The 45552-nt window shown below is 67.3% G+C and carries 39 protein-coding genes and 1 pseudogene; 21 read left to right on the forward strand and 19 right to left on the reverse strand.

Annotated elements, in window-relative coordinates:
- The first annotated feature begins 32 nt into the window (after nucleotides 1-32).
- Nucleotides 33-707, forward strand: a complete 675-nt coding sequence (locus AC5Y7E_RS18805) for a VldE C-terminal domain-containing protein (RefSeq protein WP_499921392.1) — start codon at nucleotides 33-35, stop codon at nucleotides 705-707.
- 14 nt (nucleotides 708-721) lie between these two features.
- Here AC5Y7E_RS18805 and AC5Y7E_RS18810 read toward each other — a convergent pair whose 3' ends face one another.
- The 3 genes from AC5Y7E_RS18810 to AC5Y7E_RS18820 all read right to left on the reverse strand — a co-directional run bounded on the left by AC5Y7E_RS18810 (nucleotide 722) and on the right by AC5Y7E_RS18820 (nucleotide 2958).
- On the reverse strand, nucleotides 722-1231 hold the full coding sequence (locus tag AC5Y7E_RS18810; RefSeq protein WP_499921209.1) for an Rv2253 family sensor-like surface protein: 510 nt from the start codon (nucleotides 1229-1231) through the stop codon (nucleotides 722-724).
- Nucleotides 1232-1306: 75 nt separating this feature from the next.
- The gene (locus AC5Y7E_RS18815) at nucleotides 1307-1789 is read right to left on the reverse strand and encodes an NUDIX domain-containing protein (RefSeq protein WP_499921390.1); all 483 of its coding nucleotides are present in this window, start codon (nucleotides 1787-1789) and stop codon (nucleotides 1307-1309) included.
- 158 nt (nucleotides 1790-1947) lie between these two features.
- On the reverse strand, nucleotides 1948-2958 hold the full coding sequence (locus AC5Y7E_RS18820; protein ID WP_499921207.1) for a sensor domain-containing protein: 1011 nt from the start codon (nucleotides 2956-2958) through the stop codon (nucleotides 1948-1950).
- A gap of 329 nt (nucleotides 2959-3287) precedes the next feature.
- On the opposite strand from AC5Y7E_RS18820, the gene AC5Y7E_RS18825 reads away from it, so the two are divergent.
- Nucleotides 3288-5018 carry an NAD-binding protein gene (locus AC5Y7E_RS18825; RefSeq protein WP_499921205.1) on the forward strand — a complete coding sequence of 577 codons (1731 nt, stop codon included), beginning with the start codon at nucleotides 3288-3290 and terminating at the stop codon, nucleotides 5016-5018.
- A gap of 33 nt (nucleotides 5019-5051) precedes the next feature.
- Here AC5Y7E_RS18825 and AC5Y7E_RS18830 read toward each other — a convergent pair whose 3' ends face one another.
- A complete protein-coding gene (locus tag AC5Y7E_RS18830) occupies nucleotides 5052-5930 on the reverse strand; it encodes an LLM class flavin-dependent oxidoreductase (protein WP_499921388.1) in 879 nt (292 codons plus the stop codon).
- Between the two features lie 66 nt (nucleotides 5931-5996).
- Here AC5Y7E_RS18830 and AC5Y7E_RS18835 point away from each other — a divergent pair, with 66 nt between their 5' ends.
- Both AC5Y7E_RS18835 and AC5Y7E_RS18840 read left to right on the forward strand, forming a co-directional pair.
- Nucleotides 5997-6410: a VOC family protein gene (locus tag AC5Y7E_RS18835; protein ID WP_499921203.1), complete on the forward strand. Its 414-nt coding sequence runs from the start codon at nucleotides 5997-5999 to the stop codon at nucleotides 6408-6410.
- 47 nt (nucleotides 6411-6457) lie between these two features.
- Complete coding sequence (locus tag AC5Y7E_RS18840) at nucleotides 6458-6847, forward strand: VOC family protein (RefSeq protein ID WP_499921201.1); 390 nt, start codon at nucleotides 6458-6460, stop codon at nucleotides 6845-6847.
- 17 nt (nucleotides 6848-6864) lie between these two features.
- Here AC5Y7E_RS18840 and AC5Y7E_RS18845 read toward each other — a convergent pair whose 3' ends face one another.
- Genes AC5Y7E_RS18845 through cysD form a run of 3 tightly spaced genes read right to left on the reverse strand, consistent with a single transcriptional unit; the run spans nucleotide 6865 to nucleotide 10178 of the window.
- Complete coding sequence (locus tag AC5Y7E_RS18845; RefSeq protein WP_499921199.1) at nucleotides 6865-7350, reverse strand: Rrf2 family transcriptional regulator; 486 nt, start codon at nucleotides 7348-7350, stop codon at nucleotides 6865-6867.
- A 57-nt stretch (nucleotides 7351-7407) separates the two neighbouring features.
- The gene (cysC, locus tag AC5Y7E_RS18850; protein ID WP_499921197.1) at nucleotides 7408-9249 is read right to left on the reverse strand and encodes an adenylyl-sulfate kinase; all 1842 of its coding nucleotides are present in this window, start codon (nucleotides 9247-9249) and stop codon (nucleotides 7408-7410) included.
- Nucleotides 9249-10178, reverse strand: a complete 930-nt coding sequence (gene cysD, locus AC5Y7E_RS18855) for a sulfate adenylyltransferase subunit CysD (protein ID WP_499921195.1) — start codon at nucleotides 10176-10178, stop codon at nucleotides 9249-9251. The genes cysC and cysD overlap by 1 nt, the downstream gene beginning before the upstream one ends.
- A 197-nt stretch (nucleotides 10179-10375) precedes the next feature.
- On the opposite strand from cysD, the gene AC5Y7E_RS18860 reads away from it, so the two are divergent.
- Complete coding sequence (locus AC5Y7E_RS18860) at nucleotides 10376-10801, forward strand: PaaI family thioesterase (RefSeq protein ID WP_499921194.1); 426 nt, start codon at nucleotides 10376-10378, stop codon at nucleotides 10799-10801.
- Between the two features lie 112 nt (nucleotides 10802-10913).
- Here the strand turns inward: AC5Y7E_RS18860 and AC5Y7E_RS18865 are convergent, their stop codons facing one another.
- Nucleotides 10914-11405 carry a beta-class carbonic anhydrase gene (locus AC5Y7E_RS18865; RefSeq protein ID WP_499921192.1) on the reverse strand — a complete coding sequence of 164 codons (492 nt, stop codon included), beginning with the start codon at nucleotides 11403-11405 and terminating at the stop codon, nucleotides 10914-10916.
- A gap of 211 nt (nucleotides 11406-11616) precedes the next feature.
- On the opposite strand from AC5Y7E_RS18865, the gene AC5Y7E_RS18870 reads away from it, so the two are divergent.
- From AC5Y7E_RS18870 to AC5Y7E_RS18880, 3 genes and pseudogenes are all read left to right on the forward strand, one after another.
- Nucleotides 11617-12594 carry an ABC transporter permease gene (locus tag AC5Y7E_RS18870; RefSeq protein WP_499921190.1) on the forward strand — a complete coding sequence of 326 codons (978 nt, stop codon included), beginning with the start codon at nucleotides 11617-11619 and terminating at the stop codon, nucleotides 12592-12594.
- Nucleotides 12591-13517 carry an ABC transporter permease gene (locus AC5Y7E_RS18875; RefSeq protein WP_499921187.1) on the forward strand — a complete coding sequence of 309 codons (927 nt, stop codon included), beginning with the start codon at nucleotides 12591-12593 and terminating at the stop codon, nucleotides 13515-13517. The genes AC5Y7E_RS18870 and AC5Y7E_RS18875 overlap by 4 nt, the downstream gene beginning before the upstream one ends.
- Nucleotides 13514-17030: pseudogene (locus AC5Y7E_RS18880) on the forward strand (dipeptide ABC transporter ATP-binding protein). The gene AC5Y7E_RS18875 and the pseudogene AC5Y7E_RS18880 overlap by 4 nt, the downstream one beginning before the upstream one ends.
- Here AC5Y7E_RS18880 and AC5Y7E_RS18885 read toward each other — a convergent pair.
- The 3 genes from AC5Y7E_RS18885 to AC5Y7E_RS18895 form a co-directional block, all read right to left on the reverse strand.
- Nucleotides 17017-18261 carry an alpha/beta hydrolase gene (locus AC5Y7E_RS18885; protein WP_499921185.1) on the reverse strand — a complete coding sequence of 415 codons (1245 nt, stop codon included), beginning with the start codon at nucleotides 18259-18261 and terminating at the stop codon, nucleotides 17017-17019. The pseudogene AC5Y7E_RS18880 and the gene AC5Y7E_RS18885 overlap by 14 nt on opposite strands.
- A gap of 100 nt (nucleotides 18262-18361) precedes the next feature.
- Nucleotides 18362-20980 carry an AAA family ATPase gene (locus AC5Y7E_RS18890; RefSeq protein WP_499921182.1) on the reverse strand — a complete coding sequence of 873 codons (2619 nt, stop codon included), beginning with the start codon at nucleotides 20978-20980 and terminating at the stop codon, nucleotides 18362-18364.
- Nucleotides 20977-22128 (reverse strand): metallophosphoesterase family protein, encoded by a 1152-nt coding sequence (locus AC5Y7E_RS18895; protein ID WP_499921180.1) that lies wholly within the window; start codon nucleotides 22126-22128, stop codon nucleotides 20977-20979. The genes AC5Y7E_RS18890 and AC5Y7E_RS18895 overlap by 4 nt, the downstream gene beginning before the upstream one ends.
- Before the next feature lie 239 nt (nucleotides 22129-22367).
- On the opposite strand from AC5Y7E_RS18895, the gene AC5Y7E_RS18900 reads away from it, so the two are divergent.
- Both AC5Y7E_RS18900 and AC5Y7E_RS18905 read left to right on the forward strand, forming a co-directional pair.
- Nucleotides 22368-23738 (forward strand): HNH endonuclease signature motif containing protein, encoded by a 1371-nt coding sequence (locus AC5Y7E_RS18900; protein ID WP_499921179.1) that lies wholly within the window; start codon nucleotides 22368-22370, stop codon nucleotides 23736-23738.
- Between the two features lie 16 nt (nucleotides 23739-23754).
- Entirely contained in the window at nucleotides 23755-24258 is a 504-nt protein-coding gene (locus AC5Y7E_RS18905) for a SixA phosphatase family protein (RefSeq protein WP_499921177.1), read from the forward strand.
- Nucleotides 24259-24285: 27 nt separating this feature from the next.
- Here the strand turns inward: AC5Y7E_RS18905 and AC5Y7E_RS18910 are convergent, their stop codons facing one another.
- Both AC5Y7E_RS18910 and AC5Y7E_RS18915 read right to left on the reverse strand, forming a co-directional pair.
- Entirely contained in the window at nucleotides 24286-24846 is a 561-nt protein-coding gene (locus AC5Y7E_RS18910; RefSeq protein ID WP_499921175.1) for a DUF3558 domain-containing protein, read from the reverse strand.
- Nucleotides 24847-24854: 8 nt separating this feature from the next.
- The gene (locus AC5Y7E_RS18915) at nucleotides 24855-25412 is read right to left on the reverse strand and encodes a DUF3558 domain-containing protein (protein WP_499921173.1); all 558 of its coding nucleotides are present in this window, start codon (nucleotides 25410-25412) and stop codon (nucleotides 24855-24857) included.
- Nucleotides 25413-25594: 182 nt separating this feature from the next.
- Here AC5Y7E_RS18915 and AC5Y7E_RS18920 point away from each other — a divergent pair, with 182 nt between their 5' ends.
- The 5 genes from AC5Y7E_RS18920 (at nucleotide 25595) to AC5Y7E_RS18940 (ending at nucleotide 33094) form a co-directional block, all read left to right on the forward strand.
- On the forward strand, nucleotides 25595-27361 hold the full coding sequence (locus AC5Y7E_RS18920; protein WP_499921171.1) for an ABC transporter ATP-binding protein: 1767 nt from the start codon (nucleotides 25595-25597) through the stop codon (nucleotides 27359-27361).
- Nucleotides 27358-29253, forward strand: a complete 1896-nt coding sequence (locus AC5Y7E_RS18925) for an ABC transporter ATP-binding protein (RefSeq protein ID WP_499921169.1) — start codon at nucleotides 27358-27360, stop codon at nucleotides 29251-29253. The genes AC5Y7E_RS18920 and AC5Y7E_RS18925 overlap by 4 nt, the downstream gene beginning before the upstream one ends.
- A 143-nt stretch (nucleotides 29254-29396) precedes the next feature.
- Nucleotides 29397-29741, forward strand: coding sequence for a DUF732 domain-containing protein (locus tag AC5Y7E_RS18930; protein ID WP_499921167.1), 345 nt, complete (start codon nucleotides 29397-29399; stop codon nucleotides 29739-29741).
- Nucleotides 29742-29865: 124 nt separating this feature from the next.
- Nucleotides 29866-31047 carry a BTAD domain-containing putative transcriptional regulator gene (locus AC5Y7E_RS18935; protein WP_499921165.1) on the forward strand — a complete coding sequence of 394 codons (1182 nt, stop codon included), beginning with the start codon at nucleotides 29866-29868 and terminating at the stop codon, nucleotides 31045-31047.
- Nucleotides 31048-31219: 172 nt separating this feature from the next.
- Entirely contained in the window at nucleotides 31220-33094 is a 1875-nt protein-coding gene (locus tag AC5Y7E_RS18940) for a serine/threonine-protein kinase PknH/PknJ (protein ID WP_499950283.1), read from the forward strand.
- A 29-nt stretch (nucleotides 33095-33123) separates the two neighbouring features.
- Here AC5Y7E_RS18940 and abmR read toward each other — a convergent pair whose 3' ends face one another.
- Both abmR and AC5Y7E_RS18950 read right to left on the reverse strand, forming a co-directional pair.
- Complete coding sequence (gene abmR / locus AC5Y7E_RS18945; RefSeq protein ID WP_499921161.1) at nucleotides 33124-33705, reverse strand: ATP-binding transcription factor AbmR; 582 nt, start codon at nucleotides 33703-33705, stop codon at nucleotides 33124-33126.
- Between the two features lie 332 nt (nucleotides 33706-34037).
- Nucleotides 34038-35159 carry an adenylate/guanylate cyclase domain-containing protein gene (locus tag AC5Y7E_RS18950; RefSeq protein ID WP_499950285.1) on the reverse strand — a complete coding sequence of 374 codons (1122 nt, stop codon included), beginning with the start codon at nucleotides 35157-35159 and terminating at the stop codon, nucleotides 34038-34040.
- Between the two features lie 40 nt (nucleotides 35160-35199).
- Between AC5Y7E_RS18950 and AC5Y7E_RS18955 the strand changes: the two genes are divergently transcribed.
- Nucleotides 35200-35724, forward strand: a complete 525-nt coding sequence (locus AC5Y7E_RS18955) for a DNA-deoxyinosine glycosylase (protein ID WP_499950286.1) — start codon at nucleotides 35200-35202, stop codon at nucleotides 35722-35724.
- Nucleotides 35725-35807: 83 nt separating this feature from the next.
- Here the strand turns inward: AC5Y7E_RS18955 and AC5Y7E_RS18960 are convergent, their stop codons facing one another.
- Nucleotides 35808-37193 carry an amidase gene (locus tag AC5Y7E_RS18960; protein ID WP_499950287.1) on the reverse strand — a complete coding sequence of 462 codons (1386 nt, stop codon included), beginning with the start codon at nucleotides 37191-37193 and terminating at the stop codon, nucleotides 35808-35810.
- An 83-nt stretch (nucleotides 37194-37276) separates the two neighbouring features.
- On the opposite strand from AC5Y7E_RS18960, the gene AC5Y7E_RS18965 reads away from it, so the two are divergent.
- A complete protein-coding gene (locus tag AC5Y7E_RS18965; RefSeq protein ID WP_499950324.1) occupies nucleotides 37277-37711 on the forward strand; it encodes an HIT family protein in 435 nt (144 codons plus the stop codon).
- 30 nt (nucleotides 37712-37741) lie between these two features.
- Here AC5Y7E_RS18965 and AC5Y7E_RS18970 read toward each other — a convergent pair whose 3' ends face one another.
- Genes AC5Y7E_RS18970 through AC5Y7E_RS18980 form a run of 3 tightly spaced genes read right to left on the reverse strand, consistent with a single transcriptional unit; the run spans nucleotide 37742 to nucleotide 40771 of the window.
- The gene (locus tag AC5Y7E_RS18970; RefSeq protein ID WP_499950289.1) at nucleotides 37742-38773 is read right to left on the reverse strand and encodes an LLM class flavin-dependent oxidoreductase; all 1032 of its coding nucleotides are present in this window, start codon (nucleotides 38771-38773) and stop codon (nucleotides 37742-37744) included.
- A 43-nt stretch (nucleotides 38774-38816) separates the two neighbouring features.
- Nucleotides 38817-39947: an FAD-binding protein gene (locus AC5Y7E_RS18975; protein WP_499950291.1), complete on the reverse strand. Its 1131-nt coding sequence runs from the start codon at nucleotides 39945-39947 to the stop codon at nucleotides 38817-38819.
- Complete coding sequence (locus AC5Y7E_RS18980) at nucleotides 39944-40771, reverse strand: uracil-DNA glycosylase (protein WP_499950293.1); 828 nt, start codon at nucleotides 40769-40771, stop codon at nucleotides 39944-39946. The genes AC5Y7E_RS18975 and AC5Y7E_RS18980 overlap by 4 nt, the downstream gene beginning before the upstream one ends.
- A gap of 61 nt (nucleotides 40772-40832) precedes the next feature.
- Between AC5Y7E_RS18980 and tap the strand changes: the two genes are divergently transcribed.
- From tap to AC5Y7E_RS19000, 4 genes are all read left to right on the forward strand, one after another.
- On the forward strand, nucleotides 40833-42098 hold the full coding sequence (gene tap, locus AC5Y7E_RS18985) for a multidrug efflux MFS transporter Tap (RefSeq protein WP_499950294.1): 1266 nt from the start codon (nucleotides 40833-40835) through the stop codon (nucleotides 42096-42098).
- Nucleotides 42095-43462, forward strand: coding sequence for an FAD-binding oxidoreductase (locus AC5Y7E_RS18990; protein ID WP_499950296.1), 1368 nt, complete (start codon nucleotides 42095-42097; stop codon nucleotides 43460-43462). The genes tap and AC5Y7E_RS18990 overlap by 4 nt, the downstream gene beginning before the upstream one ends.
- Nucleotides 43463-43683: 221 nt before the next feature.
- Nucleotides 43684-44925 carry a cytochrome P450 gene (locus AC5Y7E_RS18995; protein WP_499950297.1) on the forward strand — a complete coding sequence of 414 codons (1242 nt, stop codon included), beginning with the start codon at nucleotides 43684-43686 and terminating at the stop codon, nucleotides 44923-44925.
- Nucleotides 44925-45506: a TetR/AcrR family transcriptional regulator gene (locus tag AC5Y7E_RS19000; RefSeq protein WP_499950299.1), complete on the forward strand. Its 582-nt coding sequence runs from the start codon at nucleotides 44925-44927 to the stop codon at nucleotides 45504-45506. Before AC5Y7E_RS18995 ends, AC5Y7E_RS19000 begins: the two co-directional genes overlap by 1 nt.
- Nucleotides 45507-45552 lie beyond the last annotated feature (46 nt).

Here is a 45552-nt window from a genome sequence, read left to right on the forward strand (position 1 = left end):
ACGACACTAAGCTGCTGGTCGTGGGGGCGAAGGTGTTCGCTAAGGGCCGCTGGCGATGGCTGGCGATCGCGGCTTCGCTCGTCGTCTCCGCCGCGATGATCCACGCGCAGGGCACCAAGCCACGGTGCTGCGTCGAGACCCCCGCAGCGGCTCCCAGCACCAGCGCGGTGGCGGCTCCGCCACCCCCCGGCGCGCCGCGCGCCGCCACCCCGGCCGAGGTAGAGGCCTTGACGGCGATGGCACCCCCCGCGCCTTCCGCAGGCACGCAATTTCAGCTCGCCTTGCCGCGCGGCGTCGCGTCCGAGGAACGGTTGCAGGTCAAGACCATTTGGGCGGCCCGCGTCATCAGCGTGCTCTTTCCTCAGATCAAAACCATCGGCGGATACCGTGAGGACCCGTTGCCGTGGCATCCCAACGGGCTGGCGATCGACGTGATGATCCCGAACTTCCGTAGCCCCGAGGGCATCGAGCTCGGCAACCAGATCGCCGGCTACGCCTTGGCGAACGCAAAACGCTGGAGCATCAACCACGTGATCTGGCGGCAGAAGATCTACCCGGGCGTCGGCGGCGGGAACTGGATGGCGGACCTGGGCTCAGAGACCGCCGACCATTACGACCATGTTCACATCGCCACCGGCGGCGGCGGCTACCCGACCGGGCACGAAACGTATTACATCGCCTCGATGACCCCGGCGCCGCCGGACTGATCGAGGCGGCTCCGTCATGCCGGCCCGGCGGCGAACGCCGCCACCGGCATTTCGACGCTCCCCTGGCAGGGACCGCTGATGATGTCCGTGTGCCATGTTCCGCGTAGCGACCCATCGGGCTGCGGTGCGTAAAAGGCCCACGACCTCGCCGGTGCCCACACCTTCGGAACGCCTTCGCCCATATAGCAATCCCACTGGAAGTCGAAGCGCTCGACCCACTTGGCTCCGTCCCAGACGTAGTGCGACGGCTGGGGCAGCGTCGGGTTCTTCGGCGTGGGGCCGTTGGTAGCGGTGGCCACGCATGTACCCGACGAGCATGCGGTGACGAACACGTAATCCGCGCTGAAGGTCGGTTCGGCTTGTTTGGCGGCGACGCTGGTGCCGGATTTACTCACCGCATACCGCACCAGCGAGTATTTCCCGTTCCACGATGCCGACAGGGCATTCGCCCACCCGCCGGGTGCTCCGACGACCAACGCGGCGACGGCGGCAACCATCGCAACTACCCGAAACCCCGGCCGCATTGCGTCAATGGTGGGCGTTCGATGACGCGGCGCGATCTCGGCGCGGACACGATCACGGTGTCCTCGCGGGATTCATCACCCCCGCAGGAGAAACAACCCGTAGGCGGCGACCGACTGCGCGTCGGCGATGACTCCCCCGCGAATCATCTGCTCGACCTCTGCACGCGAAAACCACGCACTGCGCATGTCCTGCTCCTCGAGCTCTCGGTCGGCTTCTCCTTCGGCGATACCCGTCGCCAAGAAGACCCAGCCGCGTTGACTGGTCATTCCCGGGGCGACGTCGAGCTGGCCGAGCGCTTCGAAGGACGTTGCGCGCAACCCGGTTTCCTCGCGTAACTCGCGTTCGGCCAGTTCGGCCGGTTCGGCGTGGGCCAGATCGGGAGCGGTGCCTTGCGGAAACTCCCAGCGCCGCTCATCGAGGGGATAGCGAAACTGCTCGACCAGACGGAAGCGCTGCCCGTCGTAGGGCATGACGAGCGCGTAGGCCGGCTTGTCGACGACGCTGTAGATGCCCACGCTGCCGTCGGCGCGACGGATGTCATCTTCTCGCAGCACCATCCACGCGTTCCGATAGATCTCACGGCTCGCGAGGCGTTCGATGAAAGTCACGACGCCAGTATGGGGGACGCCAAGATCACGTCGATGCGAGCGTTCTGGTCACCCGCGGACATCCAGGTCCTATAGATCGAGGCTCGCCGATTTCGTTGCCCGAGAGCTCAACTCGGAATTCGGCCGAGGATGGCCTGCACCAGGGTGGTGGCGTCGTCGCCGAGATCGCGTCCGATGACATCGACGTCGACCACGACGTTGGCCTTGGCCGCCACGGCGCGCAGCGCGCTGGTGTGCTGGTTGCCGACGTCGGTGGTCCGCCCATTGTCCTGCACGGCCCCCAGGGTGCTGCGCACCGATGTCACCGGCCCAATTTGCACCGGGTTTCCGACGCTGTAGATACCGGACACGCCGCCGTGCGAGTACGTCAATTGTCTTCCGGCGCAGCTGTTGATGTGATTGACCGCGCCGGTGACGAAACTCTTTGCGGCCGCGGCATTGTCGAATGTCGCGACGAACTCCGAGACCCCGTGCGGGAAACCATTGGTGTGCTGACCCAGGTCCACGCCGTAGATCGCACGATAAGCGCTGTCGCGATAAGACGCCGTCAAGCCGTTGAATACCGCTTCGGTGCATTCCGGGGGGACAAAGCTGTCGCCGGGCTGCAGCTCGTGCGTCTGGGTCCACGTCTTGTTGACGTACATGCCGGGCGCCTTGATGAGGCCCGCGACGTCTTCGCCGGTGAGCACCAGCGATTGCAGGCCCTCGGGCGTCACCGACGGTTCCGGCGGTGCGGCCGTGGTGGCACTCGGCTTCACCGCGCCCCCGGCGGTGGTTCCCCCGGAGTGCGCCGTCGGCTGTCCGGCGTGATGGTTGCCGAGGGTCGCCCACAACACCAGTGCGACGACGGCGAGCACGGTGAACGCGTACGACAGCGTCAGTCCGACCAGTGCGCGATTGCGGCCGCGGTCACCGCGCCGGCGGATATCCCTAAGGGCGAAGTGCCCCAACACCACTCCGACCGGAGCCAGCAGAAATGCGAACACCACCGACAGCGTCGCCAGCGTGTTCACTTCATCCGATGGCGGGTGCGGGGGCGGTGGGCCCGGCGGCGGAGGCGGCGGCGCGCCGGGGTCGAAGGGGTTGGGCCAACTCGGGCCCGGCCAGCTAGCGGTCATAGGAGCGGGTCGTAGTCAGTGTCGTGGCCTCCCGTTGGACTTCGCGCGCTCGAAGGCGAAGCACAGAATGTCGTGATCTTAAGTGAGGTTGACGGGCTTGAGAATTCAGCCGACCCCTTCGTCGACTTCAGCGCATTTACCGCGTGATGGACCTCCTCGGCGAACCATCTTCACGTTTGAGGACATGTCGCGCTGGCGTCAGTGGGCATAGTGCCCGATAGTCGTAACAACAAGTGAGCGCCGATGTCATCAGAGGTGGGGTTTATGCGTGACGACTCACCATGCTGGAACGACCGCGATCGTGCCGGGGTCGTCGCGGCGGAACGCATATGAGCACGCGCCGCCACATCATCGTCAGCGGCGACGACGTGCTCGCGACCACGATCGCCGAGGAACTGAACCGCGCGGGCGCCACGATCGTCAAGCTGCACAGCGAGGAGCTCAGCGGTGCCGATCTTGCCCGCGCGAGCGCGATCGTGTGCGCGGGTGCTGATGACGCGAAGAATCTCGAAATCGCCTTGCTGGCAAGGAAAACGAACCCGAACGTGCGCGTGGTCGCCCGCCTGGGCAACGACGTGCTGCGTGCAGCGGTGGCCGCCGACAACGGTCCTGGCGCCATTCTGGACGTCGCCGATCTCGCGGCACCGTCGGTCGTCGAGGCCTGCCTGTCAAGCCACACGCACCCCGTCGAGGCGGCCGGGATCGAATTTCTGGTGTCGGGAGCCGAGGCGCCCCGCGACGCGACGCTTCGCGAGATCTACGGCGACCTGGCACCGGTAGCCGTGATCCACGGCGAAAACTCCGCTACGCCCGCCGAGGTGGTGCCATGCCCGGGGCGAGACCATGAGGTGCGTGCCGGTGACTGGACGGCCATGATCGGCAGCGCCGATGAGCTGGCCGCGCGCGGGATAAAGACGCCCCGGCCGAGCGCGACACGCTCTCGCCAATCGTGGATGCGGCGACTCTCGGACGCGGCGCGGGCGATGCGCGACGACGTCAATCCCATGCTGTTCCCCGCGATCCTGCTCGCGATCACCCTGTTGCTCGCGTCGACCGTGGTCGTGCACTTCTCCTACACCAGGCCGCGCCTGTCCTGGCTGGACGCGCTGTATTTCACCGCGGAGACCATCACCACCGTGGGTTATGGCGAATTCGGCTTCGCCCACCAGTCGGCGTGGTTGCGGATATTCGCCGTCGCCTTGATGTTCGCCGGCGTGACAACCACCGCGCTGCTCGTCGCGTTCTTGGCGGACCTGCTGCTGTCACGCCGCTTCCTGCAGTCGGCCGGGGAACGGCGGGCACGCCATTTGCGCGACCACATCATCGTGGTCGGGCTGGGCTCGTTCGGCAGCCGCGTCGTCGGCGACCTGACCGCCGCCGGGTACGACGTCGCGGTGATCGAGCGCGACGAGAACAACCGGTTCCTGTCGACCGCGGACGAACTCGACGTGCCGGTGATCTTCGGGGACGCGACGCTGCGCCAGACGCTGGAGGCGGCCCGCGTCGACCGCGCCCGCGCCGTCGCGGTGCTGACCCAGGACGACATGGTCAACATCGAGACCGGAATCGTGCTGCGCGAGATGCTCGGTCCCCGGGTGATGCCCGAGGTCAACCGGCCCGACGTGCCGATCGTGCTGCGAATCTATGACCGCACCCTCGGCGACGCGGTGGCCAAGCGGTTCGGTTTCGAGAACGTTCGCTCGACCGTCGACCTGGCCGCGCCCTGGTTCATCGGAGCCGCGATGGGCCTGCAGGTGCTGGGCACGTTCTCGGTCGGCCAGCGTTCGTTCATGGTCGGCGCCATGCACGTGGCGGCCGGTAGCGAACTAGACGGGTTGCGGATGTTCGAGATGTCCACCCAGACCCGTGTCATCGCGATCACCCGCCGGGACACGCCCCTCGAGCTGCACCCACGCCGGGACGCGTGGCTTCGCGGCGGCGACACCGTCTACCTGGTGGGGCCGTACCGCGAGCTGCTGGAGACGCTGCGCAAGGGGCAGCCACCCCAGGAGGAGCCTGCCGCGAACGACGAGCGCCGGACGGATAAGGCGGCGACCTGAGGCTTGGCGGTTCGGCCGGCGAAGCGACGGCGACTACAGCCGTGCGGCAACGTCCGCTGCGCGACGAAGCTGATCGACGTCCGAGCTCGTCGGGATGAGCTGTACCTCGTCGGTGCCGATCTCCTCGAAGCCCCGCAGCACGGCCAGCAGCTCGTCTTCGCTGCCGGCCCAGCCCGTCGCCGGCGCCATCGCGTCGACGTATTCGGCCGGAATCCAGTTCATGTAGCGGCGCAGATGACGGTGGATCTGGGCGCGGGATTTTTCGGGTGACCCGAACGCGAACCAGAACGACGTGATCAGGTGGGGTTTGGGCTTGCCGGCCCGGGCCCAGGCGTCCCGGGTGACGTCGAACAGCTCGTTCTGCTTGGCGACGTCGAGGTCGAGGGTGGTGCCGGCCAGCCCGTCGGCCCACGCGGCCGCACTGCGGATGGTTTTCGGTCCGATGCTGCCGACGAACAACGGCGGACCGCCGGGCTGCACCGGCGCAGGCCCGACGGGCAGCACCGAGTCGGAGGTCTTCTCCCCGGCCCACACGCGCCTCATCACCGCCACGCGTTCGGCCATGCCGCGCATCGTCTGGGTTGCCGGATCGGCACTCACGGCGTGGTAGTCCTCGTGCCGGCCGCCCACCCCGATGCCCACGGTCAACCGGCCGCCGCTGAGCAGATCCCCGGTCGCCAGCCCCTTGGCGAGCAGCACGGGATCGTGCAGCTGCGGCACGATGACGGTCGTCAGCAGCCGCACCCGGTTGGTCCAGGCGGCCAGCGCTCCCAGCAATGTCAAGTTGTCCGGGTTGTCGAAGGCGATCCGTTCGCCCCAGCACAGCGAGGAGAACGGGCCCTCGTCGATGGCGCGCGCCCACGTCTCGAGCACCGTCGCGTCCAGATCCGGCTCCATCACCGGCATGGTCATCGCAATCCGCACGACGGCGATTCTGGCATGTTTCCCATGCGGCCTTTCAGTGGAACCATGGGGCGAATGGCGTTCACGAGTAGTTCCATCGCACATGTCCGACTGACCGTCACCGATATCGAGCGGTCGCGGCAGTTCTACGAGAGCGTGTTCGGTTGGCCGGTGCTATTGGAAGTCCCCGACAACGCCGACGAATCCGCCCGCAACCAGTTGAGCTTCCTGTACGGCGGCGTCATCTACGACCTCGGTGGCACGCTGCTCGGGCTGCGGCCGGTCGCCGATGACCGCTTCGACGAGGACCGAGTCGGCTTGGACCACATCGCCTTCCGCCTCGCCAGCAAAGATGAATTGGATTCGGCGGCAGCGCATCTCGATGAGCTCGGCGTCGTTCACGAGCCGCTCAAAGACATCGGGCCGTCCTACATATTGGAGTTCCGCGACCCCGACAACATCGCCTTGGAGTTAACCGCGCCGAAGTAGCGCGGCGTTGGCGGGCCGGGCATCGGAGTGGTTGACTGGAAAGAACTATGACCATCAGTTTCAACCACACCATCGTCGCGTCACGCGACAAACAGGAATCCGCCGGGTTTCTCGCCGATCTCTTCGGTCTGCCCGGCCCAAAGCCCTTCGGCCACTTCATGGTTCTCGAACTCGAGCACGGCGTGAGTCTCGACTACGCTGACGCACCCGAAGGCGCGGACATTGCACGGCAGCACTACGCGTTCTTGGTGTCCGAGCAGGAGTTCGACACCATCTACGACAGGATCCGCTCACGCGGCCTGCAGCACTGGGCCGACCCGGGCGCCAAGCGTCCCGGCGAGATCAACCACAATCACGGCGGGCGCGGGGTCTATTTCCTGGATCCCTCCGGCCACGCCATGGAGATCCTTACCAGCCCGTACGGATCGGCGGGCTGAGCGAGCAACCGCTGCGCCTAGTCGCCGGTGCGCGCTGTGCCGTGCCGCCGGCTTTCCTGCTCGCGATAGTCGTCGGCCAGCTGCACGACATGCTTGGGCAGGCCGCCGGAGGCGACGTCGGCCAGCGTCGTCTCCTCCAGCACCGAACGCATGCTGGCGCGCAGCGCGCGCCAGACATCGGTGAGCGCCGCCGTCGGTCCCGAGTACGGCAAGTCGCCGAGCCCGATGTCGCGGACACTGGCCAGCGGTCCGTCAATGCAGCGCAGCACATCGGCGATGCTGATGTCTTTGCCCGAACGGGCCAATTCATAGCCACCCTCGCGACCGCGATGGCTTCGCACCAGCCGGTCGGTACGCAGGTTGGTCAGGATGTCGACGAGGAATTGCGGCGGAATGCCCTGGGCGTGGGCCAGATCGTCGGTCTTCACCAGCGTTCCGTCGGGCACCGTGGCAAGCTGAACCATCGCCCGCACGGCATATTCCGCCTTCGCCGACATGCGCACGCACAGGATTGTGCCACCCGACGACACGATTTCGGCGCAGCCTGGCTGATCCGGCGGCTACCCGCGTGATTCGAGCAGGTCGACGACCCGCTGCGCCTGCTCCTCGACGGTGGCGTCGGGGGTGAGCCGAAGATCGGGGTTCACCGGCGCCTGATACGGGCTGTCGATGCCGGTGAACTGGCTGATCTCCCCCGCGCGCGCCTTGGCGTACAAACCCTTGGGATCGCGCGCCTCGCATTCCTCGATCGGGGTGTCACAGAAGACCTCGAAGAAATCGAAGCCGGCGTCGGCGTGCACATTGCGGGCCAGTGCGCGCTGCTCGGCCAGCGGACTGATCGCCGGCACCAGCACGACGATGCCGCAGTCGGCCAGCAGCGCCGCCACATGGGCCAGCCGGCGCAGGTTTTCGGCCCGGTCGGCCATGCTGAAGCCCAGGTCGGCGTTCAAACCGTGCCGCAGGTTGTCGCCGTCGAGAACGTATGCCAGAGAACCCTTTTCGAGCAGCTTCTGCTCGACCAGCATGGCCACCGACGACTTGCCGGATCCAGACAAACCGGTGAACCACACCGTCTTGCCCCGGGGCCGGGCCTCGGCGATGGCGGATGACTTGTGCCGCACGGTGTTCGGGCTCGCCGCCTGCGCCGATGCGTCGCGCAACACCATGCCTGCCGCCACCGTGCCGTTGGTGTGCGGGTCGATGAGGATGAACGACCCGGTGCTGGGGTTGCGCGTGTACTCGTCGAGGAGCAGCGGCACCTGGGTGCGCAGCGAGATGCGGCCGAGTTCGTTGAGCTGCAGCGCCGTTGCCGCCTTGTCGCGGTGCAGCGTGTTGACGTCCAGCCGGTAGTCGAGCGCAGTCACCTTGGCGTGCGTGGTGCGGGTGGTGTGCTTGATGACGTAGTCGCGCCCGGGTTCGAGTGCCGCATTGTCGGCCATCCAGCACACCGTCGCATCGAACTGCTGCGCGACGCGGGGCTGATTGTGCGTGCGGGCGATCAGATCGCCGCGCGAGATGTCGATCTCGTCGGCCAGAGTCAGCGAAACCGCCATCGGCGGAAAGGCTTCTTCCACCGGGCCGTTCGGCCCCTCGATGGCGGTGATGCGGGTCCGCTTGCCGACCGGCAGCACCACCACCTCGTCGCCGGGACGCATGACCCCGCTGGCGACGGTGCCCGCGTAGCTGCGGTGGTCCTGGTGTTCGCGAGTGTGCGGACGGATGACGTATTGAACCGGGAACCTCACGTCGACCATGTTGCGGTCGCCCGCGATGTACACCTCTTCGAGGTGCGACAGCAACGCCGGGCCTTCGTACCAGGGCGTGTGGTCCGACTTGGTCACCACGTTGTCGCCGTGTAGCGCCGAAAGCGGGATGGTGGCCACGTCGTGCACGTCCAGGCGGGCGGCGAAGGCGTGGAATTCGTCCCGGATCGCCTCGAATCTCTCTCTGTCCCAACCGATCAGGTCCATCTTGTTGACCGCGAGCACGATGTGCTGGATGCCCAGCAGGGACGCCAGGAAGGCGTGCCGGCGGGACTGCTCGAGCAGGCCGTGTCGCGCGTCGACCAGCACGATCACCAGCTGTGCGGTCGATGCGCCGGTCACCATGTTGCGGGTGTACTGGATGTGACCGGGGGTGTCGGCGATGATGAATTTCCGCTTGGGAGTGGCGAAGTAGCGGTAGGCGACGTCGATCGTGATGCCCTGTTCGCGCTCCGCCCGCAGGCCGTCGGTCACCAACGCCAGATCGGTGTAGTCGTGTCCACGGTCCTTGGACGTCTGCTCCACCGCGGCCCACTGGTCTTCCATGACGGCCTTGGAGTCATACAGCAGGCGACCGATCAGGGTGGACTTGCCGTCGTCGACGGAACCCGCGGTGGCCAAGCGCAATAACGTCGTCATCAGAAATATCCCTGCCGTTTGCGGTCTTCCATGCCCGCTTCCGAAATCCGGTCGTCGGCCCTGGTGGCCCCGCGTTCGGTCAGCCGCGACACTGCGGTCTCGGCAATGACCTCGTCGACCGTGGCCGCCTGCGATTCCACGCAGCCCGTGCAGGTGACGTCCCCAACGGTGCGGAAACGCACAGTCGCTTCGAACACCGGCTCGTCCGCGCCCGGCTGCATGTTGCGGTCGACCGCCAGCAGCATGCCGTCGCGGCGAAACACCTTGCGCCGGTGCGCGTAATAGATCGACGGCAGCGCGATGTTCTCCGCGCCGATGTAGGACCAGATGTCGAATTCGGTCCAGTTGGACAGCGGGAACACCCGAATGTGCTCGCCCTTGTGATGGCGGCCGTTGTAGAGGTTCCACAGCTCGGGGCGCTGGGCCTTCGGATCCCACTGACCGAATTCGTCACGGAAGCTGAACACGCGCTCCTTGGCGCGGGCCTTCTCCTCGTCGCGGCGCGCTCCCCCGAACGCGGCGTCGAACTTGTTCTCCCCGATGGCCCGCAGCAATGTCACGGTCTGAATCGAGTTGCGTCCCTGGCGCGGCTCGACGACGCGCCCGGCGTCGATGTCGTCCTGGACCGAGGCGATCACCAGGCGCACGCCGTGCTCGGCCACCAACTCGTCGCGGGTCGCGATCACCTCGTCGAAGTTGTGTCCGGTGTCGACGTGCATCACCGGGAAGGGCAGCCGGCCGGGTCGGAACGCCCGCAGCGCCAGGTGCAGCATGACGATGGAATCCTTGCCGCCGGAAAACAGCAGCACCGGCCGCTCGAACTCTGCGGCCACCTCGCGAATGATGTGGATCGCCTCTGCCTCCAGCGAGCGCAGATGACTCAATTCGTACTGCCCTGCGGCGGGGGCCACCTTCAGATCACCGGTCATAGCTTCCTTCGTAAAACCTGGCAGAACTGACCAGATTTAGCATCTTAGCAAGCAATGCCACCAGGCCGGCCCGGCGCTGTCAACCTCGGGGCCTGCCAGCGCCCGGTCCGCGGCGTGCGCGCCAGCCACCGGACACATCGCGCCAAGGGCCACGACGACACTTTTGCGCCCGGATGGGGGTGCGCAAACATGGACGGATGCCAGCCTCCCCCTCCGCGCCGAGCGGCCGTGACGTCATCGCGCAATTCCTCCCGCAGTCCCCGTTCGTCGTCAAGCTGGGCATCGTCGCCGACCGGCTGGAAGAGGACGAAGTGCGGCTCCGGCTGCCCTGGGACCCTTCCAACGTGACCATCGGCGACATGGTCCACGGCGGCGCCATCGCCACGCTCGCCGATCTCACCGTCATGGCGGCGGCATGGTGCGGCGCGCAGGCCCCTCCCGAGCTGCGGGGCGTCACGGTGTCGATCGCGCTGGACTTCATGGCGCCGGCCCGGGCCACCGACCTGATCGGCGTCGGCCGGGTGTTGCGGCGCGGCCGGTCCTTGGTCAATTGCGAAGCCGAGATCGTCGACGCCCAGGGCACACTTGTCGCCAAGGCGCTGGCGACCTACAAGGTCGGCTGAGCCCGCGGGCAGCAGCCTCGAGCCGACGCGTCGTCGAGCGTGCGCTCAGGGCGAGATTCCGGCCGATTTTTCGCCGTGACAACACGCTCGGCGAAAAGGGCTCGGCTGAGCCCTAGAGCGTGACCTCGTTGAGCTTGCCGGTGGCCACATCGAAGACGAATCCGCGCGCGGAGACGTGCTTGGTGACGAACGGGCTGCCCTCGATGCGGCGCAGCGACTGCCGGACGTCTTCGGCGAGGTCGCCGAAAGCCTCTGCCGCCCATGGCGGCTTGACCCCGGTCTCCTCCTGGATGCTGCGCTTGAAGTCGTCGTCGGTGAAGGTGAGCATGCCGCAATCGGTGTGGTGGATCAGGATGATCTCCCGCGTTCCCAGCAGGCGCTGGCTGATGGCCAACGAGCGGACGACGTCGTCGGTGACGACTCCGCCGGCGTTGCGGATGACGTGGGCCTCTCCCTCGCCCAGTCCGAGGATGCGGTAGACGTCGAGGCGGGCATCCATGCACGCGACGACCGCGACATGTTTGCCCGGCGGCATCGGCAGCGGGCCCTCGAAAGTGCTCGCATAATCGGCGTTGTTGGCCAGGTATTCATCGGTAACCGTCACGCAGGCCTCCCTCACACGGTCGCGGCCTGAGCCGTGCTGCGTTTGCTGCACGGCTCGCACCGCGGTGGATCCTAACAACCGATCACACGCGATTCACGCATGAGAATCAACCGGATCCGAAGGCGAGACCAATGCCCCGCGCGCCGCGGGACGACGCTGTGCTGCGGGATCGATAGCCTGTCCCAATGCGACGTGGGGTGTGCGGGCGGACATGACTCGGTTCCTGGCACGCCGGTTGCTCAACTACGTTGTGCTGCTGGCGCTGGCATCGTTTCTGACGTTTTGCCTGACGTCGGTGGCCTTCAGGCCTCTGGACAGCCTGTTGCAGCGCAATCCGCGCCCGCCACAAGCCGTGATCGACGCCAAGGCCCACACGCTGGGTCTGGATGAGCCGATACCGATCCGCTACGCGCATTGGGCGTCGCACGCCCTGCGCGGGGACTTCGGCAAGACCGTCACCGGGCAGCCCGTCGGGACGACGCTGTGGCGTCGCATCGGGGTAACCCTGCGCTTGCTGGTCATCGGTTCGCTGGTGGGCACCGTGCTGGGCATAGCGGCCGGGGCGTGGGGCGCCATCCGCCAGTATCGACTCAGCGATCGCGTCGTCACCATGGTGGCACTGCTGGTTCTCAGCACGCCGACATTCGTGATCGCCAGCCTGCTGATCCTTGGCGCGCTGCGGGTGAACTGGGCCGTGGGCATCCACATCTTCGATTACACCGGCGAGACCTCACCGGGGGTGAGCGGCGGGACGGGCGCGCAACTGCTCGACCGGTTGCGGCATCTGGTCTTGCCGTCCCTGACCCTGGCGCTGGCCGCCGCGGCGGGATACAGCCGTTACCAGCGCAACGCGATGCTGGACGTCCTGGGCCAGGATTTCATTCGCACGGCGCGCGCCAAGGGCCTCACGCGCCGGCGGGCGCTGGTCAAGCACGGGCTGCGCACCGCATTGATCCCGCTGGCCACCCTGTTCGCCTATGGCGTGGCCGGCCTGGTCACCGGCGCGGTGTTCGTGGAGAAGATCTTCGGCTGGCACGGCATGGGCGAATGGCTGGTGGCCGGCATCGCGACGCAGGACACCAACATCATCGCGGCGATCACCGTGTTCTCCGGCGCGGTGGTGCTGCTGGCCGGCCTGCTGTCGGACGTGTTCTACGCGGCCCTCGATCCGCGGGTGCGGGTGTCATGACGTCCCAGCCGAACGTCGATGCCGCGCACGGGTTTTCGGGTCACGAAGTCGCGGACTTCACCTCACGCCGCACCCTGGTCCTTCGGAGGTTTGCCCGAAACAGGTTCGCTGTGGCATCGCTGACGTTCTTGGTATTGCTGTTCGTCGGTTGTTACGCCCTGCCCGCGGCGTTGCCCTATTCCTACGACGATCTCGATTTCACCGCCCTGCTGCAGCCGCCGAACGCGCGCCACTGGCTCGGCACCAACGCGCTGGGTCAAGACCTGCTGGCGCAGATCCTGCGCGGCACGCAGAAGTCGATGCTGATCGGTGTCTGCGTCGCGGTCATCTCCACCGGCGTCGCCGCCACCGTCGGGTCGGTCGCGGGCTATTTCGGCGGCTGGCGCGACCGCGCGCTGATGTGGGTGGTCGACCTGTTGCTGGTGGTGCCCGCCTTCATCCTCATCGCGATCGTGACACCCCGAATCAAGAACTCGGCCAACGTGTTGATGCTGGTCCTGCTGCTCGCCGGGTTCGGCTGGATGGTCAGCTCGCGCATGGTGCGCGGCATGACCATGAGTCTGCGGGAACGCGAATTCATCCGGGCCGCAAGGTATATGGGGGTGTCCAGCCGCCGCATCATCATCGGTCACGTGGTGCCCAACGTGGCGTCCATCTTGATCATCGACGCCGCGCTCAACGTCGCCTCGGCCATCCTGGCCGAAACCGGCCTGAGCTTCCTCGGTTTCGGCATCCAGCCACCGGACGTGTCGCTGGGAACGCTGATCGCCAACGGCACCCAATCGGCGACCACCTTTCCCTGGGTGTTTCTGTTTCCCGCGGGCGTGCTGGTGCTGATCCTGGTGTGCGCCAACCTCACCGGTGATGGCCTGCGGGATGCGTTCGACCCGGGCAGCGCGGTGCTGGGCGGGGGCGGCCGATGAGCGCGCTGCTCGAGGTGACCGACTTGGCGGTCACCTTCCCGACGGGTGGCACGCCGGTTTCCGCGGTGCGCGGTGTCAGCTACCACATCGAACCCGGAGAAGTCGTCGCGATGGTCGGCGAATCCGGTTCGGGGAAGTCCGTTTCGGCGATGGCGGCGATCGGTCTGTTGCCCGAGTACGCGCGGGTGCGCGGCTCGGTGCGGTTGCACGACACCGAACTGCTGGGCCTCGGCGATGACGCGATGTCGCGGTTTCGCGGCAAGACGGTCGGCATGGTCTTCCAGGATCCGATGTCGGCGCTGACGCCCGTCTACACCGTCGGCGACCAGATCGCCGAAGCGATCGAAATCCATCAGCCGCGGGTGGGCGGGAAGGCCGCCCGCCGGCGGGCGGTGGAATTGCTCGAGCTGGTCGGAATCGCGCAGCCGGAGCGACGAGCCCGCGCGTTTCCGCATGAGCTCTCCGGCGGCGAACGACAACGGGTGGTCATCGCGATCGCCATCGCCAACGACCCCGACCTGTTGATCTGCGACGAACCCACCACCGCTCTGGATGTCACGGTGCAGGCGCAGATCCTCGAGGTGCTCAAAACGGCGCGCGACCTCACCGGCGCCGGGGTGCTCATCATCACGCACGACCTCGGCGTCGTCGCCGAATTCGCCGACCGCGCCCTGGTGATGTACGCCGGGCGGGTTGTCGAATCCGCCGACGTGCAAACGCTTTACCGGGATCGCCGAATGCCCTACACCGTCGGGCTGCTGGGTTCGGTCCCGCGGCTCGACGCCGCCCAGGGCACCCGCTTGGTGCCGATCCCCGGGGCGCCGCCATCGCTGGCGGCGCTGGACACTGGGTGCCCCTTCGCTCCGCGCTGCCCGCTGGCCATCGACGAATGCCGGCTCGAGGAGCCGGTATTGCTTTCCGTGGGGGCCGATCACCGGGCCGCCTGCATCCGCACCGACGAGGTCGACGGGCGCAGCGCCGCGGACATCTACGGGGTCAGCACCGAAGCCCGGCAAGCGGAACCCGCTGACACATCGGTCGTCGTCCGGGTGCGTGATCTGACAAAGACCTATCGGCTGACCAAAGGCGTGTTCCGCCGCAGCGCCGGTGCGGTTCACGCCGTCGACGGCGTCAGTTTCGAACTGCGGCAGGGCCGCACCCTGGGCATCGTCGGCGAATCCGGGTCGGGCAAGTCGACCACCCTGCACGAGATCTTGGAACTGGCCGGGCCGCAGTCGGGTTCGATCGAAGTCCTGGGCACCGATGTCACCGCGCTGAGCGCCTCGCGCAGGCGATCGCTGCGGCGCGACATCCAGGTCGTATTTCAGGACCCGGTCGCTTCGCTCGACCCACGGCTACCGGTGTTCGATCTGCTCGCGGAGCCCCTGCGGGCCAACGGTTTCGACAAGGGGCGTACCAAAGTGCGCGTCGCCGAACTGCTCGACATCGTGGGACTGCGTCGTGCCGACGCCGTCCGTTACCCCGCCGAATTCTCCGGCGGGCAAAAGCAGCGCATCGGCATCGCCCGCGCGCTGGCTTTGCAACCGAAGATCCTCGCACTCGACGAGCCGGTCTCCGCGCTCGACGTGTCCATTCAGGCGGGGATCATCAACCTGCTCCTGGACCTACAGGAGCGATTGGGTCTTTCCTATCTGTTTGTCTCCCACGATCTTTCGGTCGTCAAACACCTGGCGCACGACGTCGTCGTGATGTATGCCGGCGCGATCGTGGAGCAGGGCGACAGCCGCCGGGTCTTCGCCGACCCGCAACACGAATACACTCGGCGGCTGCTGAACGCGGTGCCGCAACCGGATCCGGGCAGACGTGCCTAGGCGGGCGGTTAAGGAGGGTGCGCGGGTCGCCGCGGTGCTTCTCGCGATGGCCCTTGCGCTCGCGGGCTGTTCGCCGGCCGTCAATTTGATTCCGGAGACCGGCCACAACGCGCAGATCGGCGCGACGAGCGACGTCAACCCGCGTGACCCCGCCACCCTGCGAGACGGCGGCGACCTGCGACTGGCGCTGACCGAATTTCCGCCGAACTTCAACGTCTTGCATATCGACGGCAACTCGGTCGACGTCTCCGCGATAATGAAGGCCACCCTGCCCCGGGCGTTCGTCATCGGGCCCGACGGCTCGACGACGGTCGACACCGACTACTTCACCAGCATCGAGCTCACCGGCATTGCGCCGCAGGTGGTTACGTACACGATCAACCCCAAGGCGGTGTGGTCCGACGGCACGCCGATCACCTGGGAGGACATCGCCAGCCAGATCCACGCCCTGAGCGGCGCCGACAAGGCGTTCGAGATCGCCGGGCCCAGCGGTGCCGACCGCGTCGCGTCGGTGACCCGCGGCGTCGACGACCGCCAGGCCGTCATGACGTTCGCCAAGCCCTACGCCGAATGGCGCGGCATGTTCGCCGGCAACGGAATGCTGCTGCCCAAGAGCGTGACCGCCACCGCAGAGGCGTTCAACAAGGGCCAACTGGAGGGCCCCGGCCCGTCGGCCGGCCCCTTCGTCGTCTCGTCACTGGATCGGACCACCCAGCGGATCGTGTTGAGCCGCAACCCGAAATGGTGGGGCGCGCGGCCCCGCCTGGACAGCATCACCTACCTGGTGCTGGACGATGCCGCGCGGCTGCCCGCCTTACAGAACAACACGATCGACGCCACCGGAGTCGGCACGATCGACCAGCTGACCATCGCGCAGCGCACCAAGGGAATCTCGATCCGGCGCGCGCCCGCCCCGGCCTGGTCGCACTTCACGTTCAACGGCGCCCCGGGTTCGATCCTGGCCGACAAGGCGCTGCGCGTCGCGGTGGCCAAGGGGATCGACCGGCAGACCATCGCCAAGGTCGTCCAGTACGGGCTCACCAGTGACCCTGTGGCACTGGGCAATCACATCTATGTCGCCGGGCAGCAGGGCTATCAGGACAACAGCTCGGTCCTGCCCTATGATCCGGCCGCGGCCGACCGAGAGCTTGACGCGCTGGGCTGGAAGCGGGTCGGGCAGTTCCGCGAGAAGGACGGCCGGCGGCTGGTCATCCGCGACTTGTTCTACGACGCCCAGGGCAGCCGACAGTTCGCCCAGATCGCCCAGCACAGCCTCGCCCAGATCGGTGTCAAGCTCGAACTCGTCTCCCGGTCGGGCAATGGCTTCTTCACCAACTACATTAACGTCGGCGATTTCGATATGGCCCAATTCGGTTGGCTCGGAGACGCTTTCCCGCTCTCGGCACTGACCCAGATCTACAAGTCCGACGGGGAGAGCAATTTCGGCAAGATCGGCAGCGCGCAGATCGACGCCGCCATCGAGAACACACTCGAAGAACTCGATCCGGCCAAGGCGCGTGCATTGGCTAACGATCTGGACAAGATGATCTGGGCGCAGGGATTCAGCCTTCCGCTGACCCAGTCGCCCGGTGATGTCGCGGTGCGCAGCTCGCTCGCCAATTTCGGCGCCGCCGGTCTCGCCGACCTCGACTACACCGCCATCGGTTTCACGCGGAGTTGAGCCGCCGCCGCAGGCGGTTCGGGATCGGCAGGGCGCCCTCGATGACCGCCGCCGCCCCGAGCGCCTTCCACAGCAGCTGCACCTCTGGCCGCGGCGGCAGCGCGTCCAACGCCGATGCCTGTGCCGCAAGACCATTGAGGTCACCTCGCCGAACCGCGTCGGCACTGGCCAGCGCCACGGGCTCACGGAAGTCCAGCGCGCTGTGTGCCATGTTCGGCAAGCTCAGCAGCACCGCATTGGGCAGCAGCGACGCGGCACGTTGCGCGACGGCCGGCGGGGTGATCAGGTCACGGCCTCCAGAGACCACCGCGGTGGGCCAGTCGAATTTCGGCATCTCGGCCGGCAGGTCATAGGGCTCGTCCTCGAAAGTCACCCGGTGCGTGCGTGCCCGGCTTTCGGCGACCGCGGGATCGAGTGGTAAGCCGTCGGGTTCGGCCGCATAGTCCAGCTCGCGAAACGCAATGCGGCTCACCAGATCCTCTTCGTACCGGAAAGGCAGGTTGCTCAGGGTGTTGAACCGGGACAGCGCCCACCACAGCAATTTTCGGCCATCGAGGAGTAGGTCGAGTTGCCGCTCGAGCAGGTCGGTTCCGCCATAGCCGTAGATCGTCGCGACGACCTGTGTTGCCGCCGCATCCATGGCGCCTGCGTCAACGAGTTTGCGCATTTTCGGTGCTACCGAAGCGGTTTCGGGGCTGTCGCCCTTCAGCAGCAACCGGCGGATCGCGCGGCGCACGATGACTATGTCGTGCCGCGACAGCAGCGGTGAATCAAGCACCATGCCGCGCACCCGGCGCGGATGCCGCACCCCCACCCCCGCCGCGATGTAGGTGCCGTAGGACGCCCCGTAGATGACGGCCGACTCGGCTTGGGCGTCGTCGAGCACCGCGACCACATCGTCGACCACCTGGTTCACGGTCATCGATTGCGGCGGCAGATCGCCGCCCGAATCGTCGTGGCGCGACATGCCCACCCCGCGGTGCTCGATCATGATGACGTCGAGACCGGACGCCGCGGCGCGCCGCCGCAGCCCTTTGTACATCTGCACCGAGGCGACTCCCGGCCCCCCGGGAATGATGACCAGCGGTTGGGCGGATTTGCGGCCCGCGCGAACGTAGTACAGATCGAACTCTTCGGCACTGTGCGGGGAGATCGGCCGGCGCACCGGCCGTACGCCCGGCAGTTCCGCCAGCTTCTCCTGTATCCGGCTGCGCTTCGCGTTCATCGTCATCAGCGTGGATCCACCATGAGCCCATTCTGCAGGCAAGGCGACAGCGCGCCGCACTGAATCGACCTGACCAGCGGCACCGGCCGGCGGGCGGCCACCACGGCTAAGCGCTGAGCACGATCCGGTGCGCGCCCTTGACACCGTCGTAGCGATCGGGGCTACAGGTGAGCACGATCACCTGCCCGTGGGTTCCCACGGTGTCGAACAGCTCCCCCATCTTGGTCAACCGGTCCGGGTCGGTGAAACCGAGCGCGTCGTCGACCACCACGGGGACGGCGTCCTCCTTGGCGACCAGGGCGGCGCCGGCCAGCCGCGCCAAGATGCCGAGCTGCTCCTTCGCGCCACCCGATAAGGATTCGTACGGCACCGTGATGCCATTCAGGGTGCGGCTGCGGATGCACAAGTCGCTATCGATGTCGACCTCGAAACTCGGGCCGAACACCGGGCGGCCGAGCCTCTGCAGTTCCGCGCGGTAGGGCTCGACGTAACGCTGCCTGGTGGTGTCGCGGTGGCGCGTCATGACCGAGCGCAGCAGCTGCGCAGCCCGCGCGCGGCCACCTACCTGGCTGTGTTCGGCGGCGGCGTGCTCGCGTTCGATCTGGGCGGCGTCGAGCTTGCCTTGGCGTCCCTCACCGCCGAACACCGAGAGTTCGATGGTGACCTCACGCAGCGCGCGGGCGGCTTCCTCGTAGCACTCGCGCACCGAGTCGGCTTCCCTCTTGGCATCGGCCAATTCGCGCGCGACCGCATCGGGCGCGGCCGCGGCCAGCGCGTCGGCGAGTTCGGTGACGCGTTGTCGCGCGGCCTCCGCCGCGGCCATCGCCGTAGCCGAAGAGGCCGCGAGCTCGTCGTCACCGGCCGAGGAGCGTTCGGCCGCCAGCCGCTCGGAAGCGGCGTCCAGCTCCGCGCGCTGAGTATCCAATGTGTTCTGTAGAACCGTTGCCCGCGTTGACAATTCAGCCAGACCGGCCGCGGCTGCGGTGGCGGCCTGGCGGTGGGCCTCGCATTCGCTCGATGCGCCCGCCTGGGCCTGCAGGAGCGCGGCGAGTTCGGCGCGGGCGGCGTCGATATCCGTGAGAACGGGTTCGGTCCCGGCGAGGTCGTCACGCAGCTGCACCAGCCGCGACCGCAGCGCGTCAACCTGTTCGTCACCGCACAGGCCGGCCAGCGTCGCGGCGAGCCGATCACGGGTGCTCTGCAGCTCGCGGCGACGCTGATCGGCGGATCGCGCCGCGGCGAGGTCGCTCACCTCACCGGCCGCCAGCGCCGCGGCCAATTCCTCTTGTGCCACAGCATGTTTGGTGTGCACGTCCAGCGTGGTCGCGCCCGGCGTGACTTTGGCGGTCAGGACGCCGGGAACCTCCACCGCGGTAGGCCCGGCGGCGGTTATCGACCAGCTTTGTCCGGCCCGCAGCGAGATCTCCCGGCCGCCGACGACCAGTTGAATGTCTGCTGCAGCGCTGAATTCGATGGCCGCCGAGGTGAGCGCCAGCTGGTCGCCGGTGCGGTCGACGGCGGCCGCGGCGTCCTCGATTCGTCGCAGCACCGCCTCCGTGACGGCGATGGTGCTGAGCTCGGCGCAGACCCGCACGCGATCCCGCTCGATGGCGTCGATCTTGGCTAGCCGGGCGGTCAACCGGTCGGCCTCTTCGCGGTTGGCGAGCTGGTCGACCTTGCATCGCGCCGATTCGGTCCGGAGTTGCAGCTCGGCAAGGGCCTCGGTGGCCCGTTGCAGGGCGGCGCCGGCCGCTTCGGCCTCCGCATGGGCCGCGGCCTGGGCTTCGTCGGCTTCCCTCGCCTGCGTTTGCATTTCGGCCACGGCGCCGGCGCGCGCGTCGATTTCGGTGAGCAGTTGCCGGCGTGCGGTGTGGGCGCCGTTGGCCGCCGCCGCGGTGGCGGCACTGGCCTCGGCGACAAGCTCAGCTTCGCGCCGCTGCGCGGCCAGCGCCGCGATTTCGTCGGCGGCCCCCTGCGCGGCGGCAAGCCGCGGCGCGACGGCGATTTGGCGTTCCGAGAAGTCGGCCACCTGGTCGGTCAACACGGCATGGCGAGCTACCCGGTCGTCGACCTCGGCGACGGCGGCCGCACACTCGGCGACCGCGGCCTCGGCGTCGGCCAGCCGGGTGATCGCGGCCGCCCATTCGCCCGTCGGCCGTCCGGTCGGCGTGAAGTAGCGCGCGTACTCCGCATCGATGCGTTCGATGAGCAAAGGCTCGGTGCCGCAAAGCCCCCCGCTGTCTCCGGCGGCCACGTCAAGCGCTCGAGAGAGCGCGTCGCACCCGGACAAGTCCACCGCAGCCGTCGAGGCCGACTGCAGAACCCGCTGGGCGTGCCAGAGGTCGCTGTCAACCGTTTCGGCCAGCATCGCGCGGACCCGTTCGTGGGCTTCGTCGCCGGTCAGCTGTTCGCGGCACGGCCGGATTACCGTCAGCTCCGTCTCGCACTTCTTGTGAAAGCGCTTGCGGTATACGAAACGGTAAGGGCCGCAACTGATTTCTGCGGACACCTCCGAGCCCACATCGCTGTGGGTCGGCTTGACCTGCTTGACTTCCTTCTTCGTCGAGCGGTCACGTGCTTCCAGGAGCAGGTCCAGGGCTTCGATCATCGACGACTTGCCGATCTCGTTGGCGCCGCACACCACCACGACGCCGTGGTCGGGGAAGTCGATTTGGCGGTGCGCAATGCCGCGGTAGTTGGTCAGGGTCAGCCGGTGCAGCTTCACGCCACGCCCCGGTCGGTGAGACGCAGCAGTAACGCCAGCGCCGCCTGCGCGTCGACGGCGGTCGCGGAGTCCTCCTGGCGCGCCGTCGCCACTAACTCTTCGACCGCCGCGGCGGCGAAACCTCCGATGCCGAGATCGCTGAATTCGCCGTCGGCCGGCATCACCGCCAGCTGCGTGTGGCTGTCCCACGTGCGCAGGTGGGCGAACAGGCGCGCGTATTTGTCCAGGCAGGAATCGAGCGCGGCGCGGTCGGTGACCGTCAGTGAACCGGTCAGCGCCAGGCGAACCACCATCCGGTCCTTCTCGGTCATCAGGTCGAGGTTCATGTCGAGGTCGGCGATGTCGCGGCTGGTGTCGACCTGTCGGTGCATCGTGACGAACCGCCAGCTGCCAATGTGCCGCGGCGTGACGGCGACGGCCCGCTGGGGGTCGGCCTCGTCGATGTCGACGATCAGAACATGACCGGGATCCGATTCGACGTCGTCGAAGTTGGTGACTTCCGGGGAGCCGGAGTACCAAACCCGGCCGCTGTCGCCAACCTGGGTCAGTGAGTGCTTGTCCCCCAGCGCCACATAGTGCACCGCGCCGCGGCTCAGCGCGTCGTCGACCTTTGCCAGCCGGATCAGCGAGGGCTTGTCCCGATCGGGATCCAGGACGTCGACACCGCCGTGCGCGACGAGGATGCGGGTAACTGCGGCTGCGGGCAGGTCGTCGAGGACGTCGGCGACCAGGTCGGTGGTCGGCACCTTCGACCGCCACGGCGCGGCGACGATCTCCAGCCCGGGACGCACCTGATGCACGCCGGCCCGATCGAGCACAACGACGTTTTCGGGACGCTCGGCGGTGAACAGTGTGCTGGTGTACACCGATGAGGCGTCCAGGGGGTCGTGGTTGCCCGGCAACAGGTACACCGGAATTCCGATGGCGCGCATGGCTTCCAGCGACTGCCCGATCACCTTGGACGAAAGCTGATTGTGTTCGAAGACATCACCCGAAACCACGACGAACTCGGCGCCGACTTCGGCGGCCAGCGCGCCCAGACCGGCGACCGCGTCGCGGCGCGCCGCCGAATAGCGCGGCTGCGCGTCACCGGCGAGGAAGTGCCTGGTCATGCCCAGCTGCCAGTCGGCTGTGTGCAGAAATCGCATGCCCGCTTGACCCCCCTTCGAAGTGTGTGTTTACCAGGGCATCGCGAGTTTAGGTCTGCGCACCGACAAGACGCGGGACCTCGGTCGGCAGGTCTTGGTCAGAGAATCTCGCGAGATCGGCCTGGGCCTGTGCCGCGCGTCGAGCGGGGGCGGTCACGAATTCCAAATGAATTGCGCGAGTGTGAATCTATGGCGATTCGGGCCCGGCTTTTGTCGGTGGGCGTGGCTAGTTTGGCGGTGTGAGTGATCAGCAGGATGTCGACGCGGTGTTCGACGCGCTCGATGCCGCCTGGGATCGCGCCTGCGCGCTGAACCTCGACGCGCTCAACTCGCGCCAACTGCTGGCGGTGTTACAGCGCTGCGAACAGCAACGCCGGCGCATCCCGGCCGTCGAGCATCCACTGATCAATTCCCTGGCCCGCCAAGCCCCCTCCCTCGAGCTCGGCGGCACAGTGGCCCATGCCATCGCCGAGGCCACCCTGATCAGCCGCACCGAAGCCAACCGACGCATCAGCGAGGCACGCGACCTGGGCCCGCGCCACGGCCTGACCGGCGAACCGATCCCACCCGCCCTGGCCGCCACCGCCGCGGCCCAACGCGACGGCACGCTGGGCGCGGGCCAGGTGGCGGTGATCCGCACGTTCTACCACCGCCTGCCCGGCTGGGTGGACGCCGCCACCCGCGAGCAGGCCGAGGCGCGGTTGGCCAAGGAGGGCAGCCGGTTTCGGCCAGAACAACTGGCGGCGCTGGCCAAGACGCTCGCCGACTGCCTCAATCCCGACGGCACCTACCGCGACGAGGACCGGGCGCGTCAGCGCGGCCTGATGCTGGGCAACCAGCAAGCCGACGGCATGTCAGCGCTGCGCGGCTGGCTGACCCCCGAGGCCCGCGCCACCCTGGAAGCCGTCTTGGCCAAACTCGCCGCGCCGGGCATGTGCAACCCCCTCGACGACACCCCCTGCATCGACGGCGCACCCACCCAAGAGGCCATCGAACACGACCCGCGATCGGCGGCCCAGCGCAACCACGACGGACTCAACGCAGCACTGCGCGGCATCTTGGCATCCGGAGAACTCGGGCAGCACAACGGCTTACCGGCCTCCATCATCGTCACCACCACACTCCAAGAGCTCGAGGCCGCCGCCGGGCGCGGCCTGACCGGTGGCGGCACCCTCTTGCCGATGAGCGATGTGATCCGCCTGGCCCGCCACGCCCACCACTATTTGGCGGTCTTCGACAAGGGCAAGGCGCTGGCGCTGTATCACACCAAACGACTCGCTTCACCGGGCCAGCGAATCGTGTTGTACGCCAAGGACCGCGGCTGTAGCGCCCCCGGCTGCACCGTGCCCGGCTACTACAGCGAAGTCCACCACGTCACCGACTACGCCACCTGCCACACCACCGACATCAACGACCTCACCTTCGCCTGCGGACCCCATCACCGCCTCCTACGACCCGGCGGCTGGATGACCCGCAAAAACGCCAAAGGCGATACCCAATGGATTCCACCTCCGCACCTCGAACGGGGCCGACCCCGAACCAACACCTTCCACCATCCGGAAAAGCTGCTCGACGGCGATGGTGATGACAACGATGTGCCGCCGCACTGAATTACTCTGATTGCTCGTGACTGGCCAGCGCACCCTGCTGCTGATGCGGCATGCGAAGTCCGATTACCCGCCCGGCGTCGCCGACCACGATCGACCGTTGGCGCCCCGCGGCATCCGGCAGGCCGGACTGGCCGGCGACTGGCTGCGCGCGAACGCCCCCGCCATCGACGGCGTGTTGTGCTCCACTGCGACACGCACCCGCGAGACGTTACGGAACACCCGCATCGATGCGCCGGTGCGATACAGCGATCGCCTGTATGCGACCACGCCGGGCACGGTCATCGACGAGATCAACACGGTGGACGACGCCGTCGGCACGCTGCTGGTCATCGGGCACGAACCAACGATGTCGGCGCTGGCGCTGGGACTCGGTCATGCCGAAGGTACGAATTCCACTGCAGCCGAACGAATTACGGCCAAGTTTCCGACGTCGGCGATCGCGGTGCTCACCGTGCCGAGCGCGTGGAAAGCGTTGGAACTGGGCGTGGCGACGCTGATCGACTTCGCGGTTCCGCGCTGAGGTTCGAGGTGCCGCGCTGAGCCGCGATCAGGAGTTGGTGGCCAGCGTCAGCTCCATCAGCTTGATGGCCTGCCCGCACGCGTCGATGCCCGGCGCCTGCGGGTTGATCCACCATCCGACCACCCCGGCCGCGTCGCTGGCCACGCCGCACGCACCGTTCGCGTCGTCGGGCCGCATCACGATCGAGTCGATGCCGGCGATCGAACGCGTCTCGATCTTGTACTTCAAGAATTCGGCGACCTTGCGCTCGTTGGACAGGCTGCCCTGCTCGAACCAGAACCGGGTGATGTCGATCAGGCCTGCTGGGTTGGCCGCCTGCCAGCGACAGATCGCACCAACGAACGTGCTCTGAATGTCGAGCGGGTCCGCACCCACGGTCTTGGCCAGGATGTCACTGGTCAAGACCTCGCATTCCTTGAGCAGGTTCGGATACTGCTGCTGGGAGTTGTTGTTGCGGGGCATATTGCCACCCGCCTTGACCGCGTTGCCGCCAATCGAGCGGGAACAGCCGGTCAACACCAGCAACGCGGCGATCACTACCGCCGCGGCAATGCGGGCGGTCCTTCCGCTGCGCGATTCGGCGCGCATCGCGCCCATCATTTCGAGTTCGCAATCGATTGACGGGCCAATTCTTTCGCGATGTCGCACGGCGGCGGGAACGGCTTCTGGCTGAAACTGATTGACCATTCAATAAAGTCGTCTTGGAACTGAATGCCGACCTCGCACAGCGAGTCGCCCAGGTTGGGCTCGTTGCCGACAGCGATGAAACCGCCGTGGCCGTTGATGTTGATGTCATCGACGCTGGCACGCGAGAGTTCCTCGGTCTTGCGTTCGCGTCCGATGGGGCTACCGCGATACCAGGAGAAGGAGAAGTGCGGCCCGAGGATGCCGCCGCCCGCGAGCCACTGGCACCCGACGGAGTTGCGGGCGGTGTTGATCAGTCCGCTGACCTTGGTGAGCTCCGCTACGGTCTGGTCGCTGATGCCGCCGCATTGCGGGAACATCGCACCATGGCTGCCCTGGCCGTTCTGCGGCGTCGACGACGCCGTCGCCCCCGGTTTGTTGCCGCCAGAATCCGAGCAGCCGGCGAGCGCGGAGATCAGGATCGTCAATGCTGACGCCACAAGAGCCAGCGCCCTCGTGTCACGCCGCACCGCTACCCTGCTTCCGTTCCACCCGCTGCTGGTCCACACGATGCACTGTAGCGGCAGCCCAGCGGGTCAACCACCGACGCGCCTGAGCAGGTAATTCGAAGCCGCCAACAAGTGTGGCGCGGACTTCGACGGTCCGGCGGTTGGCCGGGACGCCCGGGCGGACGGTATGCGACAGTTACCCAATGCTCCTGGCACTGCTGCGCCAGTACATCCAGCCGTATCGCCGGCTGGTAGCGGTGCTGATGGCGCTGCAGCTGATCAGCAACCTCGCGTCGCTGTATCTGCCGACGGTCAACGCCGCCATCATCGACCAGGGCGTTGCGAAGGGCGACACCGCCACGATCGTCCGGCTCGGCATGGTGATGCTCGGGGTCACCGCGTTGCAGGTGTTGTGCTCGGTCGGAGCGGTCTATTTCGGCTCGCGCACCGGGATGGGCTTCGGACGCGACCTGCGGGCCGCGGTGTTCGAACACGTCACCACCTTTTCCGAGCCCGAGACCGCCCGATTCGGAGCTCCGACGCTGCTGACGCGCAGCACCAACGACGTGCGGCAGATCCAATACCTGGTCCAGATCACCGGCACGGTGCTGGTGACGGCTCCGATCATGTGCCTCGGCGGGATCTTCATGGCCGTCCGCCAGGAGGCGGCGCTGACGTGGCTGCTGTTGGTCAGCGTGCCGATCATGGCGGTCGCCAACTACCTGGTGATGTCGCGCATGCTGCCCCTGTTGCGCCGCATGCAGGGCCTGATCGACGGCATCAACCGGGTGATGCGCGACCAGCTGGCCGGCGTCCGGGTGGTCCGGGCGTTCGCCCGCGAAGATTTCGAGCGTGACCGCTTCGCTCGCGCCAACACCGCGTTGTCGACGACCGCCCTGACGGCGGGCAACTTGCAGGCGTTGATGCTGCCCGTCACGACACTGACGATCAACGTGTCCAGCGTCGCGCTGATCTGGTTCGGCGGGTTGCGAATCGACCGCGGCCAGATGCAGGTCGGCTCATTGACCGCCTTCCTGGCCTACTTCACCCAGATCCTGATGGCGGTGTTGATGGCGACGATGACGCTGGTGGTGTTGCCGCGGGCCGCCGTCTGCGCCGAGCGGATCACCGAGGTACTTGCCACATCCCCCGCCGTCACCGATCCCCCGAATCCGCGATCCCCGCGCGGCGCGATCACCGGAACGGTGCGTTTGGCCGGCGCGACGTTCACCTATCCTGGCGCCGATCGGCCAGTGCTGCAGGGCATTTCCCTGACCGCGCTGCCCGGCACCACCACCGCCATCGTCGGCAGCACCGGCTCGGGCAAGTCGACGCTGGTCTCGCTGATCTGCCGGCTCTACGACGTCACCGGCGGAGCCGTCACGGTCGACGGCATCGACGTCCGCGATTACCGGACCGAGCGGTTGTGGTCGGCGATCGGGCTGGTGCCCCAGCGCGGCTACCTGTTTGCCGGCACGGTTGCCGACAACCTGCGCTACGGCGCCGTACCGCACCAGCAAGTCACCGACGAACAGATGTGGGAAGCGTTGCGGGTAGCCGCCGCAGACGATTTCGTGCGAGCCCACGATGACGGGCTACACATGCGCGTGGCGCAAGGCGGCATCAACTTCTCTGGCGGGCAGCGGCAACGGCTCGCGATCGCCCGGGCGGTGATCCGCCGCCCGGCGATCTACTTATTCGACGACTCGTTCGCCGCGCTCGACGCGCGTACCGACGCCCGTGTCCGCGCCTCGCTGCAGGAGGCTGCCGGCAATGCCACCATCATCGTTGTCACCCAACGTATCTCCATCGCGGCGAAAGTCGACCAGGTGATCGTGATCGACAAAGGGAACCTGGTGGGCGCGGGCACGCACGAATCACTGCTGACCGACTGCACTACTTACGCCGAATTCGCCGACTCGCAGTCGGTCGGTGCCGTGCGCTCGGGCCAAGCCGGGGGCACGCCGTGACCCGCGCGGCAGCCAGTCGGGCCGCACCCGCCACCCGTTCGCGTGACTTCTGGGGCTCGTCCGCGCGCCTGGTGAAACAACTTGCGCCGCAACGGCGGCTGTGCGTCGCGGTGATCACGTTGGGAATCACCGGCACGGCGATCGGGGTGGTCGTCCCGCGAATCCTGGGGCATGCCACCGATTTGCTGTTCAACGGCGTCATCGGGCGTCAGCTCCCGGCCGGAATCACCAAGGCGCAGGCCGTCGCCGCCGCACGCAGCCGAGGCGCCAACACTTTCGCCGACTTGTTGTCGGGAATGAACGTGGTGCCCGGCCACGGCGTGGACTTCGGTGCTGTCGCCCGGACCCTGGCGCTGGCTCTGGGCCTTTATCTTGTTTCCGCGGTGCTGATTTGGGCGCAGGCCCGGCTGCTCAACGTCACCGTGCAGCGCACCATGGTGGCGCTGCGTGCCGATGTCGAGGACAAGATTCACCGGTTGCCGCTGTCCTATTTCGACGGACGTCAGCGTGGTGAAGTGCTGAGCCGCGTCACCAACGACATCGACAACATCCAATCGTCGTTGTCGATGACGATCAGCCAGCTGCTGACAGCGGTGCTGACCGTGGTGGCGGTGCTGGCGATGATGCTCTCCATCTCGCCGCTGCTGGTGGTGATCACGGTGTTGACGGTGCCGTTGTCATTGTTGGCGACGCGGGCGATCGCGCGACGTTCCCAACGGCTGTTCGTCGCACAGTGGACCAGCATCGGCCGCCTCAACGCCCACATCGAGGAGACCTACAGCGGTTTCACCGTGGTCACCACGTTCGGCCACCAGGCCGCGGCGCGCGAGCAATTCCGCGCCCTCAACGAAGACGTCTACGACGCGAGCTTCGGCGCTCAATTCTTCTCCGGGCTGGTGGGGCCGGCGACGACATTCATCGGCAACCTCGGCTACGTCGCCGTCGCCGTGGTGGGCGGTCTGCAGGTCGCCACGGGCCAGATCACCCTGGGTAACATCCAGGCGTTCATTCAGTATGTGCGGCAATTCAATTCACCCCTGAACCAGTTGGCCGGGATGTACAACACCCTGCAATCCGGGGCCGCCAGCGCCGAACGCGTCTTCACGCTGCTCGACGAACCCGAGGAATCCCCGGCGCCCCTCGCCCAACCGGGCCCGGCGAGCACCCCGCAGCCGGGTGGCCGCGTGGAATTCGTCCACGTGAGCTTCGCCTACCGCCCGGGCACCCCGGTGATCGAGGACCTGTCCTTGGTCGCCGAACCTGGCAGCACGGTGGCGATCGTCGGTCCGACTGGGGCGGGCAAGACCACGCTGGTGAACCTGCTGATGCGGTTCTACGACGTCGACGCGGGCCAGATCCTGCTCGACGGTGTCGACATCACCACGATGGACCGCCAGTCGTTGCGGTCGCGAATCGGCATGGTGCTCCAAGACACCTGGCTTTTCGAAGGGACGATCGCGGAGAACATCGCCTACGGTCGCCCCGACGCCGGCGAGGACGAGGTTCTCGACGCCGCCAAGGCCGCCTACGTCGACCGTTTTGTGCGAACGTTACCGGCCGGCTATGAGACCCGAATCAGCGGCGACGGCGGCAACATCAGCGCCGGGGAAAAGCAACTGATCACCATCGCGCGGGCATTTCTCGCGCGGCCGCAATTGTTGATCCTCGACGAGGCAACCAGTTCGGTCGATACCCGCACCGAGGCGCTTATCCAGCACGCGATGTGTGAGCTGCGTCGTGATCGCACGAGTTTCCTCATCGCGCACCGGCTTTCGACGATCCGCGATGCCGACCGGATCTTGGTGGTCGAGGCCGGCCGGATTGTCGAACAGGGCAATCACGCCGAGCTGCTGGCGCGCCACGGCGCGTACTACGCGATGACTCAGGCGTAACGCCGCGCGTCGGCGGGCGCCCGGAGAAAAGCAAATGATAAGCGGTCGCGATCGCTACCGAGAAGTTATTGAGAAGACACCACGGAACAAACGAAACCCTGGGATCGTCCTACTCGGTAACGCACTTGAAAGGGGTGGCAGCAATGTTCTCCCGCCGCATCATCACAATGGCCAGCACCGCCATCGGCACCGCCGCCATCGGGCTTGGGGCCGTCGGCATGGCCGGCACCGCAGCAGCGATGTCAGTTCAGACCGCCGATCAGGCGTTCCTGGGCCAGATGCAAAGCCTCGGCGTCACTTTCCCGTCGACGCAAGCCGCCGTGCGAGCGGGCCACCAGGTGTGCACCGAACTGGCCGCCGGACAGACCCCGACCGCCGTCACCGTCCAGATCTTCCGCCACACCAACCTGACTCCCCCGCAGGCGGCCGGCCTGGTGGCCGCGGCGACCAACGCCTACTGCCCGCAATTCTCCGGCCAGCCCGCCTAGGCGATCAACAGGCACTGGAGCAAACTCGCGCTTCACGCTGCGTCAGAACACATTTCAGCACGGTGGTTTGCCGGGATCGTCAACGAATCCGCGCACTTGGCGTCACAATCACACAAGTGACCTCATGGCATCCGACGCCGCGTACTGGGAAAGGCTGGTAAGCGCGATGGCGGACGAACGTCTCGACTTCGGCCTGCTCGGACCGTTACAGATGAGCGTTGACGGTGCTGTGGTGCCGTTGGGCACGCCCAAACAGCGGGCGGTGCTGGCCATGCTGCTGATCAACCGCAACAGCCCGGTCGGCGTCGACCGGCTCATCACCGCGCTCTGGGACGAGTCGCCGCCGTCGGGCGCGCGAGCCAGCATTCACTCGTACGTGTCCAACCTGCGCAAGCTGCTGACCGGCGCCGGCGTCGACTCGCGCACGGTGTTGTTCGCGGCGCCGCCGGGTTATCGGCTCAATATCCCCAATGACGCCTGCGATCTCGACCGCTTCACCGCCGAAAAGACCGCCGGCGTGCACGCGATAGCCGCGGGCCGCTTCGAGCAGGCCAGCCGGCACCTGTCGGCCGCCCTGGCCGAATGGCGCGGCCCGGTGCTCGCCGACCTGGAAGACTTCCGTTTCGTCAACGCCTTCACCACTTCCCTCATCGAGGAGAAGGTGCTGGCCCACACGGCGCAAGCCGAGGCCGAAATCGCCTGCGGACGCGCCGCTACCGTGATCGCCGAATTGGAAGCCCTGACGGCAGAACATCCTTACCGCGAGCAGCTGTGGGCTCAGTTGATGACCGCCTACTACCTCACCGATCGCCAATCCGATGCGCTGGCGGCCTACCGCCGCGTGCAGAAGTCGCTTGCCGATGACCTCGGAATCGACCCGGGCCAGAATTTGCGGACCCTCAATGACCGGATCCTGCGCCAAGAACCGCTGGACGCCAAGAAGAACGCCATGACGACCGCGGCCGTCGAGATCACCGTGCTCGAGCAATACACGTCAGACAACAAAGCCGTCGCTTATCTGCACGAGCCGTCCGGCCGCCGGTATCCGCTGCACGGGTCGACAACGATTGGGCGGCTTGGCGACAACGACATCGTCCTGGACTCCCCCAAGGTGAGTCGCCACCACGCCGTCATCGTCGATACCGGAACCGGTTACATCATCGACGACCTGCGGTCCTCCAACGGCGTGCACGTGCAGGACCAACGAATCCGCTCGGCCGCGACCTTGCAAGACGGCGACCGCGTCCGCATCTGCGACCGCGTGTTCACCTTCCAGATCGCCGCTGACAACGGCGACGAGGGATAGCCCCCGGCAAGCCGACCCGCGCTGACACGAGCGGCAATTGTTCCCGTTATCGTGCGGTGGGACGCCTGCGCGCTTACCGTCATGATTGCTCAGTCACGGTTGCGATCATGTGTCGGTCCGCAAAGTCTCGGATGAGACCGGCGGGCCAGGGGTTGGGTTGGAAGGATGAGGAATGAGTGACGAGCAGTCCTCACGGGCGGGGTCGATGTTCGGCCCTTACCACCTAAAGCGGCTGCTGGGCCGCGGTGGCATGGGTGAGGTCTACGAGGCCGAACACACCGTCAAGGAGTGGACGGTTGCGGTCAAACTTCTCTCCGAAAGCTTCAGCAGAGACCCGGTGTTTCGCGAGCGGTTGAAGCGCGAAGCCCGCACCGCCGGTCGTTTGCAGGAACCGCACGTGGTGCCGGTGCACGACTACGGCGAGATCGACGGCCAGATGTTTCTGGAGATGCGCTTGGTCGAGGGCACCGACCTGGACAGCGTGCTCAAACGCTTCGGCCCGCTGACCCCACCCCGCGCGGTCGCCATCATCACCCAGATCGCCTCCGCGCTCGACGCCGCCCACGCCGCCGGGGTGATGCACCGCGACATCAAACCGCAGAACATTCTGGTCACCCGCGACGACTTCGCCTACCTGGTCGACTTCGGCATCGCCAGCGCCACCACCGACGAGAAGCTCACGCAGCTCGGCACCGCGGTCGGCACCTGGAAATACATGGCGCCAGAACGGTTTTCCGACGCAGAAGTCACCTACCGTGCCGACATCTACGCACTGGCCTGCGTGCTGTTCGAGTGCTTGACCGGATCCCCGCCCTATCGGGCCGACAGCGCGGGCGTCCTGGTCTCCGCCCACATGATGGACCCCATCCCCGCGCCCAGCGAGCAGCGCCCGGGCGTCCCCAAGGCCTTCGACGCGGTGATCGCCCGCGGCATGGCCAAAAAGCCTGAGGACCGCTACGCCAGCGCGGGCGACTTGGCCCTGGCCGCCAAGGAAGCGCTCAGCAACCCCGATCAAGACCGCGCCGCCACCATCTTGCGCCGCAGCCAGGAAGCCGCACTGCCCACCGCGGAATTCCCCGGCGCGCAGGCCCACGCCGCCGCGGCGCCTCCGCCGGCGTACCAGCCCACGTTCAACACCCCGCCGCCATCGCCATTCGATCCGCCGTCGGCGGCCACTTCCGGTCCGATACCGTCGCAGAGCGCGCAATCGTGGACCCCCACCAGCGGCCCGATCCCGTCGGCCGGACAGCCCGCGCCGCCCTATTACCAAGGCGGCAATGCCAATTGGGGCGGCCCGCAACAGTTCACCAGCTCGACGCCCTGGGGTCAGCCCGCGCCCAAGCCGCACCGCAATGTCTGGCCCATCGTTGCGGCCGTCGCCGTGGTGCTCGTGGTCATCGCGAGTGGGGTGGGTATCTGGCTGGTGGTTCGGCCCAAACCGGAACCACCCCAGGCCGCGCCGCTGGGTCCCGAACGCCTCAGCGGACTGCTGCTCAGCCCCGCCGATGTCAACACCGTGATGGGCTCGTCATCGATGCAGCCGGGCAAACCGATCACGTCGACGGATACCTCCTCGGTGACGGTGTCCGTGCCCGACTGCCAGGGCGCGCTCTACACCACCCAGGATCCGGTCTATGCGGGCACCGGTTACTCGGCGGTGAGCGGACTGGTGTCTTCGGAGGCGGGCGATAACTACGATCACTGGGTCAACCAGGCCGTCGTGTTGTTCCCGTCCGCCGACAAGGCCAAAAGCTTCGTCGAGAACTCCGCGGAGAAATGGAAGGGCTGCGCCGGAAAAACGGTGACCGTCACCAACAAGAACAAGACCTATCGGTGGACGTTCGCCCAGGTTCAGGGCGCTCCACCGAAAATAACCCTGATGGACACCCAGGAGGCCGCGGACGGCTGGGAGTGCCAGCGCGCGCTCAGCGTGGCCAACAACGTGGTCGTCGACATCAACGCGTGCGGGTACCACATCAGCGACCAGGGCGGCCAGATCGCCGACAAGATCGTCACCAAGATCGACGCCGAGAAGCCGGAAGGCTGACCGGCCGCGCCGCTACGGCGGCGGCTCGGTCACGACTGAAGGTCAGGCCCCTGCGCGCGGAGGTCGTCGACCGCCGACATCGCGTCGCGCAATTTGGCCAGCCACTCGTCGGCGTGTTCACCGACCAGTTTCACCGACCACGCGAGGGCGTCGGCGCGGGAGCGGGCCACACCGGCATCGACCAACGTGTCCAGCACCTGGCGTTCGGGCTGCTTCAGCCGCGTCATGACCGGAACGGCGATGTGGGTGAACAGAATTCGCTCGGTGCCCGTCTTGGAGCCGACCTCCACACCCCAGGAAACCTTGCGACCGTATCGATCTTGCGCTTCGTCGGCGATGTGCATTCGCTCGGACCGGGTGTCCTCGCGGAACCGTGAAGCTCGCCCGGCCGCACGGGCCTCGCTCGCTTCGCTTTCGGTGCTCGCCGGATCCGGGAGCTTCCCGATGACGGTGATTTCTTCGCGGTCCACGACCACCGTGGGGTCGCCGTCGAACCAACCATCCGGAAGACGTCCGGCGAACCATTCCGCGGCGTCGCTGGCGTCGGGCTGCTGGGCTTGCTGCCAGCCCCCGGGCCGGCCGTAGCGCCTATGTGCGTGATGAGCTTTCATGATTACATGATTACACCATTACAACGTTAGGGAAACAGCGTTTCACCGGCGGCGAACAACGGACCAGAGAAGCAGCCGCCTCGGGCGGTTCGCTTCCCGGTCAAGGGGCGTCCCGAGGACAGAAGCCGACCGGGGAAACCCGTTGATCTGGGCTGTTCGACGGCGTAAATTTGGGTGGCGAAGCAGGCCCGGAAGCGACCAATTCGAAGTGCCGGAACACGGGGTAGGAATCCGGCCGCGTAGGACACGCGTAAGACGGAGTCAGACGCCCCCTGGAGTCGCGCCGGGCCTGCCCATGTGTGAACGCCGTTGGCCGGCTGGACGCCGTCTCGTCAGTCGCCGTTGCCCCGCCGGACGCGAAAGAGTTTCACCTCGTTCTTGATGCCCTTGAGGTGACGGGCGCCGGCGAACGACGCGGAGAACTGACCGTTGTCGCCGATGTCGTCCCAGACCGAATCCGCGACCAGGACGGTGCCTGGGCGCGCCACATTGGTGACGCGGCTTGCCACGTTGACCGGACTGCCGAACCAGTCTCCGGCCCGGCTCACCGCCATGCCGGAGGCCAACCCCGCTCGCAATCGGGGAAAGTCGTTGTCGGTGTCGACGGCTTCGACGAGTTTGAGGATGACGTCGAGCAACGGCAGCGGATCGGGGCAGACGAACATCACCGCATCACCGATGGTCTTGATGAAGCGCACGGGAGGCACGGTCATGTCCCGCGCGAGGATCGCCAGCCGATTGGCCAGGTGCCCAAGCTCCTCGGGCGACACCGCCTCGCCGATCTTCGTGAAGCCGACCAGGTCCGCGAACGCGACGGTGATCTGGCGGGCTCCGGGAAGTGGCTTACCGGCCGCGCGCTCGGCGGCATTGACCGCCTCGGTCTCCATCATGTGCCGCAACTGCATGAACAACATGTGCTCGATCATCGGGCCCAGCAGGGGCGCGATCTCGGTCACCAAAGCCTTTGAACCCTTGGCGATTTCGAGCTCGCTGGCACCAGGCCGCATGATCGCCGAAAGCGCCGTGTACCGCATGACCTCAGCCGCCCGCGACAGGCCCTCGGCCAGCACCCGGACTACCAGAACCAGCTGTTCGGGATCCAGTCCCAGCTCCACGAACCGTTGGGTGAAGGCGGCGGCTTGACCGTCGGCGCGCATGTGGACCGCGGCGTCGGGGTCGTCCACGCGGACCAGGCCGATTGCGCGTTGCACGCGTTGCAAGAGCCCAAGGTCGATGCCGTGGGACTCGCTGATCTCGCGGGTGGACACGTAGGTGCCGTCGTCGCCGATGAGGTGGCGCGTGGCCAGCAGCAGGGGCGGATTCGTCGCGCGGATCTCGTCGGCGGTCACGCCCTGCTCTAACAGCCATTTCACAAGCTCGGCCCGTTCGGTGCGTGCGCTCCCCTCGAGTCCCTGCAGCAGTTCGTCGATATTGTCGTCGGTCCCGTCCTGCACTTCGCAAACGTACAACGCGGGCAAGCGATGATGTGAGGTGATGAGCACACCGCTGCTGCGGGGGTTCCCGCCGGTCGTCGATGAGCGCGCCAGGACGCTGATCCTGGGTTCGTTTCCCAGCGCGCAATCACTGGCGGCGGGCCAGTACTACGCCAATCCCCGCAATGCGTTCTGGGCAATCACCGGTGAGCTGTTCGGCTTCGACGCGACCGCACCCTACGACAGACGGGTGGCGGCCCTGCAATCCCATGGTGTCGCGCTTTGGGATGTGCTTCACGCGTGCCGGCGGGTCGGCAGTGCGGACTCGGCGATCGAGCCAAAGAGTTTGACTAGCAACGATTTTGATGAGTTGTTCGCGCAGCACCCGACCATTACGACGGTGTACTTCAACGGAGCCAAGGCCGCCGGCCTATTCGCTCGGCTGGCGGAGGCGCCCGATCGGATCCGGTATGAGCGCCTGCCGTCGACGAGCCCGGCCAATGCGATGCGGTCGGGTGCCAAGCTGGCGGCCTGGCGCGTGATCGCGAGCGCGGCGCAGCCGGGCGAAGCGGGTCACCGCCCATAGACCCAGCGCGTGATCGCGAGCGCGGCGCAGCCGGGCGAAGCGGGTCACCGCCCATAGACCCAGCGCGTGATCGCGAGCTCGGCTTAGGACACTGGCGGCCGGTGAAGGGCCCACGGGCGAGCCGCTTCGATCTGCGCCGACAGCGACAACAGGGTCGCTTCGTCGGATGGCTTGCCGACGAGTTGGACCGACATCGGCAGGCCGTCCGCGTCGAAGTCCCACGGCACCACTGCCGCGGGCTGTCCGGTCAGGTTCCAAACCTGTTGGTAGGGAACGTACTGTCCCACCCTGAGCAGCGTCGAAACAGCGCCGCGGCGTTGATACGCACCGATCCGGGACGGGCCTGTCGCGGTCCCGGGGGTGACGACGACGTCGACATCGTCGAAGATCGCCTGAATCCGCGAGACGACGGCGCCCTCGTTCGCCCGGATGGCCTCCATTCGCCTGTCGGAGAAGAAAGACCCCAAGCGGGCCATGGTGCGGGTGCGCGGTTCCAACCACTCCGGGTGGGCGAGGGCGTCCGCGTCGTCGCAGATACCGCGCAAATAGCGGGGCAGATAGTTGGTGACCATCGTCGAAATCGGATATTCGGGGTCGGCGGTGATGACGTCATGGCCGAGGTCGCGAAGCAAGGCGCCGGCCTGGTCGACCGCCGTCAACTCCGCCTTGCCGACCCTGACCGGCAGCGGGGTTGGAACCTTGGTGCTCAACGCAATTCGCAACCGGCCGGGACTGCGGCCCGCCGCACTCACGAACTCGCCTTCGGGACCGGGCAGCGTAGACGTCGCATCCAGGAAGACGGCGGCGTCCATCACCGTTCGCGCGATCGGGCCGTTGACGCTCAGCCCGTACCAGGCGTCGTCGTGCGGCTCCAGCGACACGCGATCGCGTTGTGGCTTCAGGCCGAACAGACCGCACCAGGTCGCCGGGATGCGAATCGACCCGCCCCCATCGGATCCCAATGCCAGGGAAGCCAATCCGGCAGCGACCGCGGCGGCACTGCCGCCGCTACTGCCGCCCGGAGTGCGGGTGAGATTCCACGGATTACGGGTGGCTCCGAAGGATGTCGACTCCGTGTAGGGCAGCATCATGAGCTCGGGCACATTGGTCTTGCCGATGATCACCGCGCCAGCGGTACGCAACCGGCGGACCACCTCCGCATCGGAGGTGACGGCGGGCCGGTGACCGCCGCTGCCGAACGTCGTCACCTGGCCGGCGACGTCGACATCGTCTTTGATCGCGATGGGCACCCCGAGCAGCGGCAGCCGCTCGCCCGCATCAAGGCGCTCCTGCGCCGCCGCGGCCTCATACCGAGCCTGGTCGGCGAGCACCACTCGGTAGCAGCGCAGCTGGGCGTCCAGCCTCGCGATCCGCTCCAGGTAGACCTCGAGCAACTCCGGCGCGGTCAGTTCACCGTCGGCGAGCATGCGCGCGTGTGCAGCCGCGCCTGCGAAGGCGAGATCGTCCATCGCGGCAGCGTATCCCGCCAATCGTGGCAGACCCCGACTGGTCTCGGCGCCGCCATGACGCGGCAACCAGTACCGTGGGCGACATGTCCTGCGTGTTCTGTGCGATCGTCGCCGGCGAGGCCCCGGCCATCCGGATCTTCGAAGACGACGACTACCTGGCCATCCTCGACGTTCGCCCATTCACCCGGGGCCACACATTGGTCGTGCCCAAACGGCACAGCGTCGATCTCACCGACACCGCGCCGGAAACGCTGGCCGGGATGGTCACCTTGGGCCAACGCATCGCCCGAGCCGCGCGCACCACCGAATTGGCCGACGCTACCAATATCGCCGTCAACGACGGCAGCGCCGCTTTCCAGTCCGTCTTCCATATTCACTTGCACGTTTTGCCCCGCCGCAACGGCGACAAGCTGTCGGTGGCCAAGGGATTGGTGCTGCGCCGCGACCCCGACCGGGAGGCCACCGGCCAGATTCTTCGCACCGCACTGGCCCGTATCGATGCGAGTCAGTCGGATTGAGCGGCGTTGTGCCAGCGCGATCGGACGAGGCTAGAACAGCTCTTTGGCCAGCAGCTCGAGCGTCGCGACCCGCCCCGGCGCGGTGTCGGGTTCGGTTCCGCGGTGGGCCGAGGCCACCGGGTTCACCATGACTTCGTCGACGCCGAACCGGTCGGCCAGCGCTCGGATCTGATCGGCGGCCTCGGCCGGCGCCCCCAAAACGGCACGCTGGAAGCCGCTTTCGACGATCCGCTGTTGTTGTCCGGTCAATTCGGCAACCGCAGCCTCCTCGACCAGCGGCACCGGCCCGAGCGGTTGCCCCGTCCGAAGCCGGGCCATCATCTGCAGGTTGGGCAACATCAATGCCGTTGCCTCCTCCCGGGTTTCGGCCACCGCGGCGTTCACCGTCAAAAAGGTCAGGGGCTGATCCGTCAGCGCACTCGGCTTGAATCGCGAACGGTAGACCTCGAGCGCCTCCTCGGTTCCGTTGCCGGAGAAGTGATGTGCGAACACATACGGCAACCCCTTGGCGGCGGCCAGATGCGCCGAGTACATCGACGACCCCAGCAGCCACAGGCGCGGTTCGCCGGCCGCGGCCGGGGTGGCCTTGAGCGTGTAATCACCCGAGCGCAACGGAACCCGCACGCCGCGTGCGCCCATCAGCGCGGCCACGTCGTCGAGATACTCCGGGAAGTTTTCGATGTCGCGGTCGTCCCGGCCGCCGCGCAACGCATACGAGGTCACGGGATCCGAGCCGGGCGCCCGGCCGATGCCGAGGTCGATCCGGCCCGGGGCGGCGGCCTCCAAAAGCGCGAACTGCTCGGCCACCGCCAGCGGCGCGTGGTTGGGCAGCATCACACCACCCGAGCCCAGCCGCAGCTGCGAGGTCTGCGCGGCCAGGTAGGCGAGCACCACCGGCGGGCTGGTGGCACCCACCGACGGCATGTTGTGGTGCTCGGCCACCCAGTAACGGGTGAAACCCAGCCGATCCGCGGCCTGCGCGAGTTGCACGGTGGCCGCCAGCGCGGCAGCGGTCGTCTGGTCGGTGCGTACCGGAATGAGATCGAGGACGGAAAGACGCACGATCGCGTCAACGCGCGCGGGCCCGCAAACGTTCCCGCCCGGCTCAGTACTCCTTGAGCGTGATCGAGGCGACGATCCGGTCGAATACCTCTTGCGGTATCGGCGCACCGCCCGGAATGTTGTCCACGACCAGCCACTGATTGCGCTTGACGTAGTCGTTGAACTCGCGGTGATAGTTGGCGAAGCCGGCTTCGTGGTCGACGGTCCCGTCTTGGGAGGCCGCCTTGAGCTCACCGGCCAGGATGTAGGCGCCCAACAGCGCGACGCTGGTCCCCTGACCCGACAGCGGCGAACAGCAGTATCCGGCGTCGCCTACCAGCGCCACCCTCCCCCGCGACCAGCGATCCATCTTGATCTGCGCCATCTCGTCGAAGTAGAAGTCGGGCGCGCCGCGCATGCACTCCAGCAGTTGCGGGCGAACCCAGCCGTCGCCGGCCATCCGCCGCTCCAGCTCGGCGAATTGGGTCTCGGTGTCGCGGTAGTCGATCCTCAGGTCGGTGTCCATGAAGCCGACCATGGCCCGCGCCTCGGCGTTGTTGCGGGCGCTGTAGATGCCGGCCATGGTGGAGTCCCCGTAGTGCCACATCTGCCAGTAGTCGAGGTCCAAGAAGTTGGGCACGGTGAAGATCGCCGCGTGCGTGCCCAGCCTCTCGATGAAATTCTCTTCGGGGCCGAACACCAGACGCCGCACATTGGAGTGCAATCCGTCGGCGCCGATGACCAGGTCGAAACTGCGCGGCGCGGCGCGCTCGAAGGTGACGCGGACCGCCTCGCCGTCGTCATCGAGGGCTGTGATGGTGTCATCGAAAACATATTCGGCCGTCCATTGGCTTGCGCCGTAAAGCAATTCGACCAGATCGTCGCGCAGCAGCTCGATGTCGGGGCTATCGATAAGCCCACCGGTCGGTGTCGATTCGGTGTCCCGGGACAGCTCGTTGCCGTCGCGGTCCACGACGGACGAGCCCCGGATTTGCGTCCTGCGCTTCTGGGCCGCGCCCAACAGCCCCATGCGCTCGAGCACCGTCAGCGCCGGCCCCCGCACGTCGATCGCCTGACCGCCCGGCCTCGGCCCCCGATGGCGCTCGACCACGGTCACCGAAAACCCATGCCGCCCAAGCCAAAAAGCCGCCGCCGTACCCGCCACGCTGGCGCCGGATACCAGAACCTCGGTCACGTGATCCCTGCCAGTTCCTTTGCGTCGCGGAAGACGTCGTCAAGCATTGCTGGTGTCAACCTACCGGTGAACATGTTTTGCTGGCTCGGGTGGTAGCAGCCGAGCAACCGCACACCGGGCGCCAGGTCGGCAACGACGCCGTGGCCGAACCGGGGCTTGCGCCCGGTCGAGGTGCCCGGCAGCCGCAGCGCGATCTGCCAGCCGAATCCGCCCAGGGCCACGACCACGCGAACATCCTCGGACACCAACCGCCATTCGGCCTGCAGCCACGGCCAGCAGGTGTCCCGCTCCTCCGGCGTCGGGGCGTTGGCGGGCGGCGCGCACCGCACCGGGGCGACGATGCGAATCTTCTTGGTCTGCAACCCATCCGCGGCGTCGACACTCGTCGGTTGGTTCACCAGTCCGGCCCGGTACAGCGCCGCGTACAACTGGTCCCCCGAGCGGTCGCCGGTGAACATCCGTCCGGTGCGGTTCGCACCGTGCGCGGCGGGCGCCAATCCGACGATCAGCAGCCGCGGCCGCGCCGACCCCCAGCTCGGTACCGGCCGCCCCCAATACGGTTGATCGGCAAACGCTCGGCGCTTGACGACCGCGACATCCTCGCGCCAGCTGACCAGGCGCGGGCAGGCCCGGCAGACGCTGACCAACGCATCGATTTCGGGAATCGAGCCGGCGTGCTCGGCGAGGTCGACAACCGCGGCGGCGTCGGCCGCCACGGGCGTCTGCGGTGTGGCCGGATCGCTGGGCCATCCGGTGCCGGCGCCGACCGGAGAGCTGAACGCCTGGCCGGTACGTGGGTGGGCGAGCACACGAACATCCTGCACGAGTCGAAAAATTCGGTCGCCGCAAATACCGCTTTGGCATACATTCAGCGGCGATCTTCCAATGAAAAGCGGCGGCCCAGCATTCCTGATCCTGTTCGCCACGTTGATGGCGACGGCGGGCAGCGGCATCTCGATAGTCGCGTTTCCGTGGCTGGCGTTGCAGCACCACAACAGCGCGCGCGACGCCTCGGCCGTGGCCCTGGCCATGACGCTGCCGCTGGTGCTGTCCACCCTCGTCGCCGGCGCCGCGGTCGACTTCTTCGGCCGCCGCCGGGTGTCGCTGGTCTCCGATGCGCTGTCCGGGACGGCGGTGACCGCGGTGCCGCTGATCGCGTGGGGGCTCGGCGCGGACGCGCTGAACCTGGCGGTGCTGGCCGTCCTCGCCATCTTCGCGGCCGCGTTCGACCCGGCCGGGACGACGGCGCGCGAGTCGATGCTGCCCGAGGCCGCCGCCCGCGCGGGCTGGTCGCTGGCCCGCACCAACAGCATGTACGAGGCGATTCTCAACCTGGGGTTCATCGTGGGCCCGGGCATCGGCGGCCTGATGATCGCCACCGTCGGCGGCATCACCACGATGTGGATGACGGCCGGGCTGTTCGGGTTGTCCATCCTGACGATCGGGTCGCTGCGGCTAGAGGGCAGCGGAAAGCCCGAGCGTGCGACCCGGCCCGGCGGGTGGATGTCCGGCATCGCCGAAGGATTGCGCTTCGTCTGGAACCTGCGGGTGCTCCGGACGCTCGGCCTGATCGACCTGGCCGTCACCGCGCTCTACCTGCCGATGGAAAGCGTGCTGTTTCCGAAGTACTTCTCCGACCACCACCAACCGGCGCAACTGGGATGGGCGCTGATGGCGATCGGGTTCGGCGGCGTGGCGGGGGCTCTCGGATATGCGGCGCTGTCGAAACACCTGCGACGGCGCACGGCCGTGCTGACGGCGACCCTCACCTTCGGGGCGGCGACCGTCGGAATCGCGTTCCTGCCGCCGTTGCCGGTGATCCTGGTGCTGTGCGCGGTCACCGGCGTGGTCTACGGGCCGATCCAGCCGATCTACAACTACATGATGCAGACGCGGGCCCCGCATCGGCTGCGCGGCCGGGTGGTCGGGGTGATGACCGGGCTGACCTACGCGGCGGGCCCGTTGGGCCTGGTGGTCGCAGGTCCGCTGACCGACGCGGCGGGGCTCAAGGTCACGTTCCTGGTGCTCGCGGTACCGATCCTGCTGATCGGCCTCGTCGCATGCCGCCTGCCGTCGCTGCACGAACTGGACCGCGCGCCGGAGCTCGCGCAAGACCCCGGCCCGTCAGGCGGGCTTAGTATCGGGCCGTGAGCTCTGACGCCCTGGCCAGCCTGATCGCCGACCTGCCCGACGGGATGGTGGTCACCGACCCGACCGTGACCGAGGGCTACCGGCAGGACCGCGCCTTCGACCCGGCGGCCGGCAAGCCGCTGGCCGTGGTGCGGCCGCGGCACACAGAAGAGGTGCAGAAGGTGCTGCGCTGGGCCGCCGCGCACCGGGTGCCCGTGGTGACGCGCGGCGCCGGCAGCGGCCTGTCGGGCGGGGCGACCGCACTGGACGACGGGATCGTGCTGTCCACCGAGAAGATGCGCGACATCGCCGTCGACCCGGTCACGCGGACCGCGGTATGCCAGCCCGGGCTGTTCAACGCTGAGGTGAAGAAGGCCGCTGCCGAGCACGGCCTGTGGTATCCGCCGGACCCGTCGTCGTTCGAAATCTGCAGCATCGGCGGCAATATCGCCACCAACGCCGGCGGGCTGTGCTGCGTGAAGTACGGCGTCACCACCGATTACGTGCTGGGCATGCAGGTGGTGCTGGCCGACGGCACCGCGGTGCGGCTGGGCGGCCCGCGTCTGAAGGATGTCGCGGGGCTGTCGTTGACCAAACTGTTCGTCGGCAGCGAGGGCACGTTGGGCGTCGTCACGGAGGTGACGCTGCGGCTGGTGCCCAAGCAGAACGCGTCCAGCATTGTGGTGGCCAGCTTCGCGACCGTCGAGGACGCGGTCGAGGCGGTGCTCGGCGTCACCGCGCGGCTTCGTCCGTCGATGCTGGAGTTCATGGACTCGGTGGCGATCAACGCCGTCGAGGACACCCTGCGCATGGATCTGGACCGCGGGGCGGCCGCCATGCTGGTGGCCGGATCGGACGAGCGCGGCCGCGCCGGCAGCGAGGACGCCGAAATCATGGCCGAAGTTTTCGCGGAACACGCTGCGACGGAGGTGTTTTCGACCGACGATCCCGAGGAGGGCGAGGCGTTCGTCGTCGCACGGCGGTTTTGCATCCCGGCCGTCGAGGCCAAGGGGTCGTTGCTGCTCGAGGATGTCGGGGTGCCGCTTCCGGCGCTGGGCCAGCTGGTGACCGGGATCGCGCGCATCGCAGCGGAGCGCGACCTGATGATCTCGGTGATCGCACACGCCGGCGACGGCAACACCCACCCGCTGATCGTCTACGACCCCGCCGATGCCGACATGGCCGAACGCGCCCACCTGGCGTTCGGCGAGATCATGGACCTGGCCGTCGGACTGGGCGGCACCATCACCGGGGAACACGGCGTCGGCCGGTTGAAGCGGCCCTGGCTGGCCGGCTATCTGGGACCCGGCGTGATGGACCTCAACCGGCGGATCAAAGAGGCGCTGGATCCGCTGGGCATCCTCAATCCCGGCGCGGCCATCTAATTCCGGCTTGGGTGTTCGCGCGGGGGTGGCGAGTGTGCATCCAGGGCTTTCGGTGTGAACGCTGGGCTTTCGGTGTGAACGCTGGGCGACGACACGCCGCTTGAGCGCGCCGTCAATGCCCACTCGAAGCCGTCATTGCACAGCCAATGCCGTGAGCGCACACTCGGCCGATCGCCGGCCCGCACCTTGACACCAATCGCCAATTGTCGTACGAATGAGACATGGCTGCTGTTATGTCTCACCCCGCACCGGTCGCTTTTCAGCTCGCGACGGCCGCCACCTGGCCGAACCCGTGGCCGATGTACCGCGCTCTGCGAGATCACGATCCGGTGCACCACGTCGTTCCGGCGAACCATCCCGGCGATGACTACTACGTGCTGTCCCGGCACGCCGACGTGTGGGCCGCGGCCCGGGACCACGAAACCTATTCGTCGGCACAGGGATTGACCGTCAACTACGGCGACCTGGAAATGATTGGGCTGCAGGATAATCCGCCGTTCGTGATGCAGGATCCTCCGGTGCACACCCAATTCCGCAAGCTGGTCTCGCGCGGCTTCACGCCACGGCAGGTCGAGGCGGTGGAGCCCAAAGTGCGGGAGTTCGTCGTCGAGCGCATAGAGGGGTTGCGCTCGGCCGGCGGCGGCGACATCGTCGCGGAGCTGTTCAAGCCGCTGCCGTCGATGGTGGTGGCGCACTATCTCGGTGTGCCGGAGGAAGATTGGGCCCAATTCGACGGTTGGACCCAGGCGATCGTCGCGGCCAACACCGCCGATGGCGGCGTCGCCGGTGCGCTCGAGACGGTCGGCGACGCGGTCGGGTCGATGATGGCCTACTTCGCCGGGCTGATCGAACGGCGCCGGAGCGATCCCGAGGACGACACGATCTCGCACCTGGTGGCCGCCGGCGTCGGGGCAGACGGTGACATCGCCGGCACCCTGTCGATCCTGGCGTTCACGTTCACCATGGTCACCGGCGGCAACGACACCGTCACCGGCATGCTCGGCGGTTCGATGCCGCTGCTGCACGAACGACCCGACCAACGTCAGCTGCTGGTGGACGACCTCGACCGCATCCCGGATGCGGTCGAGGAGTTACTGCGGATGACCTCACCCGTGCAGGGGCTGGCCCGCACCGTCACCCGCGACGTGAACGTCGGTGCGACGACCATCCCGGCCGGCCGCCGGGTATTGCTGTTGTACGGTTCGGCCAACCGTGACGAACGCCAATACGGTTCGGACGCAGGCGAACTCGACGTGACCCGCTGTCCACGCAACATCATGACGTTCAGCCACGGCGCCCACCACTGCCTGGGCGCCGCCGCCGCTCGGATGCAGTCCCGCGTGGCGCTGACCGAACTCCTGACCCGCTGCCCGAGCTTCGAGGTGGACGAATCCGGCATCATCTGGGCCGGCGGCAGCTACGTCCGGCGGCCGCTGTCGGTGCCGATTCGGATGAAGTCCTGATGCCTGGGAGCGACTGGCTTTCCCCGCACCGCAACGAAGCCGCCGTCGACCGGATACTCGACGCGGCCGAGCGGCTGTACACCCAGCGCGACTCGGATTCGGTCGGCATGAATGAAATCGCCAGGGCCGCTGGGTGTTCCCGTGCGACGCTGTATCGGTATTTCGACAACCGCGAGGCGCTGCGCACTGCCTATGTGCACCGGGAAACCCACCGGCTGGGTCGCGAAATCATCGCGCGCACCGGCGACATCGGGGATCCGCGCGAACGGTTGGTCGCGAGCATCCTCGTCACACTGAGGATGGTTCGCGAAAGCCCGGCGCTGGCTTCCTGGTTCGCCACCACCCGTCCGCCGGTGGGTGGCGAACTGGCCGGACAGTCCGAAGTCATCGCGGCATTGGCGGTGGCGTTCCTGCATTCGCTGGGACCCGACGATCCCGCGGTCATCGAACGTCGCGGTCGCTGGATGGTGCGAGTGATCGTCTCGCTGCTGACCCACCCCGGCCACGACGAAGCCGACGAGCGAGCGATGATCGAAGAGTTCGTCGTCCCGATCGTCACGCCGGTCGCCGCGCGCGATTAAGCCCGCTCCGGGCGGCCGACACCACTATTGGAATTGCCCGCCTCCT

The organism is Mycobacterium sp. NGS17, assembly GCF_059813205.1.

Coding starts and splice junctions, on each gene's coding strand:
- AC5Y7E_RS18810 (WP_499921209.1), bottom strand. CDS start 1,231: ATGCGGCCGGGGTTTCGGGTAGTTGCGATGGTTGCCGCCGTCGCCGCG.
- AC5Y7E_RS18815 (WP_499921390.1), bottom strand. CDS start 1,789: ATGGTGCTGCGAGAAGATGACATCCGTCGCGCCGACGGCAGCGTGGGC.
- AC5Y7E_RS18820 (WP_499921207.1), bottom strand. CDS start 2,958: ATGACCGCTAGCTGGCCGGGCCCGAGTTGGCCCAACCCCTTCGACCCC.
- AC5Y7E_RS18825 (WP_499921205.1), top strand. CDS start 3,288: ATGAGCACGCGCCGCCACATCATCGTCAGCGGCGACGACGTGCTCGCG.
- AC5Y7E_RS18830 (WP_499921388.1), bottom strand. CDS start 5,930: ATGACCATGCCGGTGATGGAGCCGGATCTGGACGCGACGGTGCTCGAG.
- AC5Y7E_RS18835 (WP_499921203.1), top strand. CDS start 5,997: ATGGCGTTCACGAGTAGTTCCATCGCACATGTCCGACTGACCGTCACC.
- AC5Y7E_RS18840 (WP_499921201.1), top strand. CDS start 6,458: ATGACCATCAGTTTCAACCACACCATCGTCGCGTCACGCGACAAACAG.
- cysC (WP_499921197.1), bottom strand. CDS start 9,249: ATGACGACGTTATTGCGCTTGGCCACCGCGGGTTCCGTCGACGACGGC.
- cysD (WP_499921195.1), bottom strand. CDS start 10,178: ATGACCGGTGATCTGAAGGTGGCCCCCGCCGCAGGGCAGTACGAATTG.
- AC5Y7E_RS18860 (WP_499921194.1), top strand. CDS start 10,376: ATGCCAGCCTCCCCCTCCGCGCCGAGCGGCCGTGACGTCATCGCGCAA.
- AC5Y7E_RS18870 (WP_499921190.1), top strand. CDS start 11,617: ATGACTCGGTTCCTGGCACGCCGGTTGCTCAACTACGTTGTGCTGCTG.
- AC5Y7E_RS18875 (WP_499921187.1), top strand. CDS start 12,591: ATGACGTCCCAGCCGAACGTCGATGCCGCGCACGGGTTTTCGGGTCAC.
- AC5Y7E_RS18885 (WP_499921185.1), bottom strand. CDS start 18,261: ATGACGATGAACGCGAAGCGCAGCCGGATACAGGAGAAGCTGGCGGAA.
- AC5Y7E_RS18895 (WP_499921180.1), bottom strand. CDS start 22,128: ATGCGATTTCTGCACACAGCCGACTGGCAGCTGGGCATGACCAGGCAC.
- AC5Y7E_RS18910 (WP_499921175.1), bottom strand. CDS start 24,846: ATGCGCGCCGAATCGCGCAGCGGAAGGACCGCCCGCATTGCCGCGGCG.
- AC5Y7E_RS18920 (WP_499921171.1), top strand. CDS start 25,595: ATGCTCCTGGCACTGCTGCGCCAGTACATCCAGCCGTATCGCCGGCTG.
- AC5Y7E_RS18930 (WP_499921167.1), top strand. CDS start 29,397: ATGTTCTCCCGCCGCATCATCACAATGGCCAGCACCGCCATCGGCACC.
- AC5Y7E_RS18935 (WP_499921165.1), top strand. CDS start 29,866: ATGGCATCCGACGCCGCGTACTGGGAAAGGCTGGTAAGCGCGATGGCG.
- AC5Y7E_RS18940 (WP_499950283.1), top strand. CDS start 31,220: ATGAGTGACGAGCAGTCCTCACGGGCGGGGTCGATGTTCGGCCCTTAC.
- abmR (WP_499921161.1), bottom strand. CDS start 33,705: ATGAAAGCTCATCACGCACATAGGCGCTACGGCCGGCCCGGGGGCTGG.
- AC5Y7E_RS18955 (WP_499950286.1), top strand. CDS start 35,200: ATGAGCACACCGCTGCTGCGGGGGTTCCCGCCGGTCGTCGATGAGCGC.
- AC5Y7E_RS18960 (WP_499950287.1), bottom strand. CDS start 37,193: ATGGACGATCTCGCCTTCGCAGGCGCGGCTGCACACGCGCGCATGCTC.
- AC5Y7E_RS18965 (WP_499950324.1), top strand. CDS start 37,277: ATGTCCTGCGTGTTCTGTGCGATCGTCGCCGGCGAGGCCCCGGCCATC.
- tap (WP_499950294.1), top strand. CDS start 40,833: ATGAAAAGCGGCGGCCCAGCATTCCTGATCCTGTTCGCCACGTTGATG.
- AC5Y7E_RS18995 (WP_499950297.1), top strand. CDS start 43,684: ATGGCTGCTGTTATGTCTCACCCCGCACCGGTCGCTTTTCAGCTCGCG.
- AC5Y7E_RS19000 (WP_499950299.1), top strand. CDS start 44,925: ATGCCTGGGAGCGACTGGCTTTCCCCGCACCGCAACGAAGCCGCCGTC.